The sequence below is a fragment of the Streptomyces sp. NPDC002671 genome, from assembly GCF_053592475.1.
Genome location: NZ_JBSFVU010000005.1, coordinates 336,135 through 391,152 on the forward strand (window position 1 = coordinate 336,135; position 55,018 = coordinate 391,152).

The 55,018-nt window shown below is 70.2% G+C and carries 57 protein-coding genes and 2 tRNA genes (1 of these 59 running past the window's edge); 38 read left to right on the forward strand and 21 right to left on the reverse strand.

Annotation, left to right across the window (positions count from 1 at the left end):
* The first annotated feature begins 437 nt into the window (after positions 1-437).
* Entirely contained in the window at positions 438-956 is a 519-nt protein-coding gene (locus ACWD35_RS10320; RefSeq protein WP_451350739.1) for a DUF4365 domain-containing protein, read from the forward strand.
* 521 nt (positions 957-1,477) lie between these two features.
* Positions 1,478-2,104, forward strand: a complete 627-nt coding sequence (locus ACWD35_RS10325; protein ID WP_451350740.1) for a hypothetical protein — start codon at positions 1,478-1,480, stop codon at positions 2,102-2,104.
* 704 nt (positions 2,105-2,808) lie between these two features.
* Here the strand turns inward: ACWD35_RS10325 and ACWD35_RS10330 are convergent.
* Together ACWD35_RS10330 and ACWD35_RS10335 are read right to left on the reverse strand one after the other, a co-directional pair.
* On the reverse strand, positions 2,809-3,366 hold the full coding sequence (locus tag ACWD35_RS10330; protein WP_451350741.1) for a hypothetical protein: 558 nt from the start codon (positions 3,364-3,366) through the stop codon (positions 2,809-2,811).
* Between the two features lie 440 nt (positions 3,367-3,806).
* On the reverse strand, positions 3,807-4,271 hold the full coding sequence (locus ACWD35_RS10335) for an NUDIX hydrolase (protein ID WP_451350742.1): 465 nt from the start codon (positions 4,269-4,271) through the stop codon (positions 3,807-3,809).
* 18 nt (positions 4,272-4,289) lie between these two features.
* Here ACWD35_RS10335 and ACWD35_RS10340 point away from each other — a divergent pair, with 18 nt between their 5' ends.
* The 12 genes from ACWD35_RS10340 to ACWD35_RS10395 all read left to right on the forward strand — a co-directional run bounded on the left by ACWD35_RS10340 (position 4,290) and on the right by ACWD35_RS10395 (position 11,650).
* Entirely contained in the window at positions 4,290-5,069 is a 780-nt protein-coding gene (locus ACWD35_RS10340) for a GntR family transcriptional regulator (protein ID WP_451350743.1), read from the forward strand.
* A gap of 138 nt (positions 5,070-5,207) precedes the next feature.
* The gene (locus ACWD35_RS10345) at positions 5,208-5,564 is read left to right on the forward strand and encodes an SCO3933 family regulatory protein (protein ID WP_451350744.1); all 357 of its coding nucleotides are present in this window, start codon (positions 5,208-5,210) and stop codon (positions 5,562-5,564) included.
* Between the two features lie 2 nt (positions 5,565-5,566).
* Complete coding sequence (locus ACWD35_RS10350) at positions 5,567-6,928, forward strand: FtsK/SpoIIIE domain-containing protein (protein WP_451350745.1); 1,362 nt, start codon at positions 5,567-5,569, stop codon at positions 6,926-6,928.
* A 93-nt stretch (positions 6,929-7,021) separates the two neighbouring features.
* Positions 7,022-7,225 carry a hypothetical protein gene (locus ACWD35_RS10355; protein WP_451350746.1) on the forward strand — a complete coding sequence of 68 codons (204 nt, stop codon included), beginning with the start codon at positions 7,022-7,024 and terminating at the stop codon, positions 7,223-7,225.
* Positions 7,225-7,890: a DUF2637 domain-containing protein gene (locus ACWD35_RS10360; protein ID WP_451350747.1), complete on the forward strand. Its 666-nt coding sequence runs from the start codon at positions 7,225-7,227 to the stop codon at positions 7,888-7,890. The genes ACWD35_RS10355 and ACWD35_RS10360 overlap by 1 nt, the downstream gene beginning before the upstream one ends.
* Before the next feature lie 19 nt (positions 7,891-7,909).
* Positions 7,910-8,104, forward strand: a complete 195-nt coding sequence (locus ACWD35_RS10365; protein ID WP_451350748.1) for a hypothetical protein — start codon at positions 7,910-7,912, stop codon at positions 8,102-8,104.
* 1 nt (position 8,105) lies between these two features.
* Positions 8,106-8,297, forward strand: a complete 192-nt coding sequence (locus ACWD35_RS10370) for a mobile element transfer protein (RefSeq protein ID WP_451350749.1) — start codon at positions 8,106-8,108, stop codon at positions 8,295-8,297.
* 12 nt (positions 8,298-8,309) lie between these two features.
* Positions 8,310-8,465 (forward strand): hypothetical protein, encoded by a 156-nt coding sequence (locus ACWD35_RS10375; RefSeq protein WP_451350750.1) that lies wholly within the window; start codon positions 8,310-8,312, stop codon positions 8,463-8,465.
* A 24-nt stretch (positions 8,466-8,489) separates the two neighbouring features.
* Entirely contained in the window at positions 8,490-8,807 is a 318-nt protein-coding gene (locus ACWD35_RS10380; protein ID WP_451350751.1) for a SpdD-like protein, read from the forward strand.
* Positions 8,808-8,934: 127 nt separating this feature from the next.
* Positions 8,935-10,314, forward strand: coding sequence for a replication initiator protein RepSA (gene repSA / locus ACWD35_RS10385; protein ID WP_451350752.1), 1,380 nt, complete (start codon positions 8,935-8,937; stop codon positions 10,312-10,314).
* Positions 10,311-10,499 carry a helix-turn-helix domain-containing protein gene (locus ACWD35_RS10390; RefSeq protein WP_451350753.1) on the forward strand — a complete coding sequence of 63 codons (189 nt, stop codon included), beginning with the start codon at positions 10,311-10,313 and terminating at the stop codon, positions 10,497-10,499. Before repSA ends, ACWD35_RS10390 begins: the two co-directional genes overlap by 4 nt.
* A complete protein-coding gene (locus tag ACWD35_RS10395; protein WP_451350754.1) occupies positions 10,499-11,650 on the forward strand; it encodes a tyrosine-type recombinase/integrase in 1,152 nt (383 codons plus the stop codon). The genes ACWD35_RS10390 and ACWD35_RS10395 overlap by 1 nt, the downstream gene beginning before the upstream one ends.
* A 76-nt stretch (positions 11,651-11,726) precedes the next feature.
* Here the strand turns inward: ACWD35_RS10395 and ACWD35_RS10400 are convergent.
* Positions 11,727-11,802 (reverse strand) — tRNA-Arg (locus ACWD35_RS10400).
* 159 nt (positions 11,803-11,961) lie between these two features.
* On the opposite strand from ACWD35_RS10400, the gene ACWD35_RS10405 reads away from it, so the two are divergent.
* Positions 11,962-12,729: a thioesterase II family protein gene (locus tag ACWD35_RS10405; RefSeq protein WP_451350755.1), complete on the forward strand. Its 768-nt coding sequence runs from the start codon at positions 11,962-11,964 to the stop codon at positions 12,727-12,729.
* Positions 12,730-12,756: 27 nt separating this feature from the next.
* Here ACWD35_RS10405 and ACWD35_RS10410 read toward each other — a convergent pair whose 3' ends face one another.
* Positions 12,757-14,028, reverse strand: coding sequence for a M6 family metalloprotease domain-containing protein (locus ACWD35_RS10410; protein WP_451350756.1), 1,272 nt, complete (start codon positions 14,026-14,028; stop codon positions 12,757-12,759).
* A gap of 434 nt (positions 14,029-14,462) precedes the next feature.
* Here ACWD35_RS10410 and ACWD35_RS10415 point away from each other — a divergent pair, with 434 nt between their 5' ends.
* Entirely contained in the window at positions 14,463-15,107 is a 645-nt protein-coding gene (locus ACWD35_RS10415; RefSeq protein WP_451350757.1) for a TetR/AcrR family transcriptional regulator, read from the forward strand.
* A 111-nt stretch (positions 15,108-15,218) separates the two neighbouring features.
* Positions 15,219-16,754 (forward strand): MFS transporter, encoded by a 1,536-nt coding sequence (locus ACWD35_RS10420; RefSeq protein WP_451350758.1) that lies wholly within the window; start codon positions 15,219-15,221, stop codon positions 16,752-16,754.
* Between the two features lie 26 nt (positions 16,755-16,780).
* On the opposite strand, the gene ACWD35_RS10425 is transcribed toward ACWD35_RS10420, so the two are convergent.
* A complete protein-coding gene (locus ACWD35_RS10425; RefSeq protein ID WP_451350759.1) occupies positions 16,781-17,296 on the reverse strand; it encodes a MarR family winged helix-turn-helix transcriptional regulator in 516 nt (171 codons plus the stop codon).
* A 126-nt stretch (positions 17,297-17,422) separates the two neighbouring features.
* Between ACWD35_RS10425 and ACWD35_RS10430 the strand changes: the two genes are divergently transcribed.
* Complete coding sequence (locus ACWD35_RS10430) at positions 17,423-18,214, forward strand: dioxygenase family protein (RefSeq protein WP_451350760.1); 792 nt, start codon at positions 17,423-17,425, stop codon at positions 18,212-18,214.
* A 12-nt stretch (positions 18,215-18,226) separates the two neighbouring features.
* On the opposite strand, the gene ACWD35_RS10435 is transcribed toward ACWD35_RS10430, so the two are convergent.
* Entirely contained in the window at positions 18,227-18,802 is a 576-nt protein-coding gene (locus ACWD35_RS10435; RefSeq protein WP_451350761.1) for an N-acetyltransferase family protein, read from the reverse strand.
* A gap of 201 nt (positions 18,803-19,003) precedes the next feature.
* Between ACWD35_RS10435 and ACWD35_RS10440 the strand changes: the two genes are divergently transcribed.
* The gene (locus ACWD35_RS10440; protein ID WP_451350762.1) at positions 19,004-20,002 is read left to right on the forward strand and encodes a sigma-70 family RNA polymerase sigma factor; all 999 of its coding nucleotides are present in this window, start codon (positions 19,004-19,006) and stop codon (positions 20,000-20,002) included.
* Between the two features lie 458 nt (positions 20,003-20,460).
* The gene (locus ACWD35_RS10445; RefSeq protein ID WP_451350817.1) at positions 20,461-21,210 is read left to right on the forward strand and encodes a TetR/AcrR family transcriptional regulator; all 750 of its coding nucleotides are present in this window, start codon (positions 20,461-20,463) and stop codon (positions 21,208-21,210) included.
* A gap of 59 nt (positions 21,211-21,269) precedes the next feature.
* Here the strand turns inward: ACWD35_RS10445 and ACWD35_RS10450 are convergent, their stop codons facing one another.
* Positions 21,270-22,235, reverse strand: a complete 966-nt coding sequence (locus ACWD35_RS10450) for a helix-turn-helix transcriptional regulator (RefSeq protein ID WP_451350763.1) — start codon at positions 22,233-22,235, stop codon at positions 21,270-21,272.
* A 62-nt stretch (positions 22,236-22,297) separates the two neighbouring features.
* Between ACWD35_RS10450 and ACWD35_RS10455 the strand changes: the two genes are divergently transcribed.
* The 4 genes from ACWD35_RS10455 to ACWD35_RS10470 all read left to right on the forward strand — a co-directional run bounded on the left by ACWD35_RS10455 (position 22,298) and on the right by ACWD35_RS10470 (position 27,978).
* Positions 22,298-23,827 carry an MFS transporter gene (locus ACWD35_RS10455; protein ID WP_451350764.1) on the forward strand — a complete coding sequence of 510 codons (1,530 nt, stop codon included), beginning with the start codon at positions 22,298-22,300 and terminating at the stop codon, positions 23,825-23,827.
* Between the two features lie 221 nt (positions 23,828-24,048).
* On the forward strand, positions 24,049-24,810 hold the full coding sequence (locus tag ACWD35_RS10460) for a DeoR/GlpR family DNA-binding transcription regulator (RefSeq protein ID WP_451350765.1): 762 nt from the start codon (positions 24,049-24,051) through the stop codon (positions 24,808-24,810).
* Positions 24,807-25,754: a 1-phosphofructokinase gene (pfkB, locus tag ACWD35_RS10465; protein ID WP_451350766.1), complete on the forward strand. Its 948-nt coding sequence runs from the start codon at positions 24,807-24,809 to the stop codon at positions 25,752-25,754. Before ACWD35_RS10460 ends, pfkB begins: the two co-directional genes overlap by 4 nt.
* 115 nt (positions 25,755-25,869) lie before the next feature.
* A complete protein-coding gene (locus ACWD35_RS10470; RefSeq protein ID WP_451350767.1) occupies positions 25,870-27,978 on the forward strand; it encodes a PTS fructose transporter subunit IIABC in 2,109 nt (702 codons plus the stop codon).
* Positions 27,979-27,989: 11 nt separating this feature from the next.
* On the opposite strand, the gene ACWD35_RS10475 is transcribed toward ACWD35_RS10470, so the two are convergent.
* From ACWD35_RS10475 to ACWD35_RS10490, 4 genes are all read right to left on the reverse strand, one after another.
* Entirely contained in the window at positions 27,990-28,736 is a 747-nt protein-coding gene (locus ACWD35_RS10475; protein ID WP_451350768.1) for a DUF6227 family protein, read from the reverse strand.
* A 157-nt stretch (positions 28,737-28,893) separates the two neighbouring features.
* A complete protein-coding gene (locus tag ACWD35_RS10480; RefSeq protein WP_451350769.1) occupies positions 28,894-30,111 on the reverse strand; it encodes a L,D-transpeptidase in 1,218 nt (405 codons plus the stop codon).
* Between the two features lie 165 nt (positions 30,112-30,276).
* Complete coding sequence (locus ACWD35_RS10485) at positions 30,277-31,329, reverse strand: P1 family peptidase (RefSeq protein ID WP_451350770.1); 1,053 nt, start codon at positions 31,327-31,329, stop codon at positions 30,277-30,279.
* Between the two features lie 41 nt (positions 31,330-31,370).
* Entirely contained in the window at positions 31,371-32,609 is a 1,239-nt protein-coding gene (locus tag ACWD35_RS10490; protein ID WP_451350771.1) for a low temperature requirement protein A, read from the reverse strand.
* A 116-nt stretch (positions 32,610-32,725) separates the two neighbouring features.
* Between ACWD35_RS10490 and ACWD35_RS10495 the strand changes: the two genes are divergently transcribed.
* The gene (locus ACWD35_RS10495) at positions 32,726-32,902 is read left to right on the forward strand and encodes a hypothetical protein (protein WP_451350772.1); all 177 of its coding nucleotides are present in this window, start codon (positions 32,726-32,728) and stop codon (positions 32,900-32,902) included.
* Positions 32,903-32,930: 28 nt separating this feature from the next.
* Here the strand turns inward: ACWD35_RS10495 and mscL are convergent, their stop codons facing one another.
* The 6 genes from mscL to ACWD35_RS10525 form a co-directional block, all read right to left on the reverse strand.
* Complete coding sequence (gene mscL / locus ACWD35_RS10500; protein WP_451350773.1) at positions 32,931-33,407, reverse strand: large conductance mechanosensitive channel protein MscL; 477 nt, start codon at positions 33,405-33,407, stop codon at positions 32,931-32,933.
* Positions 33,408-33,545: 138 nt separating this feature from the next.
* Complete coding sequence (locus ACWD35_RS10505; RefSeq protein ID WP_451350774.1) at positions 33,546-34,175, reverse strand: hypothetical protein; 630 nt, start codon at positions 34,173-34,175, stop codon at positions 33,546-33,548.
* Between the two features lie 160 nt (positions 34,176-34,335).
* A complete protein-coding gene (locus tag ACWD35_RS10510; RefSeq protein WP_451350775.1) occupies positions 34,336-35,169 on the reverse strand; it encodes an S-methyl-5'-thioadenosine phosphorylase in 834 nt (277 codons plus the stop codon).
* A 103-nt stretch (positions 35,170-35,272) separates the two neighbouring features.
* The gene (locus ACWD35_RS10515; RefSeq protein ID WP_451350776.1) at positions 35,273-35,581 is read right to left on the reverse strand and encodes an FmdB family zinc ribbon protein; all 309 of its coding nucleotides are present in this window, start codon (positions 35,579-35,581) and stop codon (positions 35,273-35,275) included.
* Between the two features lie 197 nt (positions 35,582-35,778).
* Positions 35,779-37,080, reverse strand: coding sequence for an MFS transporter (locus ACWD35_RS10520; protein WP_451350777.1), 1,302 nt, complete (start codon positions 37,078-37,080; stop codon positions 35,779-35,781).
* Between the two features lie 255 nt (positions 37,081-37,335).
* Positions 37,336-38,865: a potassium/proton antiporter gene (locus ACWD35_RS10525; RefSeq protein ID WP_451350818.1), complete on the reverse strand. Its 1,530-nt coding sequence runs from the start codon at positions 38,863-38,865 to the stop codon at positions 37,336-37,338.
* A 198-nt stretch (positions 38,866-39,063) separates the two neighbouring features.
* On the opposite strand from ACWD35_RS10525, the gene ACWD35_RS10530 reads away from it, so the two are divergent.
* Positions 39,064-41,886: a penicillin acylase family protein gene (locus tag ACWD35_RS10530; RefSeq protein ID WP_451350778.1), complete on the forward strand. Its 2,823-nt coding sequence runs from the start codon at positions 39,064-39,066 to the stop codon at positions 41,884-41,886.
* 83 nt (positions 41,887-41,969) lie between these two features.
* On the opposite strand, the gene ACWD35_RS10535 is transcribed toward ACWD35_RS10530, so the two are convergent.
* A complete protein-coding gene (locus tag ACWD35_RS10535; protein WP_451350819.1) occupies positions 41,970-42,551 on the reverse strand; it encodes a 5-formyltetrahydrofolate cyclo-ligase in 582 nt (193 codons plus the stop codon).
* Positions 42,552-42,684: 133 nt separating this feature from the next.
* On the opposite strand from ACWD35_RS10535, the gene galU reads away from it, so the two are divergent.
* The 7 genes from galU to ACWD35_RS10570 all read left to right on the forward strand — a co-directional run bounded on the left by galU (position 42,685) and on the right by ACWD35_RS10570 (position 48,194).
* Positions 42,685-43,596 (forward strand): UTP--glucose-1-phosphate uridylyltransferase GalU, encoded by a 912-nt coding sequence (gene galU / locus ACWD35_RS10540; protein WP_451350779.1) that lies wholly within the window; start codon positions 42,685-42,687, stop codon positions 43,594-43,596.
* On the forward strand, positions 43,593-44,915 hold the full coding sequence (glp, locus tag ACWD35_RS10545) for a molybdotransferase-like divisome protein Glp (protein WP_451350780.1): 1,323 nt from the start codon (positions 43,593-43,595) through the stop codon (positions 44,913-44,915). Before galU ends, glp begins: the two co-directional genes overlap by 4 nt.
* Positions 44,916-45,041: 126 nt before the next feature.
* A complete protein-coding gene (gene moaC / locus ACWD35_RS10550) occupies positions 45,042-45,521 on the forward strand; it encodes a cyclic pyranopterin monophosphate synthase MoaC (RefSeq protein ID WP_403417280.1) in 480 nt (159 codons plus the stop codon).
* Positions 45,518-46,018, forward strand: a complete 501-nt coding sequence (locus ACWD35_RS10555; RefSeq protein ID WP_451350781.1) for a MogA/MoaB family molybdenum cofactor biosynthesis protein — start codon at positions 45,518-45,520, stop codon at positions 46,016-46,018. Before moaC ends, ACWD35_RS10555 begins: the two co-directional genes overlap by 4 nt.
* Before the next feature lie 20 nt (positions 46,019-46,038).
* Positions 46,039-46,662, forward strand: a complete 624-nt coding sequence (locus ACWD35_RS10560; RefSeq protein ID WP_451350782.1) for a GNAT family N-acetyltransferase — start codon at positions 46,039-46,041, stop codon at positions 46,660-46,662.
* Positions 46,663-46,860: 198 nt separating this feature from the next.
* Positions 46,861-48,027 (forward strand): divisome protein SepX/GlpR, encoded by a 1,167-nt coding sequence (gene sepX / locus ACWD35_RS10565; protein ID WP_451350783.1) that lies wholly within the window; start codon positions 46,861-46,863, stop codon positions 48,025-48,027.
* A gap of 93 nt (positions 48,028-48,120) precedes the next feature.
* Positions 48,121-48,194 (forward strand) — tRNA-Ala (locus ACWD35_RS10570).
* A 49-nt stretch (positions 48,195-48,243) separates the two neighbouring features.
* Here the strand turns inward: ACWD35_RS10570 and ACWD35_RS10575 are convergent.
* Complete coding sequence (locus tag ACWD35_RS10575; protein WP_451350784.1) at positions 48,244-48,720, reverse strand: GNAT family N-acetyltransferase; 477 nt, start codon at positions 48,718-48,720, stop codon at positions 48,244-48,246.
* Between the two features lie 66 nt (positions 48,721-48,786).
* On the opposite strand from ACWD35_RS10575, the gene ACWD35_RS10580 reads away from it, so the two are divergent.
* Positions 48,787-49,590 (forward strand): exodeoxyribonuclease III, encoded by an 804-nt coding sequence (locus ACWD35_RS10580; RefSeq protein WP_451350785.1) that lies wholly within the window; start codon positions 48,787-48,789, stop codon positions 49,588-49,590.
* A 19-nt stretch (positions 49,591-49,609) separates the two neighbouring features.
* On the opposite strand, the gene ACWD35_RS10585 is transcribed toward ACWD35_RS10580, so the two are convergent.
* A complete protein-coding gene (locus ACWD35_RS10585; RefSeq protein ID WP_451350820.1) occupies positions 49,610-50,227 on the reverse strand; it encodes a MerR family transcriptional regulator in 618 nt (205 codons plus the stop codon).
* A gap of 177 nt (positions 50,228-50,404) precedes the next feature.
* Between ACWD35_RS10585 and ACWD35_RS10590 the strand changes: the two genes are divergently transcribed.
* The 4 genes from ACWD35_RS10590 (at position 50,405) to ACWD35_RS10605 (ending at position 54,125) form a co-directional block, all read left to right on the forward strand.
* The gene (locus ACWD35_RS10590) at positions 50,405-51,961 is read left to right on the forward strand and encodes a flavin-containing monooxygenase (protein ID WP_451350786.1); all 1,557 of its coding nucleotides are present in this window, start codon (positions 50,405-50,407) and stop codon (positions 51,959-51,961) included.
* Positions 51,958-52,923 (forward strand): alpha/beta fold hydrolase, encoded by a 966-nt coding sequence (locus ACWD35_RS10595; protein WP_451350787.1) that lies wholly within the window; start codon positions 51,958-51,960, stop codon positions 52,921-52,923. The genes ACWD35_RS10590 and ACWD35_RS10595 overlap by 4 nt, the downstream gene beginning before the upstream one ends.
* The gene (locus ACWD35_RS10600; RefSeq protein WP_451350788.1) at positions 52,920-53,804 is read left to right on the forward strand and encodes an SDR family oxidoreductase; all 885 of its coding nucleotides are present in this window, start codon (positions 52,920-52,922) and stop codon (positions 53,802-53,804) included. The genes ACWD35_RS10595 and ACWD35_RS10600 overlap by 4 nt, the downstream gene beginning before the upstream one ends.
* 90 nt (positions 53,805-53,894) lie before the next feature.
* Positions 53,895-54,125, forward strand: coding sequence for a hypothetical protein (locus ACWD35_RS10605; protein WP_451350789.1), 231 nt, complete (start codon positions 53,895-53,897; stop codon positions 54,123-54,125).
* 177 nt (positions 54,126-54,302) lie between these two features.
* Here the strand turns inward: ACWD35_RS10605 and ACWD35_RS10610 are convergent, their stop codons facing one another.
* Positions 54,303-55,018, reverse strand: partial view of a S41 family peptidase gene (locus tag ACWD35_RS10610; protein ID WP_451350790.1) — the end only. Its footprint extends 2,548 nt past the window's final position; only the last 716 of its 3,264 coding nucleotides appear in the window; its start codon lies off the right edge, out of view; the stop codon is at positions 54,303-54,305.

The following is a 55,018-nucleotide window of genomic DNA, read 5'->3' on the forward strand; positions in this document are numbered from 1 at the left end:
CTGACCAGGGGCCAAGCGCCTTTTACCCCTTTTGGCTGGCGGTTCATGCCACGGTGTTTCCCGTGCTTCTCCGCTCCGTCTGGCACGTCTCCCTTGGGCGCGAGGTGTGCTTGAAACGAGGTTATCCACAGGTTTAAGCGGCGCCCCCGCACGCTCGATACGGTGATGGCGTCGTTGCTGACTGAGATCGAGGCGCATGGTTTGCCGCGCCAGCGTGGCGAGGTGGTATCAATCCGACACCTCGCAACCAACGAGCTGTCGTACTCATGTGCGAATCTGGGTAGGTCTTGAGCGCTGCGAAGGCGGGAGGTAGTGGCACAGTGAGCCTCGTTCAGCTCCACCAGCTTGCTTTGCGACCTTCGCCTGTGCTGCCTCCGTCTAGGTCAACTCCCGTTAGAGTATGTAGAGTTGTGGCCAACCGGAGGCGAGGAGGCCGCGTGGGGGGTCCTGCAACGTGGCAGCAGGAGCAGATTAGTCTTGCCTACCTCTTGGCCGTGTCCACGCAGGCGAACGCCACAATCGCCAGTTGGAACGTGGATAAGGATGGCGTTGACGCCACCTTGAAGCGTGACCATCGCCTTGTCGAGCTGCAGATGAAGTGCACGTTCGACCCCCGGCTCCTCGCCGATGGATCGACGCGAACTTTTCCCCTCGACATAGAGACGTACGACAAGCTGCGTGGCCCATACCGCACGGCACCTGGGTACTTGGGCCTTGTCGTCGTGCCGCGTGACGTTTCTGCATGGCTCACCCACAGTCCTGAGTCGGTGCTGATCAAGTGTGCCGGCTTCTATGCCCAGATCCAGGACCAGCCGGAGGCCCGAGGGAACGCGACGAAAACGATTCACTTGCCGGAGACGCAGAGGCTTGATGTTGCCGGGCTGGACGTTATGTTCGAGTTCGCCCATCAAAGGCTTTTCGGCCCGGATGATGCTCTGGGGGAGGCTATCGCATGATTACCTCCGACGTCGGACCCCAGGAATTGACTAGCTACCTCAGCCGTTCAGGGTGGACTCGGACCCGCGCCGGAACTTTGGCTGAGCTTTGGCAGCCGGGTGACGATATGCAAGTCTCAGTACTAGTACCGAGGGTCCTTGAAGCTGCTGATTTTGAACGCACAGTAAACATCCTGGCTGCCGAAGTGGCGCGGCGTGAACAGAGGCCACCGGAAGATGTCCTGAGGGATATTGCTCGCCAATTCGTAGATGTGACAGAACTGCGAGCAGACGACGACGATATTGATCGGGGAACGATCTCGCTGCAGTCGGGCTTGGGTCTCGTTAGTGCAGCAAAGGAACTGATGGTCTCCGCCGCTGCTGCAACTATTCACCGCCAAGGGTACTATGGGACCTCAATCCCGAAGGCGGCCCACGCTCATGCCCGCAGGCTTCGGCTTGGCCAAACGCGCCCCGGATCATACATTCTGCCTGTCATTAGCAGTGCGCGCTTTGGCGCTACGCCCCTTTATGGTGACGGCGTGCCACGCCTGGAAGTAGAATCCGAAGATACGTACTTCGATCGGCGAGTCTTGGCGACTCTTTCAAGGTCGCTAGAAACGTTGGCCGAGATGACTATGAATCGAGATCGAGTTCCTTCCAGGGGCGAGATGAGGGACGCTGTCGCAGAGGGCGTTTCCAGCGAATTGTGTGCGGCTGTCCTGGAAGTAATTGGCGTGGGTAAGGTTGACATCTTTGATGTTGCCTTCAATTGGGCCCCGGCATCCCCATTTCCAGCAGATCTTAGGGAGTGCATTTCTTTTTCGCGAGAACATGCAGACCTAGTAACCGAGGTTCGCAGGGAGCTTAAGGAGTCTGAGGCGCCCTCGGAAACAGTCCTCTACGGCGTGATCCGCAGGATGTCTCTCAAGGCAAATGAAGAAAGCGGCCGTGTATGGCTTGAGACCGTTATAGACGGGCGCCGCCGAACAGTCGCTTTTGATTTGGACCTAATCACGTATCGGCGCGCAGCCCAGTATCACGGCGAGCGCCGCAGGGTTATCGTCACTGGAACCTTGGACGCTCCCCCCGGGCGGCCGGCGACCATGATTGTCAGGACGTTCGGGCCGGACAGGTCGGTAATGACCTTGGATCAATCCGACGACTAGCGCGGCTGAGTTACCTTCTCAGGGCGCGCCCTGTACAGCCACAACTGATCACAGGCGGCCGTGGCCTGCGGCCTATCGATCACTGCTCTGACCTGCTGCCGAGCTGTTGGCACCTGTCGGTCACCATTGAGCGCCCTTCCACGGCCCCAGACGGCCCGGGAGGGTGCTCTCGTACATGAGCACCGAATTAGGTGAGAGGCTGGGTGATTCCGGGCCTGAGCTGCGGCTTCGCTGGCCGAGGGAGCCAGCGACTACTTGACTGCGGCACACTGGTGTTGGCCTTGGCTGACCCCTGTATCTGGCACGGTTGTGGTACGAACCTCAGCCGACGAAAGTCAGCCACGACGGCGGCTGCGCCGACCAACTAGGCGCGCGTGTGCCTCGCTGCACCCCCACCGGCCTCCGCCACGCTGCTAGTGCTGTTGACCAAAGCAAGCCATGACGGCCGGCAGTGCGCCGCGGGGTGCAACTAATAAGGCGAAGAAGTGTAGGGCCGGGTCCCTGATCTGTGGCCGTGTGATCGATCAACACTGCAACTTAGCTGTCGCTGGTTGTCAGCGTTGGTCGCCATTGAGTGCCCTCGCATGGCTCGGGCGGCGTCCTGTCGTTGCCTCTAATGGTGCGGTAAGGCACCACAAGGCAGGCCGGCGACTTGGTATCCGTGACCTAAAGGCCAGGTCAATTAGTCCTACCAGTGTACATACCTATCTTATTTGCAAGGCATTTTGTGCTTCATGTACGAACTCTTCGCGGGCGATGGTGTACTTCTCGCGCATTCGCGTGAAGCGCCTGCGCTTGCTCTGTGTCCCAGCATCACTTTCACCTGTCTCTGTCCTGCGTACATCGTGAGCTACTGCAAGCCAGGTGTTCATGACGTTGTAGAGGTCGCGCGCCTTATCGCTGACCTCTTTTGGGCCTTCGAGTAGCACGGCATGCGTTTGCTTCAACAGGTCTGCCCGGTGTGCTCGAGCTTGTTCGTATGCTGCTCGATACGATTCCGCACCATGACTCGGAGACCGGAGTTCGTACAGTTGAGAGTGAAGGGAGCCAACTAGCTGAATAAACTCAGCGTACGCTTCGCGACGCTGCTGATGTCGACGATCATTTTGATCGTGTTCCCGATCTTCTGCTCGCTGCTTGTCTAAGTGCGCCAATTCAAGGTTCTTGGCGCGCTCAGACCCCCTTTGAGTGAGAACGGCAGATGCAAGCGTTCCAGCTACACCGGCCAAGGCGACTAGCAAGGTGACTATAGATTCAGGCATAGGATGTCTCTCGTAGGAAGCCAGAGGCATTCGAACCGCACCCCATAAGAGTGCACCCCCGGTCGACGTCGTTGGAATGAAAGATACACTCCGCAGCAAGGAGGTAGCTCTTGAAGGCGTAAGGTGGATAGAACGCCTTTGGCCTGGAGCTGCTTTGGCGCGAGTGGTCATGGCCCATTACGCTGGCCCGCGGATCGGGCAGGTTTGGAGCCTGCCCGTTAGTGCCCGATCTTGGGCCATGATCTTCGAAGCTCGGGCCAAAGCGGTTGGCGAAAGTCGTGGAGCCGAGCGGCTCAGCCACACAGGTTTTTCGTGCTCTGCCCGCTGCACGTAGCGCGCCGCCGGGCGCGGCCAGCCGGGGCGGAGACAGGAGGCAGGCCGCGCCGCAGAGGCGGCGCGCGCCCGCGCGGTGCGCGGGCCTTGATGAAGTAGGGAAAGTCTTATCCCGCTGGGATGAGGTGCTTGCCGTCGTGGCTGCGTACGTGGGGGCCGTTTCCGTCCAGGGCGTCCAGGAGCCTGACTGCGTAGACCTCGGACATGCGGTCGCTGACCTCGTCGGGTGTGAGCCAGGAGACGGCTGTGGACTCGCTTGAGGTGCGTTCGGTGCCGCCGGAGGGCTTGCAGCGGAAGACCAAGGCCACGATGCCGCGGGTCAGGTTCTTGTAGACGCCGGTCAGTTCGTCGACCTCGATGTGGATGCCTGTCTCCTCCAGGACCTCGCGGGCTACGCCGGCCTCGGGGGTCTCGTTGAGTTCGAGGATGCCGCCGGGGAGTTCCCAGGTGCCGTTGTCGGCTCGGCGGATCGCCAGGAGGCGGCCGTCCTCACGCACCACTACTCCGGCTACGGACACGGAGTGCAGGGGGGACGGGGTCGCTTCCTGTGGTTGACTCATGTAGAGGAGCATAGGAGGCAGGGAAGGGCTATGGGAACTGCGGCTGGAGGGGTCGGTTCCGGGCCTCGGTACGTGCAGATCGCTGAAGAGATCGTGCAGCAGATCCGGGCGGGTGTTCTGAAGCCTGGTGACATGGTGCCGAGTGAGTCTGAGCTGGTGGACCGCTATGGCGTGTCCGGCGGAACGATCCGCAAGGCCATGGTCGAGGTGCGGGCGAGCGGGCTGGTCGAGACCCGGCACGGCAAGGGTTCGATCGTGAAGAGCCGGCCTCCGGTGCGGCACCGCTCTTCCGATCGCTTCAGGCGTTCGCTCCGGCAGGGCGGACAGGCGGCCTACCTTGCGGAGTCCGCGCAGTCCGGTGCGACTGCCAAGGTCAGCGTTCTCTACATCGGGCCCATGGAGGCGCCCGAAGATGCCGCCCAGCGACTGGGCGTCCCCGCCGGTGCGCAGGTGCTGGCCCGTCGGCGTCTCTACTTCCGTAACGGCACCCCGGTCGAGACCGCGACGTCGTACCTTCCCTGGGACGTCGTGAAGGAGATCCCGGAGCTGTTCGCCGAGAACCCCGGCGGCGGTGGCATCTACGCCCGACTCGAAGACCACGGGCACGAGTTCGCGGAGTACGTCGAGACGCTGCAAGCGCGGCCGGCCTCCAAGTCGGAAGCCTCGGAGCTGGCGCTGAGTCCGGGGGCGCCCGTGGTTCACCTGATCCGGGAAGCCCGTACGACCGAAGGTCTCGTGGTCGAGGTGTGCGACACCCTTATGGCCGCTGACCAGTTCGTTTTCGAGTATCGGATCCCTGCCGCCGACTGACGCCCGCTCAACTCCCCGCAACCCGTCGCGAGTTCTTCATCGCGGCGGGTTGACTCATGTACAGGAGTCAGGCACTCTTCTTCATGTCACTCATGTACATGAGTGGTGGAGTTCAGCATCTATAGAGGAGTGATCTCTGTGCGTCAGATTCCCGTCGACACCTCCGGCGCGGTCGTGATGGTCGCCAAGTCCCCGCAGGTCAAGGTGCGTGACCGTCGTACCGGCGAGATCGCCACCGACACCGAGACCGGAGCGCAGCTGATGACGGTCGACGTGATGTTCGCGGCGAACGAGGAGGTGGAGATCCTGTCCATCACCGTCCCGGAGCCCGGGATCACCGGCGAGCTGTCCATGGGCACACCGGTCGCGCTCACCGGCCTGATCGCCCGGCCCTGGGAGAACGACTTCAACGGTCAGAAGCGGCACGGCATCGCGTTCCGCGCGGTCGCGGTCACCTCGCTTGTCGGCGCCGCCGCAGGGCCCAAGGCAGCCTGATCATGACCGGCTTCACGGTCGCCCTGATGCTGGTCGCCGTCGCCGTGGGTCTCCTGCGGTGGCGGCGCCCCGCCTGGTACTGGTTGACCTTCGGGGTCACGCTGGCCGTGGTGCGGGTCTTGGTCCGGTACCGCTCGGTCATGGACGCGTGCGGGCTGACCGTTCCGCCGGCGCGGTGGCGGCTCGCCCTTGCCCGTGCCACCAACCGGCCGATACCGGAGTCCCGCCCACCGCGCATCTTGCGGGTGCGGCCGACTCGTACCGGCCTGGCCCTGCGTCTCAAGCTCCGCCCCGGACAGGACGCCTTCGACATCGCCGCCGCCTCGGACCGGCTCCGGCACTCGTTCTCCATGTACGGCGTGACCTCGCGAGAGCTGCGCTCCGGCGTCGTAGAGGTGCGGATGACCGGCTACGACGTACTCAAGCGGGTGCAGATGCCGACCGAGACCGACACCCGGCCGATGCGGGTACCGGTCGCCCTACGGCAGGACGGCTCGGTCCACTACCGCGACTACCGCGCGATGCCCCACGCCCTCACCCTCGGGGCCACGGAGTCCGGCAAGTCCGTCTACCAACGCAACCTGGTCGCGGGCCTCGCACCGATGGACGTCGCGCTCGTCGGGATCGACTGCAAGCAGGGGGTTGAGCTGTTCCCGCTGGCCCGCCGGTTCTCCGCGCTGGCCGACGATCCCGACACCGCAGCCGAGGTGCTCGACGTGCTCGTGGTCCGGATGGAGCGCATCTATCAGGTCATCCGGGCTCAGCAGCGGATCACTGCCGACGTGCCGGACGCGGAGATCGCCGCCGACATCTGGGACCTGCCCGATCACCTGCGTCCGGTCCCGGTCGTGGTCCTGGTCGACGAGGTGGCCGAACTCGCCCTGTACGCCAGCAAGGAGGAGGAGAAGCGCCGGGACCGCATCATCACCGCCCTGGTCCGCCTCGCCCAGCTCGGTCGCGCGGCCGGCATCTACATCGAAATCTGTGGGCAGCGATTCGGCTCCGAACTCGGCAAGGGCATCACCATGCTCCGCGCCCAGCTCACCGGCCGCACCGCCCACCGCGTCAACGACGAGTCATCCGCCAACATGGCCTTCGGCGACATCGCCCCGGACGCCGTCCTCGCCGCCATCCAGATCCCGGCCGAGATGCGGGGCCTCGCCATCTCGGGCGACTCGTCCGGAGGGTGGCACCGCATCCGCGCTCCACACACCTCGCTCCGCCAGGCCGTGAACATCTGCAACCGGCACGCCGACCGGACTCCGGAGCTGCCCGAGCTGGCCCCGTTCCGGCCCGTCCTCTCCGCCTCCGCCTCCGCTGCCGCTCCTGTGTCGTCGGCCAAGGCTCCTTCCGTCACCACCTGATCTCTCTGAGCCCCACCGGTCGGCGTGACCGCCTTCGCGCCAGGTCCCTACCCCGCCATGCCCAAAGACCAAAGAAAAGAAGGGAGAACCGCCATGTGCCCGAACTGCGAGGACTTCGCTCGAACCGTGCTCCTGCTCGGCCAGCTCGCCTTGTACGCCGACATGGCCGGCGCCGACCTCGACTTCGTGGACGTCGTCAGCCAGTCCCTTGCCGTCTCGCTGCCCGAGCCGCCGCCCGGCATGTTCCCGGACGGCTACGACCCCGACGGCGGCCCCGCCTACCCCGGTGACTCCTGATGGGTGCCCGTCACGGTCTTCGGGTCGACGCAGTCCTGGTTCAGGCCGTCATCGCCGGTGCCCTGTCCTTCGCCCACCTGCACGATCTCGCTGCCGCTGCCGGGCAGAACGGCTGGAAGGCGTGGGCCTACCCGGTCAGTGTCGACCTGCTCCTGGTTGCCGCCTGGCGGCGTCTGCGCAGTGAGGGCCCGTCCCGGCTGGCCTGGTGCTGGTTCGTTGTCGCGCTGTTCGCCTCGCTCGGCGCCAACGTCGCCACCGCCGGGTTCCTCGACCTGGCCGACCCGCCCGCCCCGCTCCGCCTCGGCATCGCCGGATGGCCCGCGCTCGCCTTCCTCGGCGGCACGCTCCTCGCTCACTCGGCCGCGGAGTCGGAGTCGGCTCGGCCGGCACCCACGGCGGACACGCAGAACGCCATGCCTCGGGAGGAACAGCCAGTTTCAGACGCTGCTCCGGTCACGGAACCCGTGCCCGAGCTTGGCGCAGCCCCCGCCGCTCCCGCCCCGGCCCCTGCTCTTCCGGTCCCCGCCGTCCTGATCGACCACGCCCGCAAGGTCGCCGACGAGTACCGCACCCGTACCGGATCCCCGATCGACACAGACACCCTGCGCTCCCGCCTCGGCGTCCCGCCCCACCTCGCCGACGCGATCGCCGCCCACCTTGCCTGACAGCAAGAGAGGAAGACCGATGACCCGTGACCCGGCCGAGCTGACCGTCTCCGACTACCTCGACGGCGCCCGCGAGATGAGCGCCGCCAACCGGCCCTTCCTCGCCCACCTGCTTGCCGAGGAAGCCGCCCGGCGCACCGCCGACCAGGCCATCGCCGCCGGAATCCGCGCCAGCTTCCCCGCCCCGACCACGGCCCGAGAGGAGACCGACTGACATGCCTGCCCGCGACCACTTCCACTCCGTGATGCGCATCGGCCCCGTTCAGATCGGCACGCACCGCGACCGCAACGGCCAGACCAAGCACGCCGCCGTGTGCACCTCCGACGGCTGCGGCTGGTCCGCCGACTACTCCAGCCAGACCGCCGCCCAGCTCGCCGCCCGCACCCACCGCTGCAACGTCCGCTAGGAGACACCGCCCATGGACGTCCCCCTCTGGTTCGCCCTGCTGGTCGTCGGCTACCTCGGCGTCAAGCTCACCCGCCCGCCCGGGTGGCTCATCGCAGTCCTGCTCCTCGGCGGCTACCTCCTCGCCGACAGCGTCCTGGCCCCCGTCATCGACACCGCCGTCAAGTAACCCGTCGTGGAAGGAGATCCGCCCATGTTCCGGCCCAAGCTCCCGACCATGCCGCAGCCCACCGGCCTGGCCACCCCGCCCGCCGTCGTCGAGCCGACCACCATCGCCCCGGGCACCCCGGTCCCGCCGCCGGTGCCCGCCGCCCCCGCTTCGTCCCGCCCGGTCATCCAGCTCACGCCCGGCACCGCGCTCGCCCTCGTCGGCGGCGGCACGGCCGTCGTCCTGGTCCTCGGCGCCGTCCTGGTCTCGCTGCTCCTGGCGGTCGCCATCACCGGCGCCTCGGTCGCCGTCTGCGCGGTCGTCCTGCGTTCCCTGCTCGCCTCCGACGCCAAGCGTCGCTGACCGGCCCCCGGGCGGCCTCGATACCGCCAAGCATCCGCCGCCCGGGCGCCGTCCCTGTCCGATCTCGCAACCGGAAGGAACCCCCAGCATGGCCCACCGCGCCTCACCCGCAACACCAAGGGCGCCCATGCCAGACACGTTGCGTGACCCGATCACCCTCGGGGACGTGCTCCGGGTGGCCTCGGCCTCCGACTACACCCGCTGGGAAGACCAGATCCGCCGCACCGGCGGCTGCTCCGACCCCATCCACCTCACCGGCTGGGTCCTCCACAAGGACAAGACCACCGGCGAGACCCTGCACCACTACTCCACCGAGAACGAGCCGGGCGGACGCCTCCGCCTCGCCTGCGGAAACCGCCGCGCATCCCGCTGCCCCTCCTGCGCCTGGACCTACGCGGGCGACACCTACCACCTCATCCGCGCCGGCCTGGCCGGGGACGACCGCCGCGACGTCCCTGCCGCCGTCTGCGATCACCCGCGTGTCTTCGTCACCCTCACGGCCCCCTCGTTCGGCCCGGTTCACAACCGCCCCGATCACGGCACCTGCCGCTGCGGCACCCTGCACGCGCCCGACGCCCCGGAGCTGGGCACCGCCCTCCACCCGGACACCTACGACTACGCGGGCGCCGTGCTGTTCAACAACCACGCCGGACAGCTCTGGCAGCGCTTCACCACCCGACTCCGCCGCGAACTCGCCGCCCGCGCAGGCCTGCCCCGCCGGGAACTCGCCGAACACCTTCGCGTCTCCTACGGCAAGGTCGCCGAATTCCAGAAGCGCGGGGCCCTGCACTTCCACGCCGTCGTACGCCTCGACGGCCCGGACGGTCCTGGGACGCCTCCGCCCGCCTGGGCCACGGCCGACCTCCTCACGGACGCGATACTCGCCGCCGCCGCGCACTCCTACACCTCGGTGTCGGTGCCGGCCGTCGAGGACCAGCCCACCCGTACCTTCCGCTGGGGCCGACAGCTCGACGTCCGCCCGGTCAAGGCCTTCGGCGACGGTTCCGACATCACCGAACAGGCCGTCGCCTCCTACGTGGCCAAGTACGCCACCAAGGCCGCCGAGAACACCGGCACCCTCGACCGCCGCATCGGCGAACTCGCCGAACTCGACCGCCACCAGGTCCCCGACCACACCCGACGACTCATCACCGCGTGCCGCGACCTGGACAGCCTCTACCCGGACCGACGCCTCTGGGCCTGGGCCCACATGCTCGGCTTCCGCGGGCACTTCTCGTCCAAGTCGCGCACCTACTCCACCACTCTCGGCGCTCTCCGCCAGGAACGCGCCGACTACCGCGCCGCCCAGGAGGCAGCCGTCCTCGGCCTCGACGACCGCGAGCCGGACACCGTCCTCGTCCTGGCGGACTGGCAGTACGCCGGCCACGGCCACACGCCGGGTGAGGCCGCCCTTGCCACGACCATCGCCCGCGATCTCCAGCTCAACCGCGAGACCGCCCGCGATGCCCTGACCGACCAGCTCGCTCGCGAAGGAGCCGCAGCATGACCACCGTCACCGCCGAACTCCTGACCGTGCCGGAAGTCATGACTCGGCTGAAGCTCGGACGCTCCAAGGTCTACGACCTCATCCGGTCGCACCGCCTCGTCTCGATCAAGATCGACGGCGCCCGGCGGATCCCCGTTGACGCGGTCCGGGACTTCGTCCTCGGCCAGATGGAGGAGGCTGCCTGATGGCCAGTCAGCGCAAGCGCAACCCGAACGGCGCCGGGACCATCACCAAGCGCAAGGACGGCCGCTTCCAGTGCGCGGTCTACGTGCTCCAGCCCGACGGCACCCGCGCCCGCAAGTTCGCCTACGGCAAGGACTGGGCGGAATGCGACGCCAAGCGCCGGGCCCTGCTCGACAAGGTGGACCAGGGCGTGCCCGTGCCCACCAAGTCGGCCAAGCTCTCGGAGTGGCTGCCGTACTGGCTGGACAACGTCATCAAGCCCCGGCGGAAGCTCAGCACCTTCGACAAGTACGAGGCACACGTCCGCCTCTACTTGGTCCCGCTCCTCGGTGCCAAGCGTCTCGAATCGCTCGGCGTCGCCGACGTCCGCCGGTTCCTCGTGCGCCTGGAGAAGGACACCACCGCAGCAACCGCCAAGGAATCGCACCGAGTTCTGCGCTCGGCGCTGTCCTCCGCCTGCCGGGAAGAACTGATCACGCGCAACGTGGCCAAGCTCGTTGAGCCGCCCCGCACGGACACACCCGAGCTGCACCCCTGGACCCTGGACGAGACGCTCGACTTCCTTGCCGCCTCCCGCAAGGATCCGCTGTACGCGGCCTTCGTGCTCGCCATCGCCATGGGCCTACGCCGGGGAGAGATCGTCGGGCTTCGCTGGTCGGACGTCGACCTCGACAACCGCGTCCTCTACGTCCGCCACCAGGTCCAGCGCCGCCGTGGCGTCCTCTACGACGACGACCCCAAGAGCCGTCGTCGCCGTGCCGTCCCGCTGCCCGCTCTCTGCATTGCACCCCTGCGCTGGCAGCGCATGCGGCAGGCAGCAGCTCGGACCACAGCGGGGGACAGGTGGCAGGAATCGGAGTACGTCTTTGCCACCCGGACCGGCCGCCCGGTCGAGCCGCGCAACCTCTACCGCTCCTTCACCCGCGTCGCCCAGTCCGCCGGCCTTCGCGTCATCCGCCTGCACGACGCCCGCCACGGCACGGCCACACTCCTCACGGCGGCCGGAGTCGCGCCCCGCGTCGTGATGGAGATCCTCGGCCACTCTCAGATCAGCATCACCATGGACGTCTATACCCACGTCGTCCAGGACACGCAGCGAGAGGCCATGAGCCACATGGACCGGCTACTCAGGAGGCGCCCAGGTCGTCAGTGACCGTCGCCGTTGATGTCAGATCTGGATGTCAGAGGCCCCCCACATACGGAGATCCGTATGTGGGGGGCCTCTGACCTGGTGCCCCCGGCAGGATTCGAACCTGCGACACCCGCTTTAGGAGAGCGGTGCTCTATCCCCTGAGCTACGAAGGCGTGCTCGGCCGCGCAGGCCTGGCTGGGGACAGCGTAGCGGATGGCTTCGGTCGTTGTGTGGTTCGCCGGGTGGTGCTGCTCTGTGCCCGGGGCTGCCTTGAGCGGCGTCTGCTAGATGTGAGGGCGGTGCGGTGTCCGGTACGGGGGAGGGGTCACGTTATGGATCTGGTGGGTGAGGGCGCGCGGCGGTGGTTGCGGCGTCTGCGGGCCGGTGAGGGTGACGGCGGTGGCGTGCGGCTGCTCTGTTTTCATCATGCCGGTGGGAGTGCCGCGGGCTTTCAGGAGTGGCCGCGGTTGCTGCCCCCGCACATCGAGCCCATTGCCGTCCAACTGCCCGGACGAATGGACCGGTTCACCGAGTCACCTCACCTCGACATGGCGTCGCTGGTGGACGAGCTGGTGGACGCGGTGCAGCCGGTCCTGAAGGAGCCGTACGCCTGCTATGGCGCCAGCATGGGCGGGCGGGTGAGCTGGGCGCTGGTGCATGCTCTGCGGGAGCGGGGGATGCCGTTGCCGAGGAAGCTGTTCATCGCTCATAGTCCGGCACCCGGCGAGCTGCGTGAGGTCCGTGGGTGGGACGGGCCCGATGACGGGCTGGTGCGGTATCTGCGTGAGCTCGGGGGGACGCCGCCCGAGGTTTTCGACCATCCCGTCATCCTCAAGTGGATCCTGCGCACCCTGCGCGCCGACCTCACCGTGCTCAGCAGTCACACCCTCCGGCCGGCCGTGCCGCTCGACATCCCGATCCGGGCCTTCGCGGGCACCGACGACCCCATGGCCTCGCCGGAGCGGATGACGCCGTGGAGTGCGGAGACGACCGCGGAATTTCGTCTTGATCTTGTCGCCGGAGGGCATTTTCCCGAGCCTTCCGAGCTGCGCCGGATGATCGCGATGATTGTGGAGGATCTAGATTCGGCGGGTTGTTGAGGCCGTCCGGGCCGCCCCCGGGTTCCTTCACACCTGGCTGCGGGTCACCCTGATCCGGTAGTTGCCGTCGGCGTCCGCCGGAAGTACCTCGACGGTGATGCCGTGGCGGGGGTCCTTGAAGGACTCGCCGGAGGAGAAGGGGGCGTCGGAGAGTTCCGCGTGGACGTTGGGGCTGCTGGTGCAGCCGCCGCTGTTGCGGCGGGAGTCGTAGACGGTGACCGGGCCGCGTCCGGTGTCCACGGCGGCGTCGATCTTGTAGATGAGGATGCCCGGCTTGCACACCGCCTCGTCGTTGCCGCCGGGTGCGCGCAGCTCCAGGGCGTACCCGCTGCGGCTGCTGATCGGCACGAACACCAGCTTCTCGCCGCCCGCCTGCGACAGCGGCGTCAGCGTGTACTCGGTGCTGCCCGGCAGTGTCGCGCAGCTGACCTGGTTCGCGTCCAGCCAGCCCAGCTTCCACTTGTGCCAGCCGAGCAGATCGTTGTTGGCGCCCCAGTCCTCGCTCATGATGTCCCAGTGCCCGACCGAGCTCCCGCCCTCCTGGGTGTACAGGTCGGGCAGGCCGAAGGTGTGGCCGTTCTCGTGCGGCAGCACCCGGTAGCCGGTGCGCGCGAAGGTGCCGGAGCCGTCGTCCTGGCGGGAGTAGATGAAGGACGCGTTGGCGATCGGGACCCCGTCGGCGACCGGGGCTTCGCCGTTGCCGGCGAAGGTCACGGACAGCACGGTGTCCAGCGCGGAGGGGCCCGCGTTCGGGGTGATCAGCACGTTCAGCAGGTCGTACGAGCGGAAGTCCACGGTCGGGTCGGCGGCGGCCACGAGGTCCTGCACCAGCTGCCGGTAGCCGGGGTCGAAGGGGGCGCCGCGCTCTATGCCGTACGCCCGGAACGGCTTCGGCATCCGCAGCCAGTTGGTGATGGGCGCCTCGGGGCGGTAGTCGAGGCGGCCGTAGGAGGCGGTGTGGAACCACTCCTGGGTCTGCGGGAAGAACTCGTGGAAGCGGTCCATCGCGCTGCCCTTGCCGGGCGCGTCGGAGAAGTCGATCATCACGGTCAGGGCGTGGACCGTGCCCGTGGAGCGCGAGTAGCCGGACGGGGTGGGGACTCCCTCCGTCATCTCCACGTCCAGGTTGCCGTGGATCATGCAGGGTGCGAGGGCGGAGGAGCGAGCGAGGCCGGCCGGCCCGGCGGTGCTGGGGGCCGTGAGATGTCCGGTTCCGGCCGAGGTGCTGACCGCGAGGGTCAGCATGGTCACCGCGGCGAGGGCGGCCATGCGGCGGGGGCGCATGCGGGCCGAGCCCATGTGGGCCGGGTCTATGTGTGCTTGGCCTATGTGTGCTTGGCCTATGTGGGCCGGGTCTATATGCGCCGGGTCTATATGCGCCGGGTCTATGTGCGCCGGGTCTGCGTGGGTCGGGCCTGTGCGGTGCGCGGATGTGCGGTGCGGACGTATGCGGCGGCGGGGCGACTGCGGCTGCATGCACGGCCCTTTCGCTCCACGGCAGCCGCCGGTCTCCGGCTGCACCCTTGTGCTCACCCTGTGTCGGCAGGGTGGCGGGCGCGCGCTGGGAGAGGCCGATCGCGGTAATCCCTGCGGCAGGAAGTGTGAGGCAGGTCACTGAAAGGTTTCGCGGGAGCGGGAAATAACCGGGGAACCTCTCCCCGTTTAGCTGTGTGTCCGAGCGAAATGGGGACTCCCTCCCCGGATCGCCTCCCTCGGTCCGTAAGGAGTACGCCGTGCAGACCGCAACTCCCGCGCAGCACAAGGTTCCCCGGCCCCGCGCCGACGCCCTGCGCAACCGGGAGCGGATCGTCACCGCCGCCCGCGAGATGTTCGTCGAGCACGGGCCCGACGTGCCGCTCGACGAGATCGCCCGCCGGGCCGGCGTCGGCAACGCCACGGTGTACCGCAACTTCCCGGACCGCGACGCCCTCGTCCGCGAGGTCGTCTGCTCGGTCCTGGACCGCACGGCCGAAGCGGCCGAGCAGTCCCTCGCCCAGACCGGCGACGCGTTCGCCGCGCTGGAAAGCTTCGCGCACGCCGCCGCCGACGAACGGATCAGCGCGCTGTGCCCGATGGTCGCCGCCACCTTCAATCAGCATCACCCCGACCTGGAAGCCAGCCGGGACCGGGTCGAGCAGCTGGTCGAGGAGATCATGGGCCGCGCCCAGGCGGCCGGGCAGCTCCGGACCGACGTCGGTGTCGGCGACCTGCTGGTCGCCGTGGCCCAGCTCAGCCGGCCCCCGGCCGGCACGGACTGCCCCGCGGGTGACCGCTTCGTCCACCGTCATATCCAGCTGTTCCTGGACGGGTTGCGGGCCCCCGCCCGCTCGACCCTGCCGGGTACGGCCGTGAACCTCAAGGAGCTGCGCCGGTCCTGACCGGCATCCCGCCGACGACATCGACTCCACCGCCAGCCCGCCCTCCGTACCTCGGTTTAGCTCGATTTCTCATCGTTTTTTCGCCAACGAAGCTCTGAAGTGGGTACCACCATGTCCGAAACAGCCCTCAAGGCTCCCGGCCTCGCCCCGTCCGGCGACGCCAACCGCTGGAAAGCGCTCGTCTTCATCGCGCTCGCCCAGCTGATGGTCGTCCTCGACGCCACCATCGTGAACATCGCTCTGCCCTCCGCCCAGGTCGACCTGGGCATCTCCGAGGGCAACAAGCAGTGGGTCGTCACGGCCTACGCCCTCGCCTTCGGCGGCCTGCTGCTCTTCGGCGGCCGTATCGCCGACAAGTGGGGCCGCAAGCGCGCGTTCGTCATCGGCCTGACCGGCTTCGCCGCCGCCTCCGCGCTCGGCGGTGCGGCGACCACCGGCGCCATGATGTTCGGCGCCCGCGCCCTCCAGGGCGTCTTCGGTGCCCTGCTCGCCCCGGCCGCGCTCTCCCTGCTCGCCGTGATGTTCACCGACGCCAAGGAGCGCGCCAAGGCGTTCGGCATCTACGGTGCGATCGCCGGTGGCGGCGGCGCCGTCGGCTTCATCCTCGGCGGTGTGCTCACCGAGTACCTGGACTGGCGCTGGACGTTCTTCGTGAACATCCCGTTCGCCGTGATCGCCGCGCTCGGCGCGAACTTCGTCATCCGTGAGCCGGAGGGTGGCCGCAACCGCTCCCCGCTCGACATTCCCGGCGTCGTCCTGTCCACCCTCGGCCTGGTCGCGCTGGTCTACGGCTTCACCCGCGCCGCGTCCGACGGCTGGGGCGACAAGATCACCGTCGCCCTGTTCGTCGCGTCGGCCGTCCTCCTGCTGGCCTTCGTCGCCACCGAGGCCAGGGTCAAGGCGCCGCTGCTGCCCCTGCGCGTGGTCGCCGACCGCAACCGTGGCGGCATCTACCTCTCGCTCGGCATCGCGGTCATCGCGATGTTCGGCACCTTCCTCTTCCTGACCTACTACCTCCAGGTCATCAAGGGCTACTCGCCGATCAGCACCGGCTTCGCCTTCCTGCCGATGATCGCGGGCATGATGATCGGCTCCACCCAGATCGGCGCGCGTCTGATGATCCGGGTTCCGGCCCGGCTGCTGATGGGTCCCGGCTTCCTGGTCGCCGCGTCCGGCATGTTCCTGCTGACCCAGCTGGAGATCGGTTCGTCGTACGCCTCGACCGTGCTGCCGGCGATGCTGCTGCTCGGTCTCGGCATGGGTACGGCCTTCATGCCGGCCATGTCCCTGGCCACCCTGGGCGTCGAGCCCCGGGACGCCGGTGTCGCCTCCGCGATGGTCAACACCTCCCAGCAGGTGGGCGGCGCGATCGGCACGGCCCTGCTGAACACGATCGCCGCCTCGGCGACGACGTCGTACGTCAAGGACCACATCGCCACCGCCGCGACCAAGCCGCAGCAGCAGCTGGTCCAGGCTCAGGGCATGGTGCACGGCTACACCAACGCGATCTGGTTCGCCGTCGGCATGCTCGTGCTGGCGTCCATGATCGTCGTGACCTTCGTCAACGCCGGCAAGCAGGGCGGCCAGCCCGTGGCCTCCGGCGAGGGCGTCGAGGACGAGCTCCCGGTGCCGGTGATCGCCCACTGAACCCGTAGAGGCCCGTCCTGGCGCGCCTAGCGCAGCCAGGGCAGGTCGGCACCCGCTTCGTTGGGCTGGAGGCCCTCGGCGACGATCTCCATGATCTCGCCGAGGGCCTTCTGCTGTTCCGGGCTCAGCCGCTCGAACAGTGCCTGCCGTACGGCGGTCACGTGCCCGGGTGCGGTCTGGCGCAGCACCTCGTGGCCCTCGTCGGTCAGCACCGCGAACTGGCCGCGCTTGTCGGAGGGGCAGTTCTCGCGGCGGACCCAGCCGTTCTTCTCCAGGCGCGCGATCGCGTGCGACAGCCGGGAGCGGGTGATCTTCGCGTTCATCGCCAGCTCGGTCATCCGCAGCCGGCGGCGCGGCGCCTCGGCGAGGCCGACGAGCAGGCCGTAGTAGATGTGCGGCATGCCCGCGTCGCGCTGCAGCTGCCGGTCGAGGTGGTCCTCCAGCAGGGTGGTGGCGTGCAGATAGGCGCGCCAGACGCGCTGTTCCTCGTCGTTGAGCCAGCGGTGCCGTGCGTCGTCGGCGGGGTCCGGTGCCGTAGTCATGTGTCCCACTGTACGAGGCAGCTCCTTGAACTTTGAACAAGTCCGGCCTACTCTCGACGAGAGAGCTTTAGAGTTAAAGCATCTGGTAGAAACAGCCGGGAAAGCTGGGAAACGGGAGCCGTCGAGATGTCCGCCACCGCGCAGGAGCGCATGCCCGCCCTGTACCTCAGTCACGGTGCCCCGCCGCTCGCGGACGACCCCGTCTGGCCCGGCCAGCTCGCCGCCTGGGCCGCCGGCCTGCCCCGTCCCAAGGCGATCCTGATGGTCTCCGCGCACTGGGAGGAGGCCCCGCTCGCCCTCGGCGCCACGCGGACCGTCCCGCTCGTGTACGACTTCTGGGGCTTCCCCGAGCACTACTACCAGGTGCGGTACGCCGCCCCCGGCGCCCCCGAACTGGCAGAGTCGGTGCGGAAGTTGCTGCGCGCGCCCGGCGTGCCCGTCCAGGACATCCCGGACCGCGGGCTCGACCACGGCGCGTACGTCCCGCTGGTCGAGATGTATCCCGGCGCCGACATCCCCGTACTCCAGATCTCCCTGCCGACGCTCGATCCGCGCAGGCTGATGGACCTCGGCCGCAAGCTCGCGCCGCTGCGCGACGAGGGTGTGCTGATCGTCGGTTCCGGCTTCTTCACCCACAACCTGGCCGCCCTGCGGCACGTGGGCGCGGGAGTGCCGGGCTGGTCGGCGGAGTTCGACGACTGGGGCCGGCACGCGCTGGACTCGGGCGACGTCGACGCGCTGCTCGACTTCGCCCACAAGTCCCCGGCCGGGCGGCTCGCCCACCCGCGGACCGAGCACTTCGCGCCCCTCTTCGTGACGATGGGCGCGGCCGACGCGGCCGGTGAGCTGGACACCCGGCGCAGCGTCATCGACGGGTTCTGGATGGGGCTGGCGAAGCGGTCGGTGCAGTTCGGCTGACCCGGCCCAGGGCTACAGCTCCTTCTCGTACCAGGCCACGTCCCAGTACCGGCCGAACTTCCGGCCCACCTCGTGGTACGTGCCCACGTGCCGGAACCCGAAGCGCTCGTGCAGCCGGGCCGACGCCTCGTTCGGCTGGGCGATGCCGGCGTAGGCGCGGTGGACATCCTCGTCGGCCAGAGCCTTGAAGAGGGCGTCGTAGAGCAGCGTGCCGATCCCGCGCCGCCCGGCGTCGGGGGCGACGTAGACCGACGTCTCGACGGACGTCACGTACGCGGGCTTCGGCCGGTGCGGGCTGGACGTGGCGTAGCCCAGGATTCGCCCACCCGTCACCCGGCCACCACCCCTCGACGAGGCGTTTCGCGCCGCTGTGTCTGATTCATGTGGCCCCTGCGTGGCAACCATCAGGCGGTGGGGGCCGTCTTCCGGGTGGGAGAGCAGCCAAGGGCGGCGCTCTTCCGAAGTGAAGATCGCGGTATCGAAAGTGATGGGCGTCTCACGTACGTAATGGTTGTAGAGCTCGGTGAGGGAGTCGAGATCTTCCTCGACTCCCGGCCTGACCTGCACCTCTGTACGTCCGGACGACATCCCGCCTCCCCGTGGAGCGGACAGGGTACTGCATGATCAGAAAAATCGGGGGGCGGGTTGGGAATTCTGTCCGGATTCCAGTCGTTGTTTCCGTCGGACGCAGCATTCGGAGGAGTACCGGGCGGAGTCCCACCGGAGCGCCGAGGAGTGCCGAGCGTCCACCAGGACCACCCGCCAGCCCACCATCGCAAGGGAGCACGCATGGCAACCCGTGCCGTCGCCCGTCGTCAGTCCGCCACCGGCGAGACGGCCGACTCGGCAAGCAGTGTTCGCGCCCGAGCCGGCGAGATCGCCGACCGGGATCTGGTCGGCATGTACCTCGACGAGATCGCGCGTACACCGCTGCTCGACGCGGCCAAGGAAGTCGAGCTGTCCCAGACCATAGAGGCGGGTGTGTTCGCGAGGCAGGTCCTCGACGGCTACGAGGAGAGCGCGTCGGACGCCACCCGTGAGGAACTCGAGGCGCTGTTCGCCGCGGGGGAGCGGGCCAAGGACGTCTTCATCCGCTCCAACCTCCGCCTGGTCGTCGCCGTGGCCCGGCGCTACCCGCGCGCCGGCCTGCCCCTGCTCGACCTGATCCAGGAGGGCAACGCCGGTCTGGTGCGCGCGGTCGAGAAGTTCGACTACCGCAAGGGCTTCAAGTTCTCGACGTACGCCACCTGGTGGATCCGTCAGGCCATCACCCGCTCCATCGCCGACCAGTCCCGCACGATCCGGCTCCCCGTCCACCTGGTGGAGGAGCTGGGCCGCATCCGCCGCGTCCAGCGCGAGTTCAACCGCGAGAACGGCCGCGACCCGGAGCCCGCGGAGATCGCCACCGAGCTGGGCTCGACGCCGGAGCGCGTCACGGACGTGCTCGACTGGGCCCGCGACCCGGTCTCGCTGAACATGTCGGTGGACGACGAGGGCGAGACCCAGTTCGGTGACCTGCTGGAGGACACCTCGGCGGTGTCGCCGGAGCAGTCGGTGATGTCGCTGCTGCGCAGCGAGGAGCTGGACGACCTGATCGGCCGTCTGGACCAGCGCACGGCCTCGATCATCAAGATGCGGTACGGCATCGAGGACGGCCGCGAGCGCACGCTGACCGAGGTGGGCAAGGAACACGGCCTGACCCGTGAGCGCATCCGCCAGATCGAGAAGCACGCGCTGCTCGAACTGAAGAAGCTGGCCCGCGACACCGGCTTCGACGCGGCGGCGTAAGCGGCGTACGCGGTGGCGAAAGACGGCGCAAACATGGCGTAGTACCGCCGCTTCAACTCCGGGGCCCGAGGGAACAACCCTTCAGGGCCCAGGAGTTGGGCCCCAAGGGCCGCACTCCCGAGCCTCGCACGCCCCCCACACCGCACCGACTTCCCCTCGACGTGTGAGCCACGTCCCGACGCAATCCCCCCCGGCGCCGGGACCTCCCAGAGCCGGGTTCCGGCGCCCACCCCCCCCGGGCGCCGGAGCCCGGTCTTTTCGTACGCCTGCCGGACATGCTGGAAAAGCGGTCCACCCCGTACCTGAACCCCGGGGTGGACCGCCGGATGGCAGATTCTGCCACATGGGCATAGCCTGCCGATGTGAGCACCCCCAGCACCACCGGCAACGCCTCCCACCAGCTGTTTTCCGCCTCCGCCCCGGCCTCCCTCACCGAGCGCCGCAAGGCCGAGACCCGGATGGAGATCGCCCGCGCGGCGGCGTCCCTCTTCGCCGGCCAGGGCCTGCGGGCCACCCGCGCCGAGGACATCGCCCAGGCGGCGGGCATCGCCCCGCGCACCTTCTACCGGTACTTCGCCACCAAAGAGGAGGCGGTGGCCCCGCTCTACGCGGCCGGTGCCCAGTGCTGGACGGAAGCGGTCCGCGAGGCCCCGCCCGGACTCACCGTCGCCGAGGCCCTGGAACACGCCGTCCGCGGCACCCTCGCCCCCGGCGTCGGCGTCTCCGCCGCGTCCTGGGAGTGGGTCCGCACCCTGATCCACCTGGCCGCCACGAGCACCGCCCTGCGCAAGGTGTGGGCCGAGGTGTGCCAGGCGTCGGAAGGGGCACTGGCGGAGATTCTGGCGGAGCGCACGGCCGTGAGTGCGGCGGGTGAGGGCGACGCCCCGAGTGACGATGACGCTCCGAGTGGCGATGGCGCCGCGAGTGACGATGACGCCGCGAGTGACGATGACGCCGCGAGTGACGAGGGGGCCGCGGGCGGCGATGAGGCCGCCGGTGACGACGCCGCCGCGGACAGCGGTGCCCAGCCGGTGACGGTCACCCCGCGCCACCGCTTCGCCGCCGCCGTGGCCGGCGCCGCGGTCCGGGTGGCCGTGGAGACCTGGGCGGACACGGCGTCCCCGGCGACGGGCCCGGACGGCCCGGGAGCCCTGGCACTGCGCAACCTGGAGGCGCTGCGGGGCTTCGACTGGGGCGAGACCGGCTGACCGCCGGCTCCTGCGGCCTCTCGTTCGGGTCACGCCGGGCTCGATCCAAACGAAAGACCCTAGGCACCGCCCCCCGCCCGGCTCAACCGTCCCGCCAACTCCCTTACGCACTCCACCAGTTCCATCGGCGCCCGCACCTCGAACTCGCAGCCCACCATCGCCAGCCGTACCGCCAGCCACTCCACCGGGTCCTCGCTGGTGCCGCGCAGCACGCACCCGTCCGTGCCGTCCGGCTCCGGCTCGCCGACCCATGCCGGCACCCGCGTGGACACCGCCTCCACCGGCCCGGCGAAGCGCACCTCGAAGGCGTACGTCTCCCGCCGCCCCATCGACCGCCGCAGGTACTCCGCAGCCCCGCCCTCCGGCAACTCCCGCGGCGCGAACCGCACTCCGGTCGCGAACGGCTCGCTCACCCGGTCCACGCGGAACGTCCGCCAGTCGCCGCGGTCGAGGTCGTACGCGACCAGGTACCAGCGCCGCCCCGTCGACACCAGCCGGTGCGGCTCGGTCAGCCGCCGGGACTCGCCGCCCTGCTTGTTGCGGTAGGCGAACCGCAGCCGCTCGTGCCCGGCCACCGTCGACGCCATCACGGTCAGCGTCTCCGGCGCGATACTCGCCCCGTCCCCGCTGGTCAGCAGGGTCGTGGCGGCCTGAAGGGTGGAGACGCGGTGGCGCAGCCGGGCCGGCAGCACCTGCTCCAGCTTCGCCAGGGCCCGCACGGACGCCTCGTCCACCCCCTCCACCGCGTGCCCGGCCCCGGCCCGCAGCCCGACCGCGATCGCGACCGCCTCCTCGTCGTCCAGCACCAGCGGCGGCATCGCCTTGCCCGCCACCAGCCGGTACCCGCCCTCGGAGCCCTTCGTGGCCTGCACCGGGTAGCCCAGCTCGCGCAGCCGGTCGATGTCCCGCCGGACGGTGCGCCGGGACACCCCGAGCCGGTCCGCCAGCTCGCCGCCGGGCCACTCGCGCGGGGTCTGGAGCAGCGAGAGCAGCTGAAGAAGCCGGGCCGGTGTGTCCGTCGTCATGTCTACGAGCATCTCGTAGAAATAGGACACCATCTGACCTAATGGGCCTCTAGCTTGTACGCATGACCTCCGCAGAACAGACCCTCAACGCTCGGCAGGGGCCGGGCAGCGCCGCGCAGGACTCCGGCGACCGACGCCGCTGGCTGGCCCTCGCGATCGTGATGGCCGCGGCCTTCATGGACCTGGTCGACGTCACGATCGTCAACATCGCCATCCCGTCGATCCAGAAGGACGAGGGCGCTTCCCTCAGCCAGATCCAGTGGATAACCGCGGGTTACGCGCTGGCCTTCGCCGCCTTCCTGATCACCGGCGGGCGGCTCGGCGACATCCACGGGCGCAGGCGGCTGTTCCTCGTCGGCATAGCCGGTTTCACCGTGGCCTCCGCCCTGTGCGGCTTCGCCGCGAACCCGGAGATGCTGGTCGCCTCCCGCATCCTGCAGGGCGGCATGGCGGCGATGATGGTGCCGCAGGTGCTGTCGATCGTGCACGCCACCTTCCCGGCCCACGAACGCGGCAAGGTCTTCGGTCTGTTCGGCGCGGTCGTCGGCCTGGGCGCGGTCTCCGGCCCGCTGCTCGGCGCGCTGCTGACGGAGTGGAACCTGTTCGGTCTCGAGTGGCGGCCGATCTTCCTCATCAACCTGCCGGTCGGCATCCTCGCCTGGGTGCTCGGCCGCCGGTTCATCACCGAGTCCAAGGCCCCGAAGGCGCTGAAGCTGGACCTCGTCGGCGTCGCCCTGGTGGTGCTCGGCCTGCTGATGCTGCTCTACCCGCTCACCCGCGGCCGTGAGCTGGGCTGGCCGCTGTGGGGGTACGCCTCGATGGTCGGCTCGTTCGTGGTCTTCGCGGTCCTGGTGGCGTACGAGCGGCGCAAGGCGGCCCGGGACGGCTCCCCGCTGATCGAGCTGTCGCTGTTCCGCGTGAAGAGCTTCGCCGGCGGCATCGCCGTACAGACCGTCTTCGGTGTCGTGCTCGGCATCTTCTTCCTGGTCTGGACGCTGTACATGCAGGTCGGCCTCGGCTGGACCCCGCTGCGTGCCGGACTGACCGGGGTGCCGTTCTCGATCGCCGTGTCCATGGCGGCCGGGCTGTCGGTGCAGAAGCTGGTCCCGCGCTTCGGGCGCATGGTGCTCCAGGCGGGCGCGCTGATCATGGCCGCGGGCATCCTGGTCTACATCTGGGAGTCGCACCACTACGGCCTCTCCATCGCCGCCTGGCAGATGGCTCTTCCGCTGGCCGTGATGGGCCTCGGCATGGGCCTGATCGTCGCCCCGCTGACCGACGCGGTGCTGTCCGAGGTGCCGCGCGAGCACGCCGGCTCCGCGTCCGGCCTGATCAACACCGTGCAGCAGATGGGCAACGCGCTCGGGCTCGGGCTGGTGTCGGTCGTCTTCTTCGGGGTGATCGACGACCGGCTGACCCTCGCCCAGGTGGGCCCCGAGTTCGCGCACGGCTTCCGGTACGCGCTCGGGTGGTGCGCCGGGATCCTGGGCGTGATCTTCCTGCTGATGTTCGCGCTGCCGAAGCGGCCGGCGCAGCACGTGGAGGGGGCGGCGGACGCGGAGGGCGACAAAGAGGCCGAACTCGTGGCGTGAGCCCTGACGCCTCGCTCGGCGAAGGGCCCGGTACCTGCTGGTGCCGGGCCCTTTCGTATGCCCGACGACTGCACGGATTCGTAGTGCCTGCGACCCGCACGGAAGTCCGTTCATGCCCGAATGGCGCCCGAATCTGTTTACTTCCCGAAATTTCGGGCGTAACATCCAAGCGAAACCACAAGTTCGGGCATCACTGCGATCTGACTCGGAGGCGAACGGACATGTACGCACCGGAGCGACAGCAGGAGATCCTCCGGCTCGCCCGTGACGGCGGCCGGGTGGACGTACTGTCGCTGGCCGAGGAATTCCAGGTCACCGCGGAGACGATCCGCCGCGACCTGAAGGCCCTCGACCGTGCGGGCCTCGTCCGCCGGGTGCACGGCGGCGCCATCCCGGCCGGGCGCCTCGACTTCGAGCCGGACCTCACCGAGCGCGAGGCCACCGCCGCCGACGAGAAGGACCGCATCGCCAAGGCGGCCCTGGCCGAACTGCCCACCGAGGGCACGCTGATCCTCGACGCCGGTACGACCGTGGCGCGGGTGGCGGCGGCCATCCCGCTGGAAGCCTCCCTGACCGTCGTCACGCACAGCCTGCCGATCGCGGCCCGCCTCGCCGACCACCCGGGCATCCAGCTCCACCTCGTCGGGGGGCGTGTACGGCACCGTACGCGCGCCGCCGTGGACGCCTGGGCGCTGCGCGCGTACGGCGAGATCAGGGCGGACGTCCTCTTCGTGGCGGCCAACGGCTTCTCCGCCGAGCACGGTATGACCACCCCCGACCTCGCCGAGGCCGCGGTCAAGCGCGCGGCTGTCGCCGCCGCCCGCCGGGTGGTCCTCCTCGCCGACTCCGCCAAGCACGGCCAGGAGCACTTCGCCCGCTTCGGCGACCTGAGCGACGTGGACCTGCTGATCACCGACAGCGGGCTGAGCCCCGAGGACGCCGCCGTCATCGAGCGCGGCGGCACGGAAGTGATACGCGCATGATCCTCACCGTCACCCCCAACCCCTCCCTGGACCGCACCTACGAGGTCCCCTCCCTGGAGCGCGGCGAGGTCATCCGCGCGGCCGGTGAGCGCATGGACCCGGGCGGCAAGGGCGTGAACGTCTCGCGCGCCGTGGCCGCCGCCGGCCGGCGCACGGTCGCCGTTCTGCCCCTGGGCGGTGCGCCGGGGGCGGCCGTCGCCGGCCTGCTCGACGCACAGGGCATCGAGGTCGCGCCGGTCCCGGTCGCCGGAGCCACCCGCTCGAACATCGCGCTCGCGGAGGCGGACGGGGTGCTGACGAAGATCAACGCGCCGGGCCCGGAGCTGTCGGCGGCTGAGCAGGCCCTGCTCCTGGTCACCGTCCGCGAGCACTCCCGCGACGCCGACTGGATCGCCTGCTGCGGGAGCCTGCCCCGGGGACTCGCGCCCTCCTGGTACGCCGATGTCGTCATGGAGGCGCACGCCGGGGGCGCGCGCATCGCCCTGGACACCTCCGGGCGCGCGCTCCTGGAGGCGCTGCGCGCGCGGCCCGACGTGGTGAAGCCGAACGCCGAGGAGCTGGCGGAAGCCGTCGGGCGGCCCCTCGCGACCGTGGGCGACGCCCTCAAGGCGGCCGAGGAGTTGCGCGCGATGGGCGCGCGTGCCGTGCTCGCGAGCCTGGGCGCCGACGGGCAGTTGCTCGTGGACGACGCGGGCGCCTGGTTCGGCAGCGCGCGCGTGGCCGCCGTACGCAGCAACGTCGGCGCCGGCGACGCCTCCCTGGCCGGCTTCCTCATCGCCGGCGGCACCGGCCCGAAGGCCCTCGCCTGCGCCGTCGCCCACGGCGCCGCCGCCGTCCAGCTCCCCGGCAGCGTGATGCCGACCCCGGCCGACCTGGACCCGGCGGCGGTGCGGGTCACGGCCGAGATCCCGTTCGACCGCGAACTGACGGAGCCGGCGTCATGAACCCCCGCACCGGCTCCCGCACCTGCCCCCGTACGACCTCCCGCCACGGCAGCACCCCCGTCCCCCCTTCCGCCCACCCCCGTCCCCGGGCGGTACGCGTGCAGAGGAGCCCGCGATGAGCAGCATGATCACCGCGGAACTGGTCGACCTCGACCTGTCCGCCGGTACGAAGGAGGCGGCGGCGCGCAGCCTCGCCGAGCGCATGGTGGCACTGGGCCGGGTGACCGACCTGGAGGGCTTCCTCGCCGACGTGGCCGCCCGCGAGGCCCAGATGCCCACCGGCCTCGACGGCGGCATCGGCATCCCGCACTGCCGCAGCGCCCACGTCACCGAGCCGACGCTCGCCTTCGGCCGCAGCGCCGCCGGCATCGACTTCGGCGCCGCGGACGGCCCGGCCGACCTCGTCTTCCTCATCGCGGCCCCGGCGGGCGCCGACGACGTCCACCTCACGATCCTCTCCTCGCTGGCGCGTCAGCTGATGAACGCCGAGTTCACCGCCGCGCTGCGGTCGGCGTGCGAGGCGGAGACGGCAGCGGCGCTGATCCGGGGCGAGGAGGTGCCGCCGGCTGCGGCGCAGGGGCCTTCGGCGGAGCGCGCGAAGGATGAGGCGGGCGCCGCCGGTGCCCCCGAAGACTCCGCCGCGGCGCCGGTGGCGGCCTCCGCCGGCGCCGCGGCGGGCAGTACGGCGGGCGCTACGCCTTCGGGAGAGCGCCCCTTCCGGATCATCGCCGTGACCTCCTGCCCGACCGGTATCGCCCACACCTATATGGCGGCCGAGTCCCTGGAGAACGCCGGACAGGAGGCGGGCGTCGAGCTGATCGTCGAGACGCAGGGCTCGGCCGGCTTCACCCGGCTTCACCCGGCGGTGATCGCGGCGGCGGACGGCGTGATCTTCGCGCACGACATCCCCGTGCGTGACCAGGACCGCTTCGCCGGCAAGCCCACCGTCGACGTCGGGGTGAAGGCGGGCATCAACCGCGCCGCCGAACTGATCGCCGAGGTACGGGAGAAGGCGGCGCGCGGCGAGGTGACGGCCGCCGCCGGGCCGGGCGCCACGCCCGTGGAGCGCACCGGCGACTCCACCGAGGGCTACGGCACCAGGCTCCGCAAGTGGCTGATGTCCGGCGTCAGTTACATGATTCCGTTCGTCGCCGCGGGCGGCCTCCTCATCGCCCTCGGCTTCGCGATCGGCGGCTACAAGATCAACAAGGCGCCGTCGGTCATGCAGCACTTCGTGTGGACCCAGGCCGACAGCTGGGGCGCGCTGTGCTTCCAGATCGGCGTCGTCGCCTTCGGCTTCCTCGTCCCGGTCCTGGCCGGCTACATCGCCTACGGCATGGCCGACCGCCCCGGTCTCGTCCCCGGCTTCGTCGGCGGCGCGATCGCCCTCACCATCAACGCGGGCTTCCTCGGCGGCCTGGCGGCCGGTCTCATCGCCGGTGGCGTGGTGATGGCGATCCAGCGGGTCAGGATCCCGGCGGCGTTGCGCGGCATCATGCCGGTGGTGGTGATCCCGCTGATCTCCTCGGCGCTCGTCGGATTCCTGATGTTCGTGGTGATCGGCAAGCCCATCGCCACTGCGCAGCGGGGGATGACCGACTGGCTGAACGGCCTCACCGGCACCAACGCCGTCCTGCTGGGCGCCCTGCTCGGCCTGATGATGTGCTTCGACCTGGGCGGGCCGGTCAACAAGGTCGCCTACACCTTTGCCACCGCCGGCATCGCGGTCGCCAGCCCCAGTGACTCCGCGATGAAGATCATGGCCGCGGTGATGGCGGCCGGCATGGTCCCGCCGCTGGCGATGGCCCTGGCCACCACCGTGCGCGGGCGGCTGTTCACCCGGGCCGAGCGCGAGAACGGCAAGGCCGCCTGGGTACTGGGCGCGTCCTTCATCTCCGAGGGCGCGATCCCGTTCGCGGCGGCGGACCCACTGCGGGTCATCCCGTCCGCCATGGTGGGCGGCGCGCTCACCGGCGCCCTGTCGATGGCCTTCGGCGCCACCCTGCGCGCCCCGCACGGCGGCGTCTTCGTGGTCCCGCTGATCGGCAACCCGTTCCTCTACCTGATCGCCATCGCGGCCGGCGTCTGCGTCACCGCCGCCCTGGTGGTCCTCCTCAAGGGCATGCGCAAGCAGGCTCCCGAGACCACGGCGGCCGACTCCGCCGCCAACCCGCCCACGACGGCGAACGGGACGCCGGGGACGAAGCAGTCGGTGGCCGCCTGACCGCGAGCCGGTCAGCCCTGGGGGGCCGCGCGCCGCTCCATGGCGTCCCGGGCCGTGTCCTCCGAGACGTACACCTCGCACATGTGCCGTCCGTCGGGCGTCGCCGTGTGCTCGACCTCCCACAGGGAGAGCTCCGTGCCGTCCGCGAGGAGGAACGCATGCTCGTACAGCGCGAAGGTCAGCCCCGCCCGCCCGGTGCGCCCGGGCCGGCCGAAGGCCTGCGTGATCTGGTGCGCGCACGCCGTCGCCAGGAGCGCCGCGGTCTCGGCGTCCGGCCGGTCGGGGTTCTCGGCCCGGCGCAGCAGCCGGCGTGCGTGGTCCGCCGAGTCCTCGGGGGCGTACACATGCCGGGGTTCGGGGATTGCCCACAGCCGCAGCGGCGTCGGCAGCTCGAACTCCGGTGTGTCCAGCGGCAGTCCGAGCCGGGCCGTGGCGGTGTGCAGCTCCTCCGCGTCGATGTACACCTCGTGCTGCGTCTCACCGCCGGGCGCGGTGTTGTGCACCAGCTCCCACAGGGTGACCGCCGAGCCGTCGGCCAGCAGCCAGGTGTGCCGGTACGTCTCCCGGTGCAGCCCGGCGCTGTGGTGCGCGGAGCGCAGCGAACTGTCGTGCGCCAGCGCGCAGTCGAGCTGCCGTATCACCTCGTCGGGCAGCTCGAAGGAGTTCAGGGCACGGCCGAGGAGTCGCGCGAGATGCTCCTCCGGAGACTCGGGCGACTCGGCTGGTTCGTACGGCGCCGTCTCGTACGGAACGCTCAAGGCATCTCCCGGCGTTGCTGCATGTCACCTGGTGGGTGCATACCGTAGCCCCTCGGTCAGACATCATGTCCGGAAACCGAGAAAACGTACGCAAGGAAAACGTGCGGGCCGCGCGAGAAGTTCCCGCGCGGCCCCGCCTGTAGTCAAATCCCGCCGGTCAGGCGGCACCTCCGGCAGTCCATTCGCTCCAGGACATGTTCCAGCCATTGAGACCGTTGTCCGGGGCGACGGTGGTGTCGGGGGAGTGCTTCACGATCACGACGTCCCCGACGAGCGAGTTGTCGTAGAACCACTTGGCCGAGGTGTCGCCCTGCGCGCCCTGCACGTCCGCGAGACCGACGCACCCGTGGCTGGTGCCCTCCCGGCCGAAGGGCGGGTTGCCCTTGTTGTACCAGTAGTTTCCGTGGATGAACGTCCCGCTGGACGTCAGCCGCATCGCGTGCGGCACGTCCGAGATGTCGTACTCCCCGCCGAAGCCGACCGTCGAGCCGTTCATACGGGTCTGCTCGAACTTCTCGGAGATCACCATCTGCCCGTTGTACGTGGTGTGCTGTGCGCTGCCCGAGGAGATCGGCACCGACTTGAGCGTCTTGCCGTCCCGCACCACCGTCATGGTCTGCGTGTTGACGTCGACGGTGGACACCTGCGAGCGCCCGATGGTGAAGGACACCGTCTTCTTCTGCACGCCGTAGACGCCGTTCGTGCCCTCGACCCCGTCCAGGTCGATCTTCATCGTGACCTTGGAGCCGGCCTTCCAGTAGTCCTGCGGCCGGAAGTCCAGCCGCTGGTTGCCGAACCAGTGCCCGGCTACCTGCTGGCCGCTGCTGGAGCTGACCGTGATGTGCGCCTGCACGGTCTTCTTGTCGGTGATGGCCTTGTCGAAGGTGAACGACACCGGCATGCCGACGCCGACCGTGGTCCCGTCGTCCGGCGTGTAGGTGCCGATGAAGCTGTTCGATGAGGAGACGGTGGTGAAGATGGAGTTGGCCGCCGCCGTACGCCCGTTGCCGTCCTTCGCGGTCGCGTCTATCTCGTACTTCGTCCCGCGCTCCAGCTGGTGCTTCGGCTTCCAGCTGCCGCCGTCCGCCGATATCGCTCCCGGCACGGCGTGCCCCGACCCGGCCACGGTCATCTTCACGTCGGTCAGCCTGCCGCCGCTGACCTTCACCCCGGTCGCGTTGATGGACGCGCCCGTCGAACCGTCCTTGGCCGAGATCGCGATCTTCGCCGTGGACGTCTTGGGGGAGCTGTTGCCGTCCTTGCCCTCGTCGGTGGCGTTGGCGCTGCCGCCGCAGGCGGTCAGGGTGAAGGCGCCGACCATCAGGGCGGCACAGGCCACCAGTGCGCGCCGCGCTGCAATGTCCGGCGTTGTCACGGGCTGCTCCCAGTTCGTGTGATGTGCGTGGTCCGTTCCAGTGCGTGGAGAGAGAGGGCACCGGGACCCGCAGAGGTTCCCTCCGTCTCGGAGGAACACGATCACGTGACAGAACCGCGACAAACCAAGCCCTTGGCGCACCCTGAGCCACCCCCGCGCCCGGCTTCACCGCCCAGGCCGCGCCCCGTACAACTCCTCGTAGGACGGCCACACTCCACCCGGTCCGTCGACCGACTCGGCGGCGCGTACGGCCCGGACGATCGCGCGGGTCACGGCGTCCGCGCCGGCCGCGAGGATGTCGTTGAGCGCCGACGGCGCGGGGTCGAGGGGGTGCGTGCCGGTCGCCAGGGCGAACACCGTGTCGCCGTCGTGCAGCAGGTGCACCGGTCGCACGGCCCGTGCGATCCCGTCGTGCGCCGTGCCCGCCAGCTTCTGCGCCTGCGCCCTGGTGAGGTCCGCGTCGGTCGCGACCACCGCGAGCGTCGTGTTGAGCGGAGGCGGCGCGTTCCGGTCGGCGGTCTCGGCGAGCCGTCGGCGCGCCGCCTCGTGGACGCGCTCCTGCGGATACTCCACCCGCCCCTGGAAGAACTCCCCGTACAGCGCGCCCGTCTCCGGATCCACCACCGCCCCCGCGGCGTTCGCGACCACCAGCGCGGCCACCGTGATCCCCGAGCCGAGCACCGTGCTCGCGGTCCCCACGCCGCCCTTGAGCTGCCCGGCCGCCGCGCCGGTGCCGGCGCCCACGCACCCCTGCGGCACCCGGGCGCCGGGCGCGCTCGCCGCTGCCGCCTCAACGGCCGCGCGCCCCGTTTCCGCGCCCGGCCGGGCGCGGAAGTCGCCACCGCGCCCCAGGTCGAAGACGCACGCGGCGGGCACCACCGGCACGACCTGCGCCGGCTCCGCCCCCACCCGCACCCCGCGCCCCTGCTCCTCCAGCCAGGCCATCACTCCGGACGCGGCATCGAGCCCGTACGCGCTGCCTCCGGTCAGCACGACCGCGTCGATCTTCTGCACCACGTTGCGCGGGTCGAGCGCGTCGGTCTCCTTGGTGCCGGGCCCGCCGCCGCGCACGTCCACGGCGGCGACCACGCCGCCCTCGGGAGCCAGGACGACCGTGGTGCCGGTGAGCCAGCCGGCCCCGCGGCGGGTGGCGTGCCCCACCCGCAGTCCGGCGACGTCTGTCAGTGCGTCAACTGTCAGTGGTGCGTCAACTGTCATGCGGCCCAGTCTGGCCCACCCCGGCGACGCCCCGGAGGTGCTCAGCCGGCCGGTGCGGTGGCGTCCGCCCGGCGTTCGCGGGTGACCGTGCGTGCCGTCAGCTTCGTGCCGGTGGCCACCGCGGCGGCGGACACGAGCCCGGCCGCCGGCACTGCCCAGTCGCCGAGGAAGGTGCAGCACACGACCAGCAGGGCCGTGACCGGCAGTACCAGCTGCTGGGAGATGCCGACCTTGAAGTGGCGCGAGTGCAGTGCCCACACCGTCAGCAGATACAGCGCCGTCGGCAGGGTCACCGCCGCCGAGGCGGACAGCGCCGAGATGTGCGCCTTGCCCACCGCCTGCTCCACCGCCACCTCCAGGCCCGCACCGATCGCCGCGGCCGAGGCGAAGATCAGGTAGTGGCCGTAGCCCCACAGGAACGCCTGCTTGTTGGAGCGCAGATGGCTGTGGATGGGCACCACGAAGTAGATCCACCACGCGGAGAACACGATCAGCAGGCCGCCCGCCGCGATCGGCAGCAGTTCGCCCAGCGCCTGGTGCTCGTCCACGGCCGACTTCACGGCGACCGTGGCCGCGGCGATCGTCTCGCCGAGCACGATGATCGTGAACAGGCCGTACCGCTCGGCGATGTGGTGCGGGTGCCAGGACGTCGCGGAGTTCCGCTCGGCGAACACCGGCACGCTCAGCTCCGCGATCGCCATCACCAGGAACACCCAGGGCCGGGCGGGTTCGGGCAGCAGGACCAGCCCGAGCCAGCCGACCAGGCACAGCAGCACCCCGCAGGCGTACCGGACCGCCATGGTCCGCTCCGTGCCGGTGGCCGATCCCGCCGCTCTCAGCCACTGCGCGGCCATCGGCAGCCGCATGATCACGTAGCCGAGCCAGACGATCAGGAAGTCGTGGTGCTCGAACGCTCGGGAGACACCGGCCGCCAGGACCAGGACGCCGGCGATCTGGACCAGGGTGACGGCCCGGTACAGCGCGTCGTCGTTGTCGTACGCCGAGGCGAACCAGGTGAAGTTCATCCAGGCCCACCAGATGGCGAAGAACAGCATCGCGTAGTTGAGGATCCCGGTCCCCGTGTGCCCCGCGGACACGGCGTGCACCAGTTGCGCGCCCGCCTGCGCGATCGCCACGACGAAACACAGGTCGAAGAAGAGCTCCAGCGGGGAGGAGACCCGGTGCGCCTCGTCGCGCCCTCGCGCGGTGAGCCGTCGCAGGAGGCCCGAGGAGTGCTGCGCGCCCGGAGAGGCGGGCGCCGGAGCGGAACTCGACGTCATGCTCCCAGCACAGCAGAAAATCGGGCCCATATCTTGTGAACGGATTCACAAGTTTCGGAGGGTGCGCGACAGGACTGCACAGCGGACCGCTCGGGGCGGGGCCGTACCCTTGGGGCATGAGCAGCACCCCCGACCCCGAGCCGCGCGATCCCAAGGCCGCGCTGGTCTTCGACGACCCGCTGAACCAGCAGTCCTTGGACGACACCGACGGCGGGTGGGGCGAGCGCACGGACGGCGACAGCGCCGCCGACCTGAAGCGCTTCCTCGACGAGAAGCCGCCCCACCACCTCTGAGCCGCCCGCGCCGTCCGCAGGAGCGCGGTCAGCCCCCGTCGCGCCCCGAACCGCGCTGCGCGACCAGCGTGTCGCGGATCTCCTTCAGGACCTCCAGCTCGGTCACCTCGATGACCTCGTGCGTGCCCTCGCGCGCCTTCTTGCGGGCCTCCTGACGCGCCAGGTACTTCGACATCGGCAGGACCATCAGGAAGTAGACCACCGCCGCGGTGATCACGAAGCTCAGCGTGGCGCCGAGGACGGTGCCCCACAGGATCGGCACACCGCTCTTCACCGAGCCGTCCGCACCCACCTGGCAGGGATCCTTGAGGCACGAGCTGTAGTGGTCCAGGTTCTGCGTGCCGATGGCGCCGACCAGCGGGTTGATGACCCCCTTCACCACCGAGTTCACGATGTTGGTGAAGGCGGCGCCGATGACCACCGCGACCGCCAGATCGACGACGTTTCCGCGCATCAGGAAGGCTTTGAAGCCGTCCCAGACACTCGGTTCCTTCTTCGCGCTCACCTAGGGGACTCTCCTCGCGTGCACAGGGTGTGGAACGAAACGCTCCGCAACCTACGGCAAGGCGCGGCCATTGTGTCCAATTCCGCCCTGCGACCGAGGGACTTGACAGTAGATCGCCGCGAAAAAGCACCAGCCGGTTCAGCACAGCGTCACCGCCAGCCGTGCCGTGGCACTCGCGCCGACGAGCCGCGCCGCCGTGGCACGCGGCACCGACAGCACGACCAGCGCCCCGCTCTCAGCGGCGCCCTCCAGGGGATCCGGCAGCTTCGTCACCCGCACCCCGCGTGCGAGCACCCGGGCACCGCCGCCGGTCTGCGGGTCCTCCGCCACGATGACGTCGACCCGGTCACCGGGCCGTAGCAGCCGGACGGTGGCGGCGTCGGCGATCCGCACGGGCGCCGTCACCACGTCCGCCGCCGGGTGCCGGCGCAGGGGTTCCGCGGCCGGGCGCCCTCGGGCGCGCTCCGCATGGTGCGGCTCCGCGGCGGTGCGCGGCCCGGCCGCCACGAGCGCGGCGGCGGTCACGGCGAGACCGGCCGCCACGGCCCGCCGCCGCTGCCGCACGAGCCGCTGCAGCTGATACCCCCCGCCGCGTACGCGCACGGGAGCGAACTGCGGGATCTCGCGGGTCGCGGGGGCATCGGTGCCCAGCGGACACGGGATCCGCAGCGGCGAAGGCGCGGACAGGGACGAGGCAGAGGAAGAGGAAGAGGCCGTGGTCGGGGCCTGGGCTTGGGACTGGGTCGGATACGACGAGGACACGGACATGGGAATCACCACCGGCGACGAGGAATTCGGCTTGTGCTGCCACGATGACGCCTCGCGCCGAATCCCGCCGGAGCCGGTGGACTCCTGGCCGTTTGTGGATAACTCGCCCACCCGAACGGGGACTTCCGCAGCTGCCCGGACGGCGGAATCCCCCGTCGCGCTACGGCAGTTCGAACCCCGGATCCATCCTGCCGAGCGCGTTCACGCACAGGCAGTCCCGCGCCCCGGTCTCCGGCAGCGCCGCCACCGCGTCGAACAGGACGCCCCGCAGCCGGTCCACGTTGGCCGCGAACACCTGCAGCACCTCCTCGTGCGAGACGCCCTCGCCGGTCTCGGCGCCCGCGTCGAGGTCGGTGACCAGGGTCAGCGAGGTGTAGCAGAGCTCCAGTTCCCGGGCGAGCGCCGCCTCGGGGTGGCCGGTCATGCCCACCACCGACCAGCCCTGCGCCTGGTGCCACAGCGATTCGGCGCGGGTGGAGAAGCGCGGTCCCTCGACGACGACCAGCGTGCCGCCGTCCACCGGCTCCCAGTCCCGTCCGCGGGCCGCCTTCAGCGCGGCTGCCCGGCCGGCGGGGCAGTAGGGGTCGGCCATGGACACGTGCACGACGTTCGGCACCGTGCCGTCGGGCAGCGGAAGCCCGTCGAAGTAGGTCTGCTGCCGCGCCTTCGTACGGTCCACCAGCTGGTCCGGCACGAGCAGGGTGCCCGGCCCGTACTCGGGGCGCAGCCCGCCCACCGCGCAGGGGCCGAGGATCTGGCGGGCTCCGACCGACCGGAGGGCCCAGAGGTTGGCGCGGTAGTTGATGCGGTGCGGCGGCAGGTGGTGCCCGCGGCCGTGCCGGGGCAGGAAGGCGACGCGCCGGCCGGCGATCTCGCCGAGGAAGAGGGAGTCGCTGGGCGCCCCGTACGGGGTCTCGACCTGGACCTCGGTCACGTCGTCCAGGAACGAGTAGAAGCCCGAGCCACCGATTACGCCGATCTCTGCGTTCGCCATGACGAGCACATTAGCTGGCCGCGGAAAGACGGGGCAGCCGGTGCCGGGGGAGGACGCCGAAGACCCTGCCGTCGTACGACGGCAGGGTCCGGGGTGAGTGTTGTCAGGCGGCGGAGCTGCCGGCGGAGCTCGACGAGGACGACGAAGACGACGAGGACGACGACTTCGAGTCGGACGACGAAGAGCCGGCCGACGAGGAGCTCGACTTCGACGACGGGGTGCTGCTCGACGTGGAGCCGCGGGAGTCGTTGCGGTAGAAGCCGGAGCCCTTGAAGACGATGCCGACCGCGGAGAACACCTTCTTGAGGCGGCCGTTGCAGCTGGGGCACTCGGTCAGGGCGTCGTCGGTGAACTTCTGGACCGCCTCGAGGCCCTCGCCGCACTCGGTGCACTGGTACTGGTAGGTCGGCACTGTCTTCCTCCTGGCACTCTCACTCGATGAGTGCTAACGATCGTCCATATTAACCTGCGCCGCCCGCGAACGGAGTAACGTAAGTCACCTGCCTACGGGCAGCGGTCTGGGCTTGACCGCCACGAAGGCCCTTGTGCCCGAGTGGGAAGCCGCGTAGCGGCGGAGTCACAGTGACGTATTCCCGGGAGCGCGGACCGTCACATTTCACCGATCGCGACGGGTTCGCGATGGGCCGCGCCGCGCGTGACCAGCTTGGTCACGCGCGGCGGCATGAGCCGCGAACGCAGCGCCAGCAGGGTCACCAGCGCGAGCACGGTGCCGGCCATCGGCACCAGGAACCCGGCGCCGTCCCACAGCCGGTCCTCCAGCTGCCCGGCGACGGTGACGGCCGCCGCCTGGCCGAACGCGACCGCACCGGTCAGCCAGGTGAAGGCCTCGGTGCGGGCACCGGCCGGGACCAGGCCCTCGACCAGCGTGTAGCCGGTGATCAGCGCCGGCGCGATGCACATGCCGACCAGCAGGCCCAGAGCTGCCAGCAGCAGCACCGAGTGCGCCGTCCACAGGGCGGACGCGGCCAGCGCGAGCGCCGTGTAGCCGACGACCAGGCGCCGCTGCGGGGCGACCTTCCAGGCGATCGCGCCGCACACGACGCCGGAGAGCATGTTTCCCGCGGCGAAGACGCCGTACAGGACGCCGTTCAGGCCGGGCTGGCCGATCGACTCCGTGAACGCCGCCAGCGCGACCTGCATTCCGCCGAAGACCGAGCCGATGCCCAGGAAGGTCACGACCAGCACGCGTATGCCCGGCACGTGCAGCGCGGAAGCGTGCTGCACGCGCGCGTGCCCGCTCTCGGCGCTCACCGGCGGCTGTGTGCTCTTCTGCGCGGCGAACAGCAGACCGCCGACGAGGGTCAGCGCGGCCTCCGTCACCAGGCCCGCGGCCGGGGCCACGGTGGTGCACAGCGCGGTCGCCAGCAGGGGACCGAAGACGAAGGTCAGCTCGTCCGTGACGGACTCGAAGGCCGCCGCGGTGGTCATCAGGGGCGAGCCCTGGAGCTTCACGCCCCAGCGGGCGCGCACCATCGGGCCGACCTGCGGCACCGAGGCGCCGGTCGGGACGGCCGCCGCGAACAGCGCCCACAGAGGCGCGTGGGCCAGAGCGAGCGCGGTGAGGGACAGCCCCGACAGCGTGTGCACGAGGACGCCGGGGATCAGCACGGCGCGCTGGCCGTAACGGTCGGCGAGGCGTCCGCTGTAGGGGGCGAACAGGGCCATGGAGACACCGGTGGCAGCTGCCGCCGCGCCCGCGGCGCCGTACGAGCCGGTGGTGTGCTGCACGAGCAGCACGATGGAGAGGGTGAGCATCGCGAACGGCTGTCGCGCGGCGAAGCCGGGGAGCAGGAACGTCCAGGCGCCGCGGGTGCGCAGCAGTTGTCCGTATCCCGGGCGGGAGGACGCCGGCGGGTTCTCCGCCGACTCGGTGGTGACCGTGGATGCCACGGCCCGTGCCTTTCTGCCGCCTGGTAGCGCCACCCCTGTCGTGGGGCGGGTCGGCCTCACGGGGGCGCCGAGAGCTGTCCTCTTGCGCGGAACTGCGGTAGATACCGGTCCCACGGTGGTGGGCTCCCCGGCCGCCATACGGTCGCGCCAGCTCTGCGTCAGGCAGAGTTGGATCGATCTGACTGCCTTGATACTACAGGGATCAAGGCCTTGTGCTCCTGTGAAAATGAGCACCATAGGGGTGTTCACCTGGCATTAACGCGCGCCTCGTCCGTCCGTGCCCAGCCACCCGGCCAGCTTGCCGCCGCGTGCGACCGCGCGCAGGCGGCGCTCCGCCGCGTCGCGGACGGGGTCGGTGGCGACCACGAGGAGTTCGTCCCCGTGCCGCAGCACCGTCGTGGGGAGCGGAACGAACGATCTTCCGTCCCGCACGACGAGCGTGACGGCGGCCCCGGCCGGCAGCCGCAGCTCGTTGACCTCCACGCCGTGCATCCGCGAGCCCTCCGGGATCGAGACGGACAGCAGATGCCCGCGCAGCCGCTCCAGGGGCGCCGACTCGATGCCGAGGTCGGCCGCCTCGCCCTCCTCGCCGAGCCGCAGCGCGCGCGCCAGCCAGGGCAGTGTCGGCCCCTGGACGAGGGTGTAGACGACGACCAGCACGAAGACGATGTTGAAGATGTGGCGGCTGCCCTCGACGCCGTTCACCATGGGGATCGTCGCCAGGATGATGGGCACGGCGCCACGCAGTCCCGCCCACGACATCAGGGCCTGTTCCGGCCACGGCACCCGGAACGGCGTCAGGCTGAGCACCACGCTCAGCGGGCGGGCCACCATGGTCAGCACCATGCCGATGACCAGGGCGGGCCACACGTCGTCGCCCAGGTCGTGCGGGGTGACCAGCAGGCCGAGCAGGACGAACATGCCGATCTGGGCGATCCAGCCCAGCCCCTCCGCGAACCCGCGCGTGGCGGGCCAGTGCGGGAGCTTCGCGTTGCCGAGCACCATCGAGGCGAGGTAGACGGCCAGGAAGCCGCTGCCGTGCCCCAGGGCGCCGGCGGCGTACGCCGTCACGGCGATCGCCAGGACGGCGATCGGGTAGAGGCCGGAGGCGGGCAGGGCCACGTGCTTGAGGCCCCAGGAGCCGAACCAGCCCACCGCGAGGCCTATGGCGGCGCCGAAGGCCAGTTCCAGGGTGATCTTGCCGAGCAGGAGGTACCAGTGCTCGACCGGGCCGGCCTGGGAGAAGGCGACGACCAGGATGACCACCGGGGCGTCGTTGAAACCGGACTCCGCCTCCAGCGTGCCCGTCACGCGCGCGGGGAGGGGAATTCTCCGGAGCACCGAGAAGACGGCCGCGGCGTCCGTGGACGAGACCACCGCGCCGATGATGAGCGCATGCCGCCACTCCAGACCGACCAGATAGTGCGCGCCCGCCGCCGTGACACCGACGCTGACGGCGACCCCCGCCGTGGCCAGGACCGAGGCGGACGCCAGGGCCGGCCGGATCTCCTTCCACTTCGTGCCGAGGCCGCCTTCCGCGAGGATCACGACCAGGGCCGCGTAGCCGATGACCTGGGTCATCCCGGCGTTGTTGAAGTGGATGTTCCCGACGCCGTCCTGGCCCATGAGGATGCCGATCCCCAGGTAGACGAGCAGGCTGGGGAGCCCGCTGCGTGAGGAGATCCGGACGGCCGCGACGGCGACGAGCAGGACGAGGGAGCAGACGAGCAGGAGCTGGTCGAGGTGGTGGACAGTCAGCGGCGGTTCCTCCTCCGGGATCTGCAGGTACTTCGTTACCTTACCTAGTTACTCTACCTAACTCTTGACGATTTCTTGACGCTGCTCGGGCAAGATCGAACGCTCGTGCACGCTTGTTCCCTACTCCGCGTCAAGCGGCGCAGGGCCCTGCGCCTATGGTTGCTCCAGCGCTCATTCAAAGTCACAGCCCGACCTGCCGCTCGCGTTAGGACAGCAAGGACAGCGATGCCCCCGAATACCACCGCCACAACGGGTGACAAGCCCGGCAAGTCCGGCAGGAAAAAGGGGCGCAAAGCCCGCCTGATCGTGCTGGTCCTGGTTCTGGCCGTCATCGGAGGCATCGCCTACGGGGCGTATTGGTCCATCAGCACCGTCCGCGCCTCCTTCCCGCAGACCAAGGGTTCGATCACGATCGAGGGCCTGTCGGGTCCCGTCGACGTGAAGCGGGACGGCAACGGCATCCCGCAGATCTACGCGTCCTCCGACGAGGACCTGTTCATGGCGCAGGGCTTCGTCCAGGCGCAGGACCGGTTCTACGAGATGGACGTGCGCCGGCACATGACCTCCGGGCGCCTGTCGGAGATGTTCGGCAAGGACCAGGTCAAGAACGACGAGTTCCTGCGCACGCTCGGCTGGGACCGTGTGGCCAAGCAGGAGTACGACACGAAGCTGTCGAACTCCACGAAGAAGTACCTCGACGCGTACGCCAAGGGTGTCAACGCCTACCTCCACGGCAAGAGCGGCAAGGGCATCTCCCTGGAGTACGCGGCCCTCGGCTTCACCAACGACTACAAGCCCGAGCAGTGGACCCCGGTCGACTCTCTCTCGTGGCTGAAGGCGATGGCCTGGGACCTGCGCGGCAACATGCAGGACGAGATCGACCGCGCCCTGATGACGAGCCGTCTCGGCCCGCAGCAGATCCAGGACCTCTACCCGGAGTACCCCTACAGCCGTAACAAGCCGATCGTGCAGGACGGTCAGTACGACGAGGTGACCCGGAGCTTCCAGCAGGGCGGCGGCACGGGCGGCACGCAGACCACGACGGGCACGCAGACCACGACGGGTACGACGGGTACGACGGGTACGAGCAACTCTCAGACCACGACGGGCACGACCGGCTCCTCCACCTCCACGGCCGGCGGTCCGGGCCTCACGGGCCAGCTGGCGGGCCTCTACAAGGTCCTGGACAACGTCCCCGCCGCCGTCGGTGTGAACGGCCAGGGCATCGGCTCCAACTCCTGGGTCGTGTCCGGCAGGTACACCATCACCCACAAGCCGCTGCTCGCCAACGACCCGCACCTGTCGCCGTCGTTGCCGGGTGTCTGGTACCAGATGGGCCTGCACTGCCGGGCCGTCTCCAGCAAGTGCCAGTACGACGTCACGGGCTACACGTTCGCCGGCATGCCCGGTGTGATCATCGGCCACAACGCGGACATCGCGTGGGGCATGACCAACTCCGAAGTCGACGCCACCGACCTCTACCTGGAGAAGGTGACCGCGAACGGCTATCAGTACGACGGCAAGAACCGGCCCTTCAAGACCCGCGAGGAGACCATCAAGGTCGCCGGCGGTGACTCCAAGCCGATCGTCGTCCGCCAGACCCAGGACGGGATGCCGCTGCTGTCCGACCGTGACGACGAACTCGTCCAGGTCGGCAAGAAGGCCACCGTCAACACCGCCGCCCCCGACCGCGGCGACGGCTACGGCATCGCCCTGAGGTGGACCGCGCTCGACCCGGGCACCTCCATGGACGCCGTGTTCGCCCTCGACAGGGCCTCGGACTGGAGCAGCTTCCGCAAGGCAGCCGCCCTGTTCGACGTCCCCTCGCAGAACCTGATCTACGCCGACACCAAGAACAACATCGGCTACACGCTGCCCGGCAAGATCCCCACGCGCTCCTCGACCGACGACGGCTCCATCCCGGCCCCGGGCTGGAACTCGAAGTACGCCTGGACCGGCTTCGTCAAGCAGGACGAGCTGCCCTACGAGTACAACCCCAAGCGCGGCTACATCGTCACCGCCAACCAGGCCGTGGTCGACAAGGGCAAGTACCCGTACACGCTGACCACCGACTGGGGCTACGGCACCCGCAGCCAGCGCATCACCGACCTGATCGAGTCCAAGATCAAGGACGGCGGCAAGATCTCCACCGAGGACATGCGGCAGATGCAGCTGGACAACAGCAGCGAGATCGCCAAGCTCCTGGTGCCCAAGCTGCTGAGGATCAACCTGGCCGACAAGGACGTACGGCAGGCGCAGAAGCTGCTGGACGGCTGGGACTACACCCAGGACGCCGACTCCGCGGCGGCTGCCTACTTCAACGCCGTCTGGCGCAACGTCCTGAAGCTCGCCTTCGGGAACAAGCTCCCCAAGGAGCTGCGCGTCAAGGGACAGTGCCTGTGGGTCGACAAGATCGACAGCACCGGCCCGGTGGACGACGACAGCAAGGTGCGCGAGTGCGGCCAGCGCGACGCCGACCAGGCGCAGCCGGACGGCGGCGACCGCTGGTTCGAGGTCGTGCGCACCCTGATGGACAAGCCGGACAGCGAATGGTGGAAGACGCCCAAGTCGGGCACGCGCCCCGCGGCGAACGACCGGGACGAGCTGTTCGCCCGCGCCATGATCGACGCCCGCTGGGAGCTGACCGCCAAGCTCGGCAAGGACATCGACACCTGGAGCTGGGGCCGGCTGCACCGCCTGTTCCTGAAGAACCAGACCCTCGGCACCGACGGCCCCAAGTTCCTCCAGTACGTGCTCAACCGCGGCCCCTGGAAGCTCAGCGGCGGCGAGGCCACGGTCAACGCGAGCGGCTGGAACGCGGCCGGCGGCTACAACGTCGTCTGGGTGCCGTCCATGCGGATGGTGGTCAACCTCAAGGACTTCGACAAGTCCAAGTGGATCAACCTGACCGGAGCCTCCGGGCACGCCTACAGCGCGCACTACACGGACCAGACGAGCAAGTGGGCCAAGGGCGAGCTGCTGCCCTGGTCGTTCACGGACAAGGCGGTCGGCAGCAGCACGAGCGACACGCTCGTCCTCAAGCCGTGACCCGCTGACGGCACGCAGCACACGAAAACGGCCCTCCACGCGCGCGTGGAGGGCCGTTTTCGTATGGGGGGCTCGTACGGGCGTCAGGCGCGCGGGAAGCGCCGCACGCCCGACGGTGTCACCACCGCCTGCACCGGCCGGTCGTGGGCCTCCGCGGGTACCCGTGCGACGACCTCGGTGTCGTACAGGAGCACCACGAGCGCCGGGTGGGCGCCCGCGCGCTCCAGGCGGGCCAGGACGCGGTCGTACGACCCACCCCCGCGCCCCAGGCGCATCCCGCGCTCGTCCACCGCGAGCCCCGGCAGCAGGACCGCGTCGGCCGAGGTCACCGCGTCCCGGCCGAGGCGCTCTCCGGAGGGCTCGAACAGGGCCATCTTCCCGCCGTGCCGGACCCGCGCGAGCGATTCCGGACCGGTGTACTCGCCCCAGTCCAGATCGTTGTCGGGCAGGAGCGCGGGGAGCAGCACGCGCACACCCTGCGCGCGCAGCGCGTCCAGCAGGGCGCGCGTGCCCGGCTCGCTGCCCACGGAGACGTACGCCGCCACCGTGCGCGCCTTTGCCAGCTCGGGCAGTTCCAGGGCCCGTACCGCCAGCGTTTCGCCCGCTTCCCGGAGGACATCCTCCGTCAACCTGTTCCTCACCGCGAGGAACTCCCGCCGCAACATTCGCTTGTCAGGCTCTGCCGTACGTCCGACGTGTTCCACAGGTCGTTCTCGCATCCTCTCACTTTGTGCTCACACAGCGCTCACTCTCCGGAGCCACAGAATCCCCACAAAGGCACCGGATAAGGTTGCGGGCATGACTCAGTCGCACCCCAGGATCAGCAAGGCTGTCATCCCCGCAGCAGGCCTCGGCACCCGGTTCCTGCCGGCCACCAAAGCCACTCCCAAGGAGATGCTGCCGGTTGTGGACAAGCCCGCGATCCAGTACGTGGTCGAGGAGGCCGTGTCGGCGGGGCTCGACGACGTACTCATGATCACCGGACGCAACAAGCGCCCGCTCGAGGACCACTTCGACCGCAACTACGAGCTGGAATCGGCGCTCGAGAAGAAGGGTGACGCCGAACGCCTCGCGAAGGTGCAGGAGTCCAGCGACCTGGCCACCATGCACTACGTGCGCCAGGGCGACCCCAGGGGCCTCGGCCACGCCGTGCTCTGTGCCGCCCCGCACGTCGGCCACGAGCCCTTCGCCGTGCTCCTCGGTGACGACCTGATCGACCCGCGCGACCCGCTGCTCCAGCGCATGATCGAGGTCCAGGAGCAGAACGGCGGCAGCGTGATCGCCCTCATGGAGGTCGCGCCCGAGCAGGTCCACCTCTACGGCTGCGCGGCCGTGGAGGCGACCGCCGAGGGCGACGTCGTCAAGGTGACCGGTCTGGTCGAGAAGCCGGACCCGGCGGACGCTCCGTCGAACTACGCGGTCATCGGCCGTTATGTCCTCGACCCCCACATCTTCGACATACTGCGCACCACCGAGCCGGGCCGCGGCGGCGAGATCCAGCTCACCGACGCCCTCCAGCAGCTCGCCCAGGACGAGAAGGTCGGCGGCCCGGTGCACGGCGTCGTCTTCAAGGGCCGCCGCTATGACACCGGTGACCGTGGCGACTATCTGCGTGCCATTGTCAGACTCGCATGCGAACGTGAAGACCTGGGCCCGGACTTCCGGACCTGGCTTCGCAGTTACGTAGCCGAGGAGATGCAGCAACGTTGAGCAGCGCCGCGACCCGCCCCGCCGGCTCGGACCACCTGTGGTCGGTGGACGAGCACCTGGAGGACATCCTCGCCACCGTCCGCCCCCTCGAACCCATCGAGCTGCAACTGCTCGACGCCCAGGGCTGTGTCCTGGTCGACGACGTCACGGTGCCGGTCTCCCTGCCGCCGTTCGACAACAGCTCGATGGACGGGTACGCGGTGCGGGTCGCGGACGTCGCCGGCGCCGGCGAGGGGTTCCCGGCCGTCCTGGAGGTCGTCGGGGACGTCGCGGCGGGCGCGGCCGGCCTGGTCCGGGTCGGCCCCGGCCAGGCCGCCCGGATCATGACCGGCGCCCCGCTGCCGCCCGGCGCCGAGACCGTCGTCCCCGTCGAGTGGACCGACGGCGGGCTCGGCGAGGGCCCGGTCAGCGGCATGCGGGCGCGCAGCCTCGCCCCCGAGGGCGCCACGGGGCAGGTGCGTGTGCACCGCCCCGCCGAGGCACGCGCGCACGTGCGCGCGAAGGGCAGCGACGTGAAGGCCGGAGACCTCGCCCTGGAGGCCGGGACGGTCCTCGGGCCGCCGCAGATCGCGCTGCTCGCGGCGATCGGCCGCGGCACGGTACGCGTGCGCCCGCGCCCGCGCGTGGTCGTCCTGTCCACCGGCAGCGAACTCGTCCAGCCCGGCGAGCAACTGGCGCACGGCCAGATCTACGACTCCAACAGCTTCGCGCTCACCGCCGCCGCCCGGGACGCGGGCGCCATCGCCTACCGGGTGGGTGCCGTCGCGGACGACGCCGAGACCCTGCGCTCCACCATCGAGGACCAGTTGATCCGCGCCGACCTCCTGGTGACCACGGGCGGGGTCAGCGTCGGGGCGTACGACGTCGTCAAGGAGGCGCTGTCGTACGTCGGCGACGAGGACGAGGCCGGCAGCGGCATCGAGTTCCGCAAGCTCGCCATGCAGCCCGGCAAGCCCCAGGGCTTCGGCTCCATCGGCCCCGACCACACGCCCCTGCTGGCCCTGCCCGGCAACCCCGTGTCGTCGTACGTCTCCTTCGAGCTGTTCGTCCGCCCCGCGATCCGCGCCCTGATGGGCCTGGAGGACGTGCACCGGCCTCGCACGCGTGCCACGCTCAGGGCCGAGGAGGTGCTCGGCTCGCCCCGGGGGCGGCGCCAGTTCCTGCGCGGGGCGTACGCCGACGGCGAGGTGACTCCCGTGGGCGGCGCCGGTTCCCACCTGATCGCGGCGCTGGCGCACGCCAACGCCCTGATCGTCGTCCCCGAAGAGCTGGCCTCCGTCGAGCCCGGCACGGAGGTGGAGGTCGTACTGCTCGGCTGACGGGCGCGCGTTCCCTGTCCGCGGGAGGATCCGGGTCCGCTGCGTGCGCCGGCTTGGCGGTACCGTGTCGCGCACAACAGGCCTGCGCACCGCACTGCGCCGGGCCCGGACCGGGAGTCCCACCACATGAGTACGCAGGAACGGCTGACGCACATCGACGACGCGGGCGCGGCCCGCATGGTCGACGTATCCGGGAAGGACGTGACCGCGCGCACCGCCCGCGCCAGCGGCCGGGTCCTCGTCTCACCACGCGTGGTCGAGCTGTTGCGCGGTGAGGGGGTCCCCAAGGGCGACGCCCTGGCCACCGCGCGCATCGCGGGCATCATGGGCGCCAAGCGCACCCCCGACCTGATCCCGCTCTGTCACCCGTTGTCGGTGTCCGGTGTGAAACTGGACCTGTCGGTCGCGGACGACGCCGTGGAGATCCAGGCCACCGTGAAGACGACGGACCGCACGGGCGTCGAGATGGAGGCCCTCACCGCCGTGACGGTCGCCGCGCTCACCGTGATCGACATGGTCAAGGCGGTCGACAAGGGAGCGGTCATCACGGACGTACGGGTGGAGGAGAAGACGGGCGGCAAGTCGGGCGACTGGAGCCGGGCATGACCTACCGCGCTCTTGTGGTCACCGCCTCCAACAGGGCTGCCGCCGGGGTCTACGAGGACCGGGGCGGCCCGATGGTCGCCGACGGCCTGGGGCGCTTCGGGTTCGCCGTGGCGGGGCCCGAGGTCGTTCCCGACGGCGACCCCGTGGAGGCGGCCCTGCGCGCCGCCGTGGACGCCGGGTACGACGTCGTCGTCACCACCGGCGGCACCGGCATCTCGCCCACCGACCGCACGCCCGAGGCGACCCGCAAGGTGATCGACTACGAGGTGCCGGGCATAGCCGAGGCCATCCGCGCGTTCGGCCGGGAGAAGGTGCCGACCGCCGCCCTCTCCCGGGGCCTCGCCGGAGTCGCGGGAGGGACGCTGATCGTCAACCTGCCCGGGTCCAGCGGCGGGGTGAAGGACGGGCTGGCCGTCCTGGAGCCGCTGCTGGTCCACGCCGTCGACCAGATCCGCGGCGGCGACCACCCCAGACCGAGCAGTGGGGGTGCGAGCTGAACAGCTCTTCCTGGCCCGTCGTGCTGGCGGACGGAGATGTCGTCCTCCGGCCGATAAGGGTGCGCGACCAGCGGGCCTGGCGCGAGGTGAACCGGCGCAACCGGGACTGGCTGCGCCCCTGGGAGGCGACCATTCCGCCGCCCACGCCGAGCGGGCCGGTCACCCACCGGCCGACCTACCGCCAGATGGTCCGGCACCTGCGCTCCGAGGCCGGCGCGGGCCGGATGCTGCCGTTCGTCATCGAGTACCAGGGGCGGCTCGTCGGGCAGTTGACGGTCGCCGGGATCACCTGGGGGTCGATGTGCTCGGGGCACGTCGGCTACTGGGTGGACCAAGCGGTCGCCGGGCGCGGGGTGATGCCGACGGCCGTCGCCCTCGCGGTGGACCACTGCTTCAGCTCCGTCGGGCTGCATCGCATCGAGGTCTGCATTCGCCCGGAGAACCGGCCCAGCCGGCGGGTCGTGGAGAAGCTCGGATTCCGCGAGGAGGGGCTCCGGCCGCGTTATCTGCACATCGACGGCGCCTGGCGCGACCACCTCGTCTTCGCGCTCACCGCGGAAGAGGTGCCCGAGGGATTGCTCGCGCGCTGGCAGCGGGCACGCTCTCAGCGGAATCCGCAGAGCACCACCGGGAATGCCGGCTAGCCTCAGAAATTGAATACATGTTCGAAATATGTGTTCGAAATTGATCGGCCGCTGACCGCCTCCGGGCATTGAATTCGCGGTTCCGGCGGTCCGCTGATCGCATCCGTCGCAAAAAAAGCTGGAAATATCAGCCAGATCGTGCGACACACCGGCCGAATTGGCAGATGGCCTCACGCAAACCCCTCTACCGTGTGAGGCGTGAGCAGCAGCGGCCTCATCTACGCAGTCATTGTCGGGGCCTGGGCCGCCTACTTGGTGCCGATGTGGCTCCGTAGGCAGGACGAGCTGAACGAGGCCCGTCCGACGGAACGCTTCAGCACCGCCATCCGGCTGCTGTCCGGACGGGCGGGGATGGAGCGTCGTTACGCCAAGGACCTGCGTGCGCGCTCCGCCCAGGAGGGGGAGCCGGACGCCAGCGATCCGGACGCCGTCACCGACTCGGTGGACGTCCGGGCCTTCGCCATGCCTCCGACCCGCCGTCAGGTCCGTACGGAGGCCGAGCCGGAGGCGTCCGCCCAGAAGCCGGAGGTACCCGCGCACAAGCCGGAAGCGCCCGCGCACAAGCGCGAGCCGGCCGTGCAGCGGACGCCGTCGGCGCAGTCGGCCGCCGCGCGCGCCCGCCGCTCGAAGGTGCTCGCGCGCCGACGGCGGACCACCGTGATGCTCTTCCTCGCCTTCACGCTCGGCGCGATCGTCGCCGCCGTCGGCGGGCTCGCCTTCCTGTGGGCGCCCGCCGCGCCCGCCGTGCTGCTCAGCGGGTACATCGCCTACCTGCGCTCGCAGGAGCGGCGCCGCTTCGCGTACCAGATGGACCGCCGCCGCGCAGAGGCCGCCGCCCGGCACCTGCGTGAGCGCCAGCCGCGCCGGCGCGCGTCCCTCGACGCGGGTGCGGGCGCGGACGAACCGGACGAGGGACCAGAACCCAAGACCGACCCCGCTCTCTCCGCGGCGCTCGCCGCGGACCGCCGCGCCCTCGTCGAGCAGACCGACCATGCCGAGTGGGTCGACCAGCAGCGCGAGCGGCAGCGGCGCCCCGGCCACGGGGACAGCTGGGACCCGGTGCCCGTGCCGCTGCCGACGTACGTGACCGCGCCGGTCGCCCCGCGGGCCACCTCCGACGTGGACCTGGGGGCGCCCGGCACCTGGAGTTCGGCACGGTCCAGTTCGGTCGCGCCGGAGCACGAGGCGGAGCACGCGCCCCAGGCCGAGGCGGACGAGCCCGCGCCCCCGTCCGACGACAAGCCGGCGGACGGCCGCAGCGGCGCACGACGCGCGGCCTCCGCACGCCGGGCACGCGGGCGCGGACGCACGCCGCTCTTCGACCAGTACGAGGACGGCGACCGCCCGCGCGCGGCCAACGAGTGACGGCCGTCACTCAACCGGAAGCCCGCCTCTGACCAGTCAGGGAACGGATTTCCAAGCACCCCGATGGGGATGCTAGAGTTTCACTCGTTGCAAGGGCCTGTGGCGCAGTCCGGTAGCGCACCTCGTTCGCATCGAGGGGGCCAGGGGTTCAAATCCCCTCAGGTCCACGCAGCATGAAGCCCCGGTCGACTTCCGTCGACCGGGGCTTCATCGTGTCTACAGCTGCTTCGCGAAGCAGCGGCTCTCCGGGTGGTGCCGGTAGTAGCCGAACGGGGTGCACGGCTCGTAACCGCACGAGGCGTACAGGGCGATGGCCTCCGGCTGCTTGGTGCCGGTCTCCAGGACCATGCGGACGCGGCCGGCCTCGCGGGCGTCCTCCTCCAGAGCCGCGAGGATGCGGCGGGCCAGACCCCGGCCGCGCATCTCCGTTATGACGAACATGCGCTTCAGCTCCGCGTCGCCGTCCTCGTTGCCCTCCTCGTTGCGGTCCTGGCTGCGCCAGCCGCCGGTGGCCACGGGGCGGTCGAACTCGTCGTACGCGATCAGGTAGAGCCCGTTCGGCGGGTCGAAGTCCGTCGTCCCGAGGGTTGTGGCGTCGCCCTCGTCGCCGTAGCGCTCGGCGTACTCGGCCTGGACCTCGTCGTTGAGCTTCGTGGCGTCGGGGTGGTCGAAACGGACACGGCGAATGTTCATGCTGGCGATCGAACCTCTATGCGATGGGTTGGCGGACTCGGTCCAGTGTGCCGGTATCGTGCCCTGATGCTGACTGTGACCTCGGTGAACGTGAACGGGCTGCGGGCCGCCGCCAAGAAGGGCTTCGTGGAGTGGCTCGCCCAGACCTCCGCGGACGTCGTGTGCCTACAGGAGGTACGCGCCGAGCCGCACCAGCTGCCCGAGGAGGTGCGGCAGCCCGACGGCTGGCACGTCGTGCACGCCCCGGCCGCCGCCAAGGGCCGCGCGGGCGTCTCCCTCTACACGCGGCGCGAGCCCGACCGGGTGCGGGTCGGCTTCGGCTCGGCCGAGTTCGACGGCAGCGGACGCTATGTGGAGGCCGACCTGCCCGGGGTCACCGTCGCCTCCCTCTACCTGCCCGCCGGCGAGGTCGGCACCGAGCGGCAGGACGAGAAGCTCCGCTTCATGGGCGAGTTCCTCGCCCACCTCAGGCAGCTGCGCGAGCGGGCCGCCGCCGAGGGGCGCGAGGTGGTCGTCTGCGGCGACTGGAACATCGCCCACCAGCAGGCCGACCTGAAGAACTGGCGCGGCAACACCAAGAACTCCGGCTTCCTGCCCGAGGAGCGGGAGTGGCTCAGCCAGGTGTTCGACGCGCAGGACGGCGGCTACGTCGACGTCGTACGCGCCCTGCACCCGGACGTGGAGGGGCCGTACAGCTGGTGGTCGTACCGGGGCCGGGCCTTCGACAACGACTCGGGATGGCGCATCGACTACCACGTGGCCACGCCCGGCCTCGCGGCCAAGGCGGTCAAGGGCTTCGTCGAGCGCGCGGCCACGCACGCCGAGCGGTGGTCCGACCATGCGCCGGTGACCGTGGTGTACGGCCGGTAGGGCCGCTACGGTGCGGGGCTCAGCTCCGCTTGTTCATGCGCCGGTCCAGGGCCAGTGACAGCTCCGCCTCCACCACGCTGCGGGCCAGCGGGCGCAGGCGCTGTAGGTCCTCCTCGGGGGCGTGGCGCAGGATCACGTCGGCGAAGAGTTCGGCCAGGGCGTCGGCGTGCTCGCGGACGCGGGCGCCCGCCGCGAGGACCTCGGCGAGCGGGATGCCCTCGCGGACCAGTGCGGCCGAGACGTCCAGCAGGCGGCGGCTGATGTGGACGATCTCGTCGCCGTCGGTGCCGAGGTAGCCCAGGTTCATGGCGGCGGCCAGGTTCTCCGGGGTGACCTCGCCCTCGAAGCGGGCGGCGAGTTCCTCGGGGGTGAGGCGGACCGGCTCCTCCTCGGTGGGGGTGACGCCCAGGAGGTCGGCGACGTCGCGGCCGTGGTCGAGGGCCTCCGCGAGTTCCGCTATGCCGTTGAGGGTGTGGCCGCGCTCCAGCAGCGCCGAGATCGTGCGCAGCCGGGCCAGGTGGTGGTCGTCGTACCAGGCGATACGGCCCTCGCGGCGCGGTGGCGGGATCAGCTTGCGCTCGCGGTAGAAGCGCAGCGTGCGCACGGTGATGCCGGCCAGGCGCGCCAGTTCCTCCATGCGGTACTCGCGCCGTTCCCCCAGGTGTGCTGCTTCGTCTGCCACGTCCGCAGCCTATGTTGTACCGCCGGTAACTTTCCTTCTTCGACCCCTACCGCTCGGTACGCAGCTGCTCTACAGTCCCATTGCGCCAGTGTTCACTGGCAGAGTTCCTAGGTGATGCGTGGAGGCTTCGGGATGGCCCAGCATGAGCATGTACGGGTGGCGGTGATCGGGTCCGGCTTCGGTGGGCTGGGGGCCGCCGTGCGGCTGCGCCGCGAGGGGATCACCGACTTCGTCGTCCTGGAGCGGGCCGACAGCGTCGGCGGCACCTGGCGGGACAACAGTTACCCCGGGTGCGCCTGTGACGTGCCCTCGCACCTGTACTCCTTCTCCTTCGCGCCCAATCCCGACTGGCCGCGGACCTTCTCCGGGCAGCAGCACATCCGCGCCTACCTGGAGCACGTCACCGACGTCTTCGGGCTGCGCCCGCACATCCGCTTCAACTCCGAAGTGAAGCTGATGAGCTGGGACGCCGAGCACCTGCGGTGGAACATCGAGACCACGCGCGGCTCGCTCTCGGCCGACGTCGTCGTCTCCGCCACCGGGCCGCTGTCCGACCCGAAGCTGCCCGAGATCCCGGGCCTTAAGTCCTTCCCGGGCAAGGTGTTCCACTCCGCGCGCTGGGACCACGACTACGACCTGCGCGGCAAGCGCGTGGCCATGGTCGGCACCGGCGCCTCCGCCATCCAGATCGTGCCCGCCATCCAGCGCGAGGTCGGCCGGCTCACCCTCTTCCAGCGGACCCCGCCGTGGGTGATGCCCCGCATGGACCGCGCCATCAGTGGCGTCGAGCGCCGGCTGCACCGGGCGCTGCCCTTCACCACCCAGCTCCGCCGCGGGCTGCTGTGGGGCATCCGGGAGCTGCAGGTCCAGGCGTTCACCAAGCGCCCCGACGAGCTGGGCCTGGTCGAGCGGCTGGCCAGGCAGAACATGGCCCGTGCCATCAAGGACCCGGTCCTGCGGGCCAAGCTCACCCCCGACTACCGCATCGGCTGCAAGCGGATCCTGCTGTCCAGCGAGTACTACCCGGCGCTCGCCCGGCCCAACGTGGACGTCGTCGCCAGTGGGCTCAGCGAGATCCGCGGCTCCACGGCCGTCGCCGCCGACGGCACCGAGGCCGAGGTCGACGCGATCATCTTCGGTACGGGCTTCCACGTCACGGACATGCCCATCGCCGAGCGTGTGGTCGGCGCGGCCGGCCACACCCTCGCGGAGTCCTGGAAGGGCGGCATGCAGGCGCTGCGCGGCGCCTCGGCCGCCGGGTTCCCGAACTGGATGACGATCATCGGGCCCAACACCGGCCTCGGGAACTCCTCCATGATCCTCATGATCGAGTCCCAGCTGAACTACATGGCCGACTATCTGCGGCAACTGGACGTCCTCGGGGGCCGTACGGCCCTCGATGCCCGGCCCGCGGCCGTCGGGGACTGGAACCACATGGTCCAGGAGCGCATGAAGCGGACCGTGTGGAACACCGGCGGCTGCACCAGCTGGTACCTGGACGCGAGCGGCCGTAACACCACCGTCTGGCCCGGTACGACGACCGAGTTCCGGCGTGCGACCAGTCAGGTGGACCTCGCGGAGTACGAGGTCGTCCGCAAGCCGGAGCCGACCGGGCCCGAGGCGAAGAAGACGCGTACGGCCAAGAAGAAGGCCGCGGTCGCCGGGGAGCCGAGCGGGGCCGCCGCATGAGCCGCCTCGCCTCCGTCACCAGCGGGCCCTACGCCCCGCCCGCCCCTGCCCAGGAACTCACCGTCGTGTCCGCCGACGGCGCTCGGCTGCACGTCGAGGTGCACGGGCCCGAGAGCGCGCCCCCGGTCGTCCTCTCCCACGGCTGGACCTGCTCCACCGCCTTCTGGGCGGCGCAGATCCGGGACCTGGCGGCCGACCACCGGGTGATCGCGTACGACCAGCGGGGGCACGGGCGCAGTCCCGCGAGCCCCGCGTGCACCACTGACGCGCTGGCGGACGACCTGGAAGCGGTGCTCACGGAGACCCTCGCGCGCGACGAGAAGGCCCTGATCGTCGGGCACTCCATGGGCGGCATGACGGTCATGGCCGCCGCCACGCGCCCGCGCCTGCGGGAGCACGCCGCCGCCGTCCTGCTGTGCAGCACCGGCAGCTCGCGGCTGGTCGCGGAGTCGCGCGTGGTGCCGTTGCGCGCCGGGGGCGTCCGCGACCTGCTCACGGCGGGCATCCTCACCTCTCGCGCTCCCCTCGGACCGGTCACGCCGGTCGCGAGGAGCGTCCTCAAGTACGCCACCATGGGCGCCGGTTCCGCCCCGCACATGGTCGAGGCGTGCGCACGGATCGTGCACGCCTGCCCGCGCGTCGTGCGCCAGGCGTGGGGACGTACGCTCGGCAAGCTCGATCTCGACCACGGTGTACGGGAGTTGCACGCGCCCACCGAGATCGTGCACGGCGCGTCCGACAGGCTCACGCCTCCCGTGCACGCCCGCGCGCTGGCCGCCGCGCTGCCGCAGTGCATCGGCCTCACCGAGCTGACCGGCGTCGGGCACATGAGCCCGGTCGAGGCCCCCGAAGTGGTGACCGGCAAGATACGGGAGCTCGTCACCACGTACGTCACCACGGTCCCGTCCACCCCCCAGTCCACCCCCCAGTCCACCCCCGTGCAGAGCAAGGAGAGCGCATGAGCAGGGTCAGCCTCGAAGGGCAGGTCGCCGTCGTGACCGGAGCGGCGCGCGGCGTCGGCGAGCTGCTGGCGCGCAAGCTCTCCGCGCGCGGCGCGAAGGTCGCGCTGGTCGGCCTGGAGGAGGAGGCGCTCAAGGAGGTCTCCGGGCGGCTGCACAGCGACAGCGCCTACTGGTACGCGGACGTCACCGACCACGAGGCGATGGGCCGGGTCGCGCAGGAGGTGAAGGAGCGGTTCGGGAAGGTCGACATCGTGGTCGCCAACGCCGGGGTGGCGAGCGGCGGTCCGTTCATCGACTCCGATCCGCAGGCCTGGCGGCGGGTGATCGAGGTGAACCTGATCGGCTCGGCCGTGACCGCCCGCGCGTTCCTGCCGGTGCTGGTCGAGAGCCGCGGCTATCTGCTCCAGATAGCCTCGCTCGCCGCGATCACCCCGGCGCCGATGATGACGGCGTACTGCGCGTCCAAGTCGGGCGTGGAGGCGTACGCGCACAGCCTGCGCGCCGAGGTCGGTTACCAGGGCGTGCGCGTCGGCGTCGGGTACCTGTCCTGGACCGACACCGACATGGTGCGCGGCGCCGACCAGGACGACGTCCTGCGGGAGCTGCGCCAGCGGCTGCCGTGGCCGTCGAACAAGACGTACCCGCTGGGACCCGCGGTGGACCGGATCGTCGCCGGGATCGAGCGGCGCTCGGCGCACGTGTACGGGCAGTGGTGGCTGCGCGGGATGCAGGGCGTGCGCGGGTACCTGCCGGCGCTCATCGGCGTCGTCGGCCAGCGCGAGGTGCAGCGGTACGCGCCGCGGCTGAAGGGGATGAGTGCCGGGCTCGTCGGCGCAGGTGGGGCCGCGGATGAAGCGGAGCGTGCTACGCACCGTAACTGATCCAGATGCGCAGTGTGTGCCCCCGTGTGAATCTGGTCGAGGCCCCACTACCGGGCCAATCCCCCTCACCCACCACGGGAGTGAACCCACATGGGTATGCAGGACAAGAGCGGCAAGACGCGCGAACAGGGCAAGCAGAAGGCCGGCCAGGCCCGTGAGAAGGCCGGGCAGCCGCAGCGTGGCCAGCAGCAGCCGCAGCGTGGTCAGCAGCCGCAGCAGCCGCAGCGCGGTCAGCAGCAGCCCGGTCGCGAGAACCTGCGCGACGCCGAGGACACCGAGCAGGAGATGCGGGAGCGCTTCGACCGCGACTACGACGCGTAGCCGCTGCGCTCGGCTTCGGCCGGATTCGTGGGGCGCCCTTCTTTCAGGAGGGCGCCCTGCGGTGTTGTTCGGGGTGGTTGTGGTGCGTTTTCGGGTGCGGGGCTGCGGGGGCTTGTCGCGCAGTTCCCCGCGCCCCTATTGATGAGCCCTTGCTTTGAAGCGCAGCCCCCCTGCCGTCTAGGCCGGCCTCGGTGGGAGCTTTGGGCGGGCTCTGTTCGGGGCGTCGCTGTAGTCCGGTGGGACTGCTGCCGGGTTGGATTCCAGGAGGTCCAGGGCCAGTTGGACCGCGTCGTCCATCTGGGCGTGGCGGCCCTCCGCCCAGTCCAGGGGGGTGCGGAGGATCTCCAGGTCGGGGGTGACGCCGTGGTTCTCCACGGACCAGCCGTAGGCGTCGAACCAGGCCGCGTTCATCGGCACCGTGATCACCGTGCCGTCGCCGAGGCGGTGGCGGCCGGTCATGCCGACGACGCCGCCCCAGGTGCGCGAGCCGACCACCGGGCCCAGCTTGAGCAGCTTGAAGGCCGCCGTGATCATGTCGCCGTCGGAGGAGGTCGCCTCGTCGGCGAGGGCGACGATCGGGCCCCGGGGGGCGTTGGAGGTGTACGACACCGGTTGCGCGTCCCTCGTCAGGTCCCAGCCCAGGATCGTCCGGGTCAGCTTCTCGACGACCAGCTCGCTGATGTGGCCGCCCGCGTTGCCGCGGACGTCGACGATCAGCGCCGGGCGGGACACCTCCATGCGCACGTCGCGGTTGAACTGGGCCCAGCCCGAGCCGCCCAGGTCGGGGATGTGCAGGTAGCCGCACTTGCCGCCGCTCAACTGCCGTACCACGGCCCGGCGTTTGGCCACCCAGTCCTGGTAGCGCAGCGGGCGTTCGTCGATGAGCGGGACGA

Bases quoted from the DNA above. Each gene is read 5' to 3' on its own strand.
- ACWD35_RS10330 (WP_451350741.1), bottom strand. From the start codon at position 3,366: ATGCCTGAATCTATAGTCACCTTGCTAGTCGCCTTGGCCGGTGTAGCT.
- ACWD35_RS10335 (WP_451350742.1), bottom strand. From the start codon at position 4,271: ATGCTCCTCTACATGAGTCAACCACAGGAAGCGACCCCGTCCCCCCTG.
- ACWD35_RS10340 (WP_451350743.1), top strand. From the start codon at position 4,290: ATGGGAACTGCGGCTGGAGGGGTCGGTTCCGGGCCTCGGTACGTGCAG.
- ACWD35_RS10350 (WP_451350745.1), top strand. From the start codon at position 5,567: ATGACCGGCTTCACGGTCGCCCTGATGCTGGTCGCCGTCGCCGTGGGT.
- ACWD35_RS10355 (WP_451350746.1), top strand. From the start codon at position 7,022: ATGTGCCCGAACTGCGAGGACTTCGCTCGAACCGTGCTCCTGCTCGGC.
- ACWD35_RS10360 (WP_451350747.1), top strand. From the start codon at position 7,225: ATGGGTGCCCGTCACGGTCTTCGGGTCGACGCAGTCCTGGTTCAGGCC.
- ACWD35_RS10365 (WP_451350748.1), top strand. From the start codon at position 7,910: ATGACCCGTGACCCGGCCGAGCTGACCGTCTCCGACTACCTCGACGGC.
- ACWD35_RS10370 (WP_451350749.1), top strand. From the start codon at position 8,106: ATGCCTGCCCGCGACCACTTCCACTCCGTGATGCGCATCGGCCCCGTT.
- ACWD35_RS10375 (WP_451350750.1), top strand. From the start codon at position 8,310: ATGGACGTCCCCCTCTGGTTCGCCCTGCTGGTCGTCGGCTACCTCGGC.
- ACWD35_RS10380 (WP_451350751.1), top strand. From the start codon at position 8,490: ATGTTCCGGCCCAAGCTCCCGACCATGCCGCAGCCCACCGGCCTGGCC.
- repSA (WP_451350752.1), top strand. From the start codon at position 8,935: ATGCCAGACACGTTGCGTGACCCGATCACCCTCGGGGACGTGCTCCGG.
- ACWD35_RS10390 (WP_451350753.1), top strand. From the start codon at position 10,311: ATGACCACCGTCACCGCCGAACTCCTGACCGTGCCGGAAGTCATGACT.
- ACWD35_RS10395 (WP_451350754.1), top strand. From the start codon at position 10,499: ATGGCCAGTCAGCGCAAGCGCAACCCGAACGGCGCCGGGACCATCACC.
- ACWD35_RS10405 (WP_451350755.1), top strand. From the start codon at position 11,962: ATGGATCTGGTGGGTGAGGGCGCGCGGCGGTGGTTGCGGCGTCTGCGG.
- ACWD35_RS10410 (WP_451350756.1), bottom strand. From the start codon at position 14,028: ATGGGCTCGGCCCGCATGCGCCCCCGCCGCATGGCCGCCCTCGCCGCG.
- ACWD35_RS10420 (WP_451350758.1), top strand. From the start codon at position 15,219: ATGTCCGAAACAGCCCTCAAGGCTCCCGGCCTCGCCCCGTCCGGCGAC.
- ACWD35_RS10425 (WP_451350759.1), bottom strand. From the start codon at position 17,296: ATGACTACGGCACCGGACCCCGCCGACGACGCACGGCACCGCTGGCTC.
- ACWD35_RS10430 (WP_451350760.1), top strand. From the start codon at position 17,423: ATGTCCGCCACCGCGCAGGAGCGCATGCCCGCCCTGTACCTCAGTCAC.
- ACWD35_RS10435 (WP_451350761.1), bottom strand. From the start codon at position 18,802: ATGTCGTCCGGACGTACAGAGGTGCAGGTCAGGCCGGGAGTCGAGGAA.
- ACWD35_RS10440 (WP_451350762.1), top strand. From the start codon at position 19,004: ATGGCAACCCGTGCCGTCGCCCGTCGTCAGTCCGCCACCGGCGAGACG.
- ACWD35_RS10445 (WP_451350817.1), top strand. From the start codon at position 20,461: ATGGAGATCGCCCGCGCGGCGGCGTCCCTCTTCGCCGGCCAGGGCCTG.
- ACWD35_RS10450 (WP_451350763.1), bottom strand. From the start codon at position 22,235: ATGACGACGGACACACCGGCCCGGCTTCTTCAGCTGCTCTCGCTGCTC.
- ACWD35_RS10455 (WP_451350764.1), top strand. From the start codon at position 22,298: ATGACCTCCGCAGAACAGACCCTCAACGCTCGGCAGGGGCCGGGCAGC.
- ACWD35_RS10460 (WP_451350765.1), top strand. From the start codon at position 24,049: ATGTACGCACCGGAGCGACAGCAGGAGATCCTCCGGCTCGCCCGTGAC.
- pfkB (WP_451350766.1), top strand. From the start codon at position 24,807: ATGATCCTCACCGTCACCCCCAACCCCTCCCTGGACCGCACCTACGAG.
- ACWD35_RS10470 (WP_451350767.1), top strand. From the start codon at position 25,870: ATGAGCAGCATGATCACCGCGGAACTGGTCGACCTCGACCTGTCCGCC.
- ACWD35_RS10485 (WP_451350770.1), bottom strand. From the start codon at position 31,329: ATGACAGTTGACGCACCACTGACAGTTGACGCACTGACAGACGTCGCC.
- ACWD35_RS10490 (WP_451350771.1), bottom strand. From the start codon at position 32,609: ATGACGTCGAGTTCCGCTCCGGCGCCCGCCTCTCCGGGCGCGCAGCAC.
- ACWD35_RS10495 (WP_451350772.1), top strand. From the start codon at position 32,726: ATGAGCAGCACCCCCGACCCCGAGCCGCGCGATCCCAAGGCCGCGCTG.
- ACWD35_RS10505 (WP_451350774.1), bottom strand. From the start codon at position 34,175: ATGTCCGTGTCCTCGTCGTATCCGACCCAGTCCCAAGCCCAGGCCCCG.
- ACWD35_RS10510 (WP_451350775.1), bottom strand. From the start codon at position 35,169: ATGGCGAACGCAGAGATCGGCGTAATCGGTGGCTCGGGCTTCTACTCG.
- ACWD35_RS10530 (WP_451350778.1), top strand. From the start codon at position 39,064: ATGCCCCCGAATACCACCGCCACAACGGGTGACAAGCCCGGCAAGTCC.
- ACWD35_RS10535 (WP_451350819.1), bottom strand. From the start codon at position 42,551: ATGTTGCGGCGGGAGTTCCTCGCGGTGAGGAACAGGTTGACGGAGGAT.
- galU (WP_451350779.1), top strand. From the start codon at position 42,685: ATGACTCAGTCGCACCCCAGGATCAGCAAGGCTGTCATCCCCGCAGCA.
- moaC (WP_403417280.1), top strand. From the start codon at position 45,042: ATGAGTACGCAGGAACGGCTGACGCACATCGACGACGCGGGCGCGGCC.
- ACWD35_RS10555 (WP_451350781.1), top strand. From the start codon at position 45,518: ATGACCTACCGCGCTCTTGTGGTCACCGCCTCCAACAGGGCTGCCGCC.
- ACWD35_RS10575 (WP_451350784.1), bottom strand. From the start codon at position 48,720: ATGAACATTCGCCGTGTCCGTTTCGACCACCCCGACGCCACGAAGCTC.
- ACWD35_RS10580 (WP_451350785.1), top strand. From the start codon at position 48,787: ATGCTGACTGTGACCTCGGTGAACGTGAACGGGCTGCGGGCCGCCGCC.
- ACWD35_RS10585 (WP_451350820.1), bottom strand. From the start codon at position 50,227: ATGGAGGAACTGGCGCGCCTGGCCGGCATCACCGTGCGCACGCTGCGC.
- ACWD35_RS10590 (WP_451350786.1), top strand. From the start codon at position 50,405: ATGGCCCAGCATGAGCATGTACGGGTGGCGGTGATCGGGTCCGGCTTC.
- ACWD35_RS10595 (WP_451350787.1), top strand. From the start codon at position 51,958: ATGAGCCGCCTCGCCTCCGTCACCAGCGGGCCCTACGCCCCGCCCGCC.
- ACWD35_RS10600 (WP_451350788.1), top strand. From the start codon at position 52,920: ATGAGCAGGGTCAGCCTCGAAGGGCAGGTCGCCGTCGTGACCGGAGCG.
- ACWD35_RS10605 (WP_451350789.1), top strand. From the start codon at position 53,895: ATGGGTATGCAGGACAAGAGCGGCAAGACGCGCGAACAGGGCAAGCAG.